At 52.2% G+C, this 51,157-nt stretch carries 64 protein-coding genes and 2 other annotated features; all 64 genes read right to left on the bottom strand.

The window, feature by feature from the left end:
* Positions 1–123 precede the first annotated feature (123 nt).
* The 64 genes from truA to ctsR all read right to left on the bottom strand — a co-directional run bounded on the left by truA (position 124) and on the right by ctsR (position 50,852).
* The gene (gene truA, locus ETR37_RS04315; RefSeq protein WP_015373731.1) at positions 124–900 is read right to left on the bottom strand and encodes a tRNA pseudouridine(38-40) synthase TruA; all 777 of its coding nucleotides are present in this window, start codon (positions 898–900) and stop codon (positions 124–126) included.
* A gap of 12 nt (positions 901–912) precedes the next feature.
* Positions 913–1,710, bottom strand: coding sequence for an energy-coupling factor transporter transmembrane component T family protein (locus tag ETR37_RS04310; protein WP_060788515.1), 798 nt, complete (start codon positions 1,708–1,710; stop codon positions 913–915).
* Complete coding sequence (locus ETR37_RS04305; RefSeq protein WP_129446926.1) at positions 1,707–2,576, bottom strand: energy-coupling factor ABC transporter ATP-binding protein; 870 nt, start codon at positions 2,574–2,576, stop codon at positions 1,707–1,709. The genes ETR37_RS04310 and ETR37_RS04305 overlap by 4 nt, the downstream gene beginning before the upstream one ends.
* Positions 2,552–3,391 carry an energy-coupling factor ABC transporter ATP-binding protein gene (locus ETR37_RS04300; protein ID WP_011229647.1) on the bottom strand — a complete coding sequence of 280 codons (840 nt, stop codon included), beginning with the start codon at positions 3,389–3,391 and terminating at the stop codon, positions 2,552–2,554. The genes ETR37_RS04305 and ETR37_RS04300 overlap by 25 nt, the downstream gene beginning before the upstream one ends.
* A 117-nt stretch (positions 3,392–3,508) precedes the next feature.
* On the bottom strand, positions 3,509–3,871 hold the full coding sequence (gene rplQ, locus ETR37_RS04295) for a 50S ribosomal protein L17 (protein WP_011229646.1): 363 nt from the start codon (positions 3,869–3,871) through the stop codon (positions 3,509–3,511).
* Positions 3,872–3,971: 100 nt separating this feature from the next.
* Positions 3,972–4,916 carry a DNA-directed RNA polymerase subunit alpha gene (locus ETR37_RS04290; protein WP_011229645.1) on the bottom strand — a complete coding sequence of 315 codons (945 nt, stop codon included), beginning with the start codon at positions 4,914–4,916 and terminating at the stop codon, positions 3,972–3,974.
* A gap of 150 nt (positions 4,917–5,066) precedes the next feature.
* Positions 5,067–5,456 carry a 30S ribosomal protein S11 gene (rpsK, locus tag ETR37_RS04285; RefSeq protein WP_011229644.1) on the bottom strand — a complete coding sequence of 130 codons (390 nt, stop codon included), beginning with the start codon at positions 5,454–5,456 and terminating at the stop codon, positions 5,067–5,069.
* A 25-nt stretch (positions 5,457–5,481) separates the two neighbouring features.
* The gene (rpsM, locus tag ETR37_RS04280) at positions 5,482–5,847 is read right to left on the bottom strand and encodes a 30S ribosomal protein S13 (protein ID WP_015373728.1); all 366 of its coding nucleotides are present in this window, start codon (positions 5,845–5,847) and stop codon (positions 5,482–5,484) included.
* A gap of 20 nt (positions 5,848–5,867) precedes the next feature.
* On the bottom strand, positions 5,868–5,981 hold the full coding sequence (gene rpmJ / locus ETR37_RS04275; RefSeq protein WP_011229643.1) for a 50S ribosomal protein L36: 114 nt from the start codon (positions 5,979–5,981) through the stop codon (positions 5,868–5,870).
* Between the two features lie 36 nt (positions 5,982–6,017).
* Complete coding sequence (gene infA / locus ETR37_RS04270) at positions 6,018–6,236, bottom strand: translation initiation factor IF-1 (protein ID WP_011229642.1); 219 nt, start codon at positions 6,234–6,236, stop codon at positions 6,018–6,020.
* Between the two features lie 95 nt (positions 6,237–6,331).
* Entirely contained in the window at positions 6,332–7,099 is a 768-nt protein-coding gene (gene map / locus ETR37_RS04265; protein WP_129446925.1) for a type I methionyl aminopeptidase, read from the bottom strand.
* On the bottom strand, positions 7,096–7,749 hold the full coding sequence (locus ETR37_RS04260) for an adenylate kinase (RefSeq protein ID WP_033005170.1): 654 nt from the start codon (positions 7,747–7,749) through the stop codon (positions 7,096–7,098). Before ETR37_RS04260 ends, map begins: the two co-directional genes overlap by 4 nt.
* Before the next feature lie 43 nt (positions 7,750–7,792).
* Positions 7,793–9,085 (bottom strand): preprotein translocase subunit SecY, encoded by a 1,293-nt coding sequence (gene secY / locus ETR37_RS04255; protein WP_011229639.1) that lies wholly within the window; start codon positions 9,083–9,085, stop codon positions 7,793–7,795.
* Positions 9,085–9,525, bottom strand: a complete 441-nt coding sequence (rplO, locus tag ETR37_RS04250) for a 50S ribosomal protein L15 (RefSeq protein WP_013143982.1) — start codon at positions 9,523–9,525, stop codon at positions 9,085–9,087. The genes secY and rplO overlap by 1 nt, the downstream gene beginning before the upstream one ends.
* Before the next feature lie 24 nt (positions 9,526–9,549).
* Entirely contained in the window at positions 9,550–9,738 is a 189-nt protein-coding gene (gene rpmD / locus ETR37_RS04245; protein ID WP_011229637.1) for a 50S ribosomal protein L30, read from the bottom strand.
* 13 nt (positions 9,739–9,751) lie between these two features.
* Positions 9,752–10,252 (bottom strand): 30S ribosomal protein S5, encoded by a 501-nt coding sequence (gene rpsE, locus ETR37_RS04240; RefSeq protein WP_011229636.1) that lies wholly within the window; start codon positions 10,250–10,252, stop codon positions 9,752–9,754.
* Positions 10,253–10,271: 19 nt separating this feature from the next.
* Entirely contained in the window at positions 10,272–10,634 is a 363-nt protein-coding gene (gene rplR / locus ETR37_RS04235) for a 50S ribosomal protein L18 (RefSeq protein WP_011229635.1), read from the bottom strand.
* A gap of 33 nt (positions 10,635–10,667) precedes the next feature.
* The gene (gene rplF / locus ETR37_RS04230; protein ID WP_011229634.1) at positions 10,668–11,204 is read right to left on the bottom strand and encodes a 50S ribosomal protein L6; all 537 of its coding nucleotides are present in this window, start codon (positions 11,202–11,204) and stop codon (positions 10,668–10,670) included.
* Positions 11,205–11,236: 32 nt separating this feature from the next.
* Positions 11,237–11,635, bottom strand: a complete 399-nt coding sequence (gene rpsH / locus ETR37_RS04225) for a 30S ribosomal protein S8 (protein ID WP_012820490.1) — start codon at positions 11,633–11,635, stop codon at positions 11,237–11,239.
* 33 nt (positions 11,636–11,668) lie between these two features.
* Positions 11,669–11,854, bottom strand: a complete 186-nt coding sequence (locus tag ETR37_RS04220; RefSeq protein ID WP_003247599.1) for a type Z 30S ribosomal protein S14 — start codon at positions 11,852–11,854, stop codon at positions 11,669–11,671.
* 29 nt (positions 11,855–11,883) lie between these two features.
* Entirely contained in the window at positions 11,884–12,423 is a 540-nt protein-coding gene (gene rplE, locus ETR37_RS04215; RefSeq protein ID WP_012820489.1) for a 50S ribosomal protein L5, read from the bottom strand.
* Between the two features lie 27 nt (positions 12,424–12,450).
* Entirely contained in the window at positions 12,451–12,762 is a 312-nt protein-coding gene (gene rplX / locus ETR37_RS04210) for a 50S ribosomal protein L24 (RefSeq protein WP_020754510.1), read from the bottom strand.
* A 36-nt stretch (positions 12,763–12,798) separates the two neighbouring features.
* Positions 12,799–13,167, bottom strand: a complete 369-nt coding sequence (rplN, locus tag ETR37_RS04205) for a 50S ribosomal protein L14 (RefSeq protein ID WP_011229630.1) — start codon at positions 13,165–13,167, stop codon at positions 12,799–12,801.
* 49 nt (positions 13,168–13,216) lie between these two features.
* On the bottom strand, positions 13,217–13,480 hold the full coding sequence (rpsQ, locus tag ETR37_RS04200; RefSeq protein WP_011229629.1) for a 30S ribosomal protein S17: 264 nt from the start codon (positions 13,478–13,480) through the stop codon (positions 13,217–13,219).
* A 24-nt stretch (positions 13,481–13,504) separates the two neighbouring features.
* Positions 13,505–13,705 carry a 50S ribosomal protein L29 gene (gene rpmC / locus ETR37_RS04195; RefSeq protein WP_011229628.1) on the bottom strand — a complete coding sequence of 67 codons (201 nt, stop codon included), beginning with the start codon at positions 13,703–13,705 and terminating at the stop codon, positions 13,505–13,507.
* Positions 13,705–14,130 (bottom strand): 50S ribosomal protein L16, encoded by a 426-nt coding sequence (gene rplP, locus ETR37_RS04190; protein WP_011229627.1) that lies wholly within the window; start codon positions 14,128–14,130, stop codon positions 13,705–13,707. Before rplP ends, rpmC begins: the two co-directional genes overlap by 1 nt.
* Positions 14,131–14,132: 2 nt before the next feature.
* The gene (gene rpsC, locus ETR37_RS04185) at positions 14,133–14,789 is read right to left on the bottom strand and encodes a 30S ribosomal protein S3 (RefSeq protein WP_011229626.1); all 657 of its coding nucleotides are present in this window, start codon (positions 14,787–14,789) and stop codon (positions 14,133–14,135) included.
* A 3-nt stretch (positions 14,790–14,792) separates the two neighbouring features.
* Positions 14,793–15,134 carry a 50S ribosomal protein L22 gene (rplV, locus tag ETR37_RS04180; protein WP_011229625.1) on the bottom strand — a complete coding sequence of 114 codons (342 nt, stop codon included), beginning with the start codon at positions 15,132–15,134 and terminating at the stop codon, positions 14,793–14,795.
* A gap of 18 nt (positions 15,135–15,152) precedes the next feature.
* Entirely contained in the window at positions 15,153–15,431 is a 279-nt protein-coding gene (rpsS, locus tag ETR37_RS04175) for a 30S ribosomal protein S19 (RefSeq protein WP_011229624.1), read from the bottom strand.
* Positions 15,432–15,464: 33 nt separating this feature from the next.
* Entirely contained in the window at positions 15,465–16,295 is an 831-nt protein-coding gene (gene rplB, locus ETR37_RS04170; protein ID WP_011229623.1) for a 50S ribosomal protein L2, read from the bottom strand.
* Positions 16,296–16,322: 27 nt separating this feature from the next.
* Positions 16,323–16,610, bottom strand: coding sequence for a 50S ribosomal protein L23 (gene rplW, locus ETR37_RS04165; RefSeq protein ID WP_011229622.1), 288 nt, complete (start codon positions 16,608–16,610; stop codon positions 16,323–16,325).
* A complete protein-coding gene (rplD, locus tag ETR37_RS04160) occupies positions 16,610–17,233 on the bottom strand; it encodes a 50S ribosomal protein L4 (protein ID WP_011229621.1) in 624 nt (207 codons plus the stop codon). The genes rplW and rplD overlap by 1 nt, the downstream gene beginning before the upstream one ends.
* A 29-nt stretch (positions 17,234–17,262) precedes the next feature.
* Positions 17,263–17,904 carry a 50S ribosomal protein L3 gene (rplC, locus tag ETR37_RS04155; RefSeq protein ID WP_011229620.1) on the bottom strand — a complete coding sequence of 214 codons (642 nt, stop codon included), beginning with the start codon at positions 17,902–17,904 and terminating at the stop codon, positions 17,263–17,265.
* 20 nt (positions 17,905–17,924) lie between these two features.
* A complete protein-coding gene (gene rpsJ / locus ETR37_RS04150; protein ID WP_008881945.1) occupies positions 17,925–18,233 on the bottom strand; it encodes a 30S ribosomal protein S10 in 309 nt (102 codons plus the stop codon).
* Positions 18,234–18,529: 296 nt separating this feature from the next.
* A complete protein-coding gene (gene tuf, locus ETR37_RS04140; RefSeq protein WP_011229619.1) occupies positions 18,530–19,717 on the bottom strand; it encodes an elongation factor Tu in 1,188 nt (395 codons plus the stop codon).
* A gap of 128 nt (positions 19,718–19,845) precedes the next feature.
* Entirely contained in the window at positions 19,846–21,924 is a 2,079-nt protein-coding gene (gene fusA, locus ETR37_RS04135; RefSeq protein ID WP_060788513.1) for an elongation factor G, read from the bottom strand.
* A 180-nt stretch (positions 21,925–22,104) separates the two neighbouring features.
* Positions 22,105–22,575 (bottom strand): 30S ribosomal protein S7, encoded by a 471-nt coding sequence (gene rpsG, locus ETR37_RS04130; RefSeq protein WP_011229617.1) that lies wholly within the window; start codon positions 22,573–22,575, stop codon positions 22,105–22,107.
* 39 nt (positions 22,576–22,614) lie between these two features.
* A complete protein-coding gene (rpsL, locus tag ETR37_RS04125) occupies positions 22,615–23,037 on the bottom strand; it encodes a 30S ribosomal protein S12 (protein WP_011229616.1) in 423 nt (140 codons plus the stop codon).
* A 96-nt stretch (positions 23,038–23,133) separates the two neighbouring features.
* Positions 23,134–23,382 carry a 50S ribosomal protein L7ae-like protein gene (locus tag ETR37_RS04120; RefSeq protein WP_011229615.1) on the bottom strand — a complete coding sequence of 83 codons (249 nt, stop codon included), beginning with the start codon at positions 23,380–23,382 and terminating at the stop codon, positions 23,134–23,136.
* A 134-nt stretch (positions 23,383–23,516) separates the two neighbouring features.
* A complete protein-coding gene (gene rpoC / locus ETR37_RS04115) occupies positions 23,517–27,116 on the bottom strand; it encodes a DNA-directed RNA polymerase subunit beta' (protein ID WP_025950559.1) in 3,600 nt (1,199 codons plus the stop codon).
* A gap of 92 nt (positions 27,117–27,208) precedes the next feature.
* Positions 27,209–30,781, bottom strand: coding sequence for a DNA-directed RNA polymerase subunit beta (gene rpoB / locus ETR37_RS04110; protein WP_129446924.1), 3,573 nt, complete (start codon positions 30,779–30,781; stop codon positions 27,209–27,211).
* 413 nt (positions 30,782–31,194) lie between these two features.
* Positions 31,195–31,797, bottom strand: coding sequence for a class I SAM-dependent methyltransferase (locus tag ETR37_RS04105; RefSeq protein WP_013143980.1), 603 nt, complete (start codon positions 31,795–31,797; stop codon positions 31,195–31,197).
* Between the two features lie 111 nt (positions 31,798–31,908).
* A complete protein-coding gene (gene rplL / locus ETR37_RS04100) occupies positions 31,909–32,277 on the bottom strand; it encodes a 50S ribosomal protein L7/L12 (RefSeq protein WP_012820484.1) in 369 nt (122 codons plus the stop codon).
* Between the two features lie 54 nt (positions 32,278–32,331).
* Positions 32,332–32,832: a 50S ribosomal protein L10 gene (gene rplJ, locus ETR37_RS04095; protein WP_011229610.1), complete on the bottom strand. Its 501-nt coding sequence runs from the start codon at positions 32,830–32,832 to the stop codon at positions 32,332–32,334.
* A gap of 47 nt (positions 32,833–32,879) precedes the next feature.
* Positions 32,880–33,043, bottom strand: a sequence feature (ribosomal protein L10 leader region).
* Positions 33,044–33,090: 47 nt separating this feature from the next.
* Positions 33,091–33,792, bottom strand: a complete 702-nt coding sequence (gene rplA / locus ETR37_RS04090) for a 50S ribosomal protein L1 (RefSeq protein WP_012820483.1) — start codon at positions 33,790–33,792, stop codon at positions 33,091–33,093.
* A gap of 181 nt (positions 33,793–33,973) precedes the next feature.
* Positions 33,974–34,399: a 50S ribosomal protein L11 gene (gene rplK, locus ETR37_RS04085; protein ID WP_011229608.1), complete on the bottom strand. Its 426-nt coding sequence runs from the start codon at positions 34,397–34,399 to the stop codon at positions 33,974–33,976.
* Positions 34,400–34,633: 234 nt separating this feature from the next.
* Positions 34,634–35,167 carry a transcription termination/antitermination protein NusG gene (nusG, locus tag ETR37_RS04080; RefSeq protein WP_012820482.1) on the bottom strand — a complete coding sequence of 178 codons (534 nt, stop codon included), beginning with the start codon at positions 35,165–35,167 and terminating at the stop codon, positions 34,634–34,636.
* Positions 35,168–35,279: 112 nt separating this feature from the next.
* Complete coding sequence (gene secE / locus ETR37_RS04075; RefSeq protein WP_012820481.1) at positions 35,280–35,462, bottom strand: preprotein translocase subunit SecE; 183 nt, start codon at positions 35,460–35,462, stop codon at positions 35,280–35,282.
* A gap of 40 nt (positions 35,463–35,502) precedes the next feature.
* Positions 35,503–35,652: a 50S ribosomal protein L33 gene (rpmG, locus tag ETR37_RS04070; protein ID WP_012820480.1), complete on the bottom strand. Its 150-nt coding sequence runs from the start codon at positions 35,650–35,652 to the stop codon at positions 35,503–35,505.
* A 93-nt stretch (positions 35,653–35,745) separates the two neighbouring features.
* Complete coding sequence (gene sigH / locus ETR37_RS04065; RefSeq protein WP_013143979.1) at positions 35,746–36,429, bottom strand: RNA polymerase sporulation sigma factor SigH; 684 nt, start codon at positions 36,427–36,429, stop codon at positions 35,746–35,748.
* Positions 36,430–36,465: 36 nt separating this feature from the next.
* Positions 36,466–36,978, bottom strand: coding sequence for an NYN domain-containing protein (locus tag ETR37_RS04060; RefSeq protein ID WP_012820478.1), 513 nt, complete (start codon positions 36,976–36,978; stop codon positions 36,466–36,468).
* Between the two features lie 3 nt (positions 36,979–36,981).
* Positions 36,982–37,719, bottom strand: a complete 738-nt coding sequence (gene rlmB, locus ETR37_RS04055; protein ID WP_011229602.1) for a 23S rRNA (guanosine(2251)-2'-O)-methyltransferase RlmB — start codon at positions 37,717–37,719, stop codon at positions 36,982–36,984.
* Positions 37,719–38,144 (bottom strand): Mini-ribonuclease 3, encoded by a 426-nt coding sequence (locus tag ETR37_RS04050; protein ID WP_060788770.1) that lies wholly within the window; start codon positions 38,142–38,144, stop codon positions 37,719–37,721. The genes rlmB and ETR37_RS04050 overlap by 1 nt, the downstream gene beginning before the upstream one ends.
* Before the next feature lie 6 nt (positions 38,145–38,150).
* Positions 38,151–39,551, bottom strand: coding sequence for a cysteine--tRNA ligase (gene cysS / locus ETR37_RS04045; RefSeq protein ID WP_014194590.1), 1,401 nt, complete (start codon positions 39,549–39,551; stop codon positions 38,151–38,153).
* Entirely contained in the window at positions 39,529–40,266 is a 738-nt protein-coding gene (gene cysE / locus ETR37_RS04040) for a serine O-acetyltransferase (RefSeq protein WP_020754402.1), read from the bottom strand. The genes cysS and cysE overlap by 23 nt, the downstream gene beginning before the upstream one ends.
* Positions 40,264–40,499, bottom strand: a binding site (T-box leader). (Overlaps the previous gene by 3 nt.)
* Before the next feature lie 72 nt (positions 40,500–40,571).
* A complete protein-coding gene (gene gltX, locus ETR37_RS04035) occupies positions 40,572–42,044 on the bottom strand; it encodes a glutamate--tRNA ligase (protein ID WP_033005073.1) in 1,473 nt (490 codons plus the stop codon).
* 203 nt (positions 42,045–42,247) lie between these two features.
* Entirely contained in the window at positions 42,248–42,724 is a 477-nt protein-coding gene (gene ispF, locus ETR37_RS04030; RefSeq protein WP_013143976.1) for a 2-C-methyl-D-erythritol 2,4-cyclodiphosphate synthase, read from the bottom strand.
* 14 nt (positions 42,725–42,738) lie between these two features.
* Positions 42,739–43,425, bottom strand: coding sequence for a 2-C-methyl-D-erythritol 4-phosphate cytidylyltransferase (gene ispD, locus ETR37_RS04025; protein WP_015373720.1), 687 nt, complete (start codon positions 43,423–43,425; stop codon positions 42,739–42,741).
* Positions 43,426–43,446: 21 nt separating this feature from the next.
* Positions 43,447–44,541, bottom strand: a complete 1,095-nt coding sequence (locus tag ETR37_RS04020; protein ID WP_012820471.1) for a PIN/TRAM domain-containing protein — start codon at positions 44,539–44,541, stop codon at positions 43,447–43,449.
* A 308-nt stretch (positions 44,542–44,849) separates the two neighbouring features.
* Positions 44,850–46,223 (bottom strand): DNA repair protein RadA, encoded by a 1,374-nt coding sequence (gene radA / locus ETR37_RS04015; protein WP_015373719.1) that lies wholly within the window; start codon positions 46,221–46,223, stop codon positions 44,850–44,852.
* Positions 46,224–46,300: 77 nt separating this feature from the next.
* On the bottom strand, positions 46,301–48,733 hold the full coding sequence (gene clpC / locus ETR37_RS04010; protein ID WP_011229593.1) for an ATP-dependent protease ATP-binding subunit ClpC: 2,433 nt from the start codon (positions 48,731–48,733) through the stop codon (positions 46,301–46,303).
* Positions 48,730–49,821, bottom strand: coding sequence for a protein-arginine kinase McsB (mcsB, locus tag ETR37_RS04005; RefSeq protein ID WP_011229592.1), 1,092 nt, complete (start codon positions 49,819–49,821; stop codon positions 48,730–48,732). The genes clpC and mcsB overlap by 4 nt, the downstream gene beginning before the upstream one ends.
* Positions 49,822–49,826: 5 nt before the next feature.
* The gene (gene mcsA / locus ETR37_RS04000) at positions 49,827–50,375 is read right to left on the bottom strand and encodes a protein-arginine kinase activator protein McsA (protein WP_011229591.1); all 549 of its coding nucleotides are present in this window, start codon (positions 50,373–50,375) and stop codon (positions 49,827–49,829) included.
* A 15-nt stretch (positions 50,376–50,390) separates the two neighbouring features.
* Positions 50,391–50,852 carry a transcriptional regulator CtsR gene (gene ctsR / locus ETR37_RS03995; RefSeq protein ID WP_011229590.1) on the bottom strand — a complete coding sequence of 154 codons (462 nt, stop codon included), beginning with the start codon at positions 50,850–50,852 and terminating at the stop codon, positions 50,391–50,393.
* Positions 50,853–51,157 lie beyond the last annotated feature (305 nt).

Genomic DNA, 51,157 nt, shown 5'->3' with positions numbered 1-51,157 from the left:
TCATAACACACAAAAAAAGAGACAACTTTAGGCTATACCTAACCGAAATTCATCTCCCACTTTCACTTCGTTTCGAAGTGGGAGACTTCTTTCGGAAAGATGTTAAAAAGCCGGGGAAAACCATCAGCCATCCGCCAATGAGTGGTCCAAACATTCATCCTCATAGTATACGCGCCATAAATACAGCCCTTCGGCCGGCGCGGTTGGACCCGCGAGGCGCCGATCTTTCGCCGCAAGCAACATCGAAATGTCGGCGGGAGAACGCTTCCCTTGACCGATCTCCAACACCGTGCCAACGATAATGCGCACCATGTTGTATAAAAAGCCGCTGCCGACAAACCGAAACTCGAGCATCGGGCCGTCGGCCTTCACTTCAGCCCGATACATGGTGCGCACCCGGTCTTCGATCGACGTTTTGGCGGAACAAAAGCTTGTAAAATCGTGCGTTCCATGAAGCAAACCAAGCGCCTCGTTCATCGCGCTGATATGAAGCGAATATGGATGCCATGCGCAATAATGGCGGCGAAACACGTCGCGCTCGGCAGCCGTCCATACTTTATAGCGGTATTCTTTCGCTTTCGCCGAAAAACGGGCGTGGAAGTCTGCATCGGCCTCCTGTACAAAGCGAACGACGATATCATCCGGCAGCTGGGCGTTCAACGCCTTTTTCCACTGCTCCGAGGAAAGGGAAAGCGACGTATCAAAGTGGATCACTTGGCCATAGGCATGAACGCCGGCATCCGTCCTTCCCGAAGCCGCCACACGCACTTTTGTCCCTTTATGCATCCGCCGAAGCACTTCCTCAAACTCGCCTTGCACCGTCCGCTTTCCCGGCTGGATTTGGTAGCCGGAAAAGTGGGTGCCATCATAGGCAATGATGCATTTGATCCGTGTTGTCATGGCCTTCCTCCGCTATGATCGTAATAGACAAAGCAATGCAAAAAGCAGCGCCACGGCCGCTAAAAACACGGTGTCCACCGGCTTCCAAGCGAGCTGGCGGAATTTCGTCCGCCCTTCCCCGCCGCGGTAGCCGCGCGCCTCCATGGCTGTCGCCAGCTCATCGGCTCGTTTGAACGAGCTGATAAACAGAGGCACAAGCAGTGAGACAATGGCTTTCATCCGTTCGGAAAAACGGCCGCCAGAAAAATCAACGCCGCGGGCCGCCTGTGCTTTCATAATTTTTTCCGTCTCTTCCATCAACGTTGGAATGAATCGAAGCGAAATGGCCATCATCAAGGCGAGCTCATGGACAGGAACGCGCATCTTTTTGAGCGGCCCAAGCAAGCTTTCGACGCCATCGGTCACTTCAATCGGCGTCGTCGTCAACGTCAACATCGTCGTCATCAATACAAGGAGCAAAAACCTTAGGGAAATAAAGACCCCTTGCTTGATGCCGCCTTCATATACAGAGAGCGCACCGATTTGGTAGATGACGTCTCCTTCTTTCGTCATGAATAGATGCAACAGCAATGTAAACAAAACGACCCATAAAATCGGTTTCAAGCCGCGGGCAATGAACGAAAACGGGATGCGAGACAGCGCTGCAAAGGCAAACGCAAACAGCGACAGCAGTGCATACGTCGCCGCATTGTTCGCCAAAAAGACGATCAGGACGTAAGCAAACACGATCAATAGTTTGGCGCGCGGGTCTAAGCGATGAATGACGGAATGACCAGGCACATATTGGCCGATAATCAAATGATTCGTCATGGACGCTCACCTTTGGCGAACAATTGCTGGATGGCTTCCGCTGTCTGTTCCAACGTCAAGCATGGCGACGGAATGACAACGCCGAACCGCTTTTCGAGCTGCTGTTTCAATTTGACCGTTTCCGGCACACTCAAACCGATGGCAGCCAGTTTGTCAGCGTCTCGAAAGATCTCTTCCGGCGTTCCGTGGCCCCATACCGTTCCTTCATGCATGACGATGATTTCATCGGCGTACCGGGCGGCGTCCTCCATGCTGTGGGTGACGAGGACCGTCGTCAACTGCTTTTCCCGATGGAGGCGATAAAACATCTCCATCATCTCTTTGCGCCCGCGCGGATCAAGGCCTGCGGTCGGTTCATCGAGCACGAGCACTTCCGGCTCGAGCGCGAGCACGCCGGCGATGGCGACGCGCCGCATTTGCCCTCCGCTCAAATCAAACGGCGATCTCACCAATACGTCTTCACTCAATCCGACGAGCTTAATGAGCTCCCGCGCCTTCCGCTTCGCCTCGTCTTCCGGCACGCCAAAATTGAGCGGGCCAAAACAAATATCTTTCTCCACCGTTTCTTCAAACAACTGGTGCTCCGGGAACTGGAAGACGACCCCGACCTTTTTGCGCAGCGGTTTCAGCTGGTTTGGCCGCTTATGGCTCGTGATCGTCTCTTCGCCGATCTTCACCGCTCCGCTTGTCGGCTGCAGCAACCCGTTTAAATGCTGAAGGAGGGTCGATTTTCCTGAGCCCGTATGCCCAACCACGGCGACGTACGCCCCGCTTCGGATTGCGACATTGACATCATAGAGCGCCCGACGGGCAAGCGGTGAACGGGCGTTGTACACATGCTCTACTTTTTCGAATACAATGTCCATAGCTCCTCGACCAACTCCTCTGTCGTGAAATATCCAGCCCGAAGCGGAATGCCTTGTTCCCGCAAGCGACTGCCCATTTTCACGGCAAACGGCAAATCAAGACCGATGCGCTCGAGCTTGCTTCCGAGCCGAAAGATTTGCTCCGGCGTCCCTTCTGCCATCACTTCGCCTTTGTTCATCACAATGAGGCGGTCCGCCTTCGCCGCCTCTTCCAAATCATGGGTAATTGACAAGACGGTAATGCGCTGCTGGCGGTTCAGGCGGCGCACCGTCTCAAGCACTTCTTCCCTTCCACGCGGGTCAAGCATCGATGTCGCTTCATCCAAAATGATCATATCGGGGCGGAGCGCCAAAATGCCAGCGATGGCGACGCGCTGTTTTTGCCCCCCAGACAACCGGTGCGGCTCATAATGGAGAAACGGCTCCATATGGACTTGGCGAATGGCTTCGCGAATGCGCTCGACCATTTCCAAGCGCGGAATGCCGTTGTTTTCAAGGGCAAAAGCGATGTCGTCTTCCACGGTCGCACCGACAAACTGGTTGTCCGGGTTCTGGAACACAAGGCCGACGCGGCGGCGCACCTCCCAAACGGTTGCGTCGTTCAAAAGGCGTCCAAACAAGCGAATGGCGCCCCGCTCCGGCCGAAGCAAGCCGATCAGCATCCGAGCGATGGTCGATTTGCCGGATCCGTTATGGCCGACGATCGCTAACCACTCCCCGCGCTCGGCCGTGAAGCTGACGTTTTGCACCGCATAGTCGGATTGATTTGGATAGCGAAAGGACACTCCCTCGATCGACAAGATTGGTTCGGCCATGATCGTTTCCCCTTGCTTCGCCGCGTTGCAAACGCAGCCTGCTAAATGATGGTAAACAAAAAAAGGGCATAGATCCAGTTCAAACGAAACTGTCTCGCCCTTGTTGAAATGAAACCGTTACACGAGTTCAATAATGACCATCGGCGCCCCGTCACCGCGGCGAGGACCAAGTTTCATAATGCGCGTATAGCCGCCTTGGCGATCTTGGTAGCGCGGCGCAATGTCGCTGAACAGCTTTTGCAACGCATCCTGGCCGGTTTCGCTGTTGGCGACCTCCTTGCGGATGAATGCCGCTGCTTGGCGGCGGGCATGCAAATCGCCGCGTTTGCCGAGCGTAATCATTTTTTCCATGACCGAGCGCAGTTCTTTCGCCCGCGCTTCCGTCGTTTCAATGCGTTCGTTGATGATTAAGTCTGTTGCCAAGTCGCGAAGCAGTGCTTTTCGTTGCGAAGTCGTGCGTCCTAATTTTCTGTACGACATCAAATGTCCCTCCCTTTTAAAGTGATGTGTTCCTCATGGTGGTCATCATCAAAGCGATATGGTGAAAGTGTGTTTCCGGCTTGCCGGCGGAGGCCGGCACTTAGTCGTCTTTGCGCAGGCTGAGGCCAAGCTCAGCCAGTTTCGCTTTCACTTCCTCAAGCGACTTGCGGCCGAGGTTGCGCACTTTCATCATATCTTCTTCCGTTTTTTGCGTCAGTTCTTGAACAGTGTTGATGCCGGCTCGCTTCAAGCAATTGTAGGAACGAACCGAAAGATCGAGTTCCTCGATCGTCATTTCGAGCACTTTTTCTTTTTGATCATCCTCTTTCTCCACCATGATCTCCGCATTTTGCGCCTCATCCGTCAAGCCGACAAAAATGTTCAGGTGCTCCGTTAAAATTTTCGCTCCAAGGGAAATGGCCTCTTTCGGCCCGATGCTTCCATCCGTCCACACATCAATGGTCAGCTTGTCATAGTCCGTCACTTGGCCGACCCTTGTATTCTCGACTTGATAGGAAACTCGGGAGACCGGCGTATAAATGGAATCGATCGGAATGACGCCGATGGGCTGGTCTTCGCGCTTATTCGCCTCAGCAGGAACATATCCGCGCCCCCGCTTGGCGGTCATGCGCATGCGCAGGCGGCCGCCTTCCGCCAGCGTCGCGATATGAAGGTCCGGGTTTAAAATTTCTACATCGCTGTCGTGAGTGATATCGGCAGCCGTGACAACTCCTTCACCCTGCACATCAATCTCCAACGTTTTCTCTTCGTCTGAATAAATTTTCAACGCTAGTTTTTTGATATTCAAAATGATAGCTGTCACATCTTCAACGACGCCGTCAATCGTTGAAAACTCATGCAAGACGCCGTCGATTTGCACCGATGTTACAGCTGCACCAGGGAGTGAAGACAATAGGATACGACGCAAGGAGTTCCCTAAGGTTGTACCATATCCACGCTCAAGCGGTTCGACGACGAATTTGCCATATTTGGCATCTTCGCTCAGTTCGACCGTTTCAATTTTCGGCTTTTCAATTTCAATCATCGATTATTATACCCTCCTTCAAAACGTCGAGACCCCGATCAAACGGTACACGCCTAACAACATTCCCCCATGAATCTCTCTTTACGCTTGCCTGCCATGGTCTTTATCATATCCCATTATTGACAATGGTGCAAATTCTATACAGGGGCGTTACACGCGGCGACGTTTTGGCGGACGGCATCCATTGTGCGGGATTGGAGTGACGTCTTTGATCGCCGTAATTTCCAACCCGGCTGCTTGCAATGCACGGATCGCTGCCTCGCGGCCAGCCCCCGGACCTTTGACGTTCACTTCGACCGTTTTCATGCCATGCTCCATCGACGCTTTCGCTGCTGCTTCAGCCGCCATTTGCGCCGCAAACGGCGTTGATTTGCGCGAACCTTTGAACCCCAGCGAACCAGCGCTCGCCCAAGCAATGGCGTTGCCATGAACATCCGTAATCGTCACGATCGTGTTGTTGAACGTTGAACGGATATGGGCGATGCCTGTATCAATATTTTTTCTTACCCGGCGTTTACGAGTGTTTGTTCTGCGTGCCATTCGTCAAATGACCTCCTTTGCGTAATTATTTTTTCTTGTTCGCTACCGTGCGGCGCGGACCTTTGCGCGTGCGGGCATTGTTTTTCGTGTTTTGGCCGCGAACCGGCAATCCGCGGCGATGGCGAAGACCACGATAGCAGCCGATCTCCATCAAGCGTTTAATATTCAGCGATACTTCACGGCGCAAATCGCCTTCTACTTTTAAGCGGCCGACGATCTCACGAATGCGGCTAAGCTCTTCTTCCGTTAAGTCGCGGACGCGCGTGTCTTCCGATACGCCAGCTTCTTTTAAGATTTTTTGTGCTGTCGGTTTGCCGATCCCATAAATGTATGTTAACGAAATGACGACCCGTTTATCACGCGGAATATCGACACCTGCAATGCGTGCCATATGATACACCTCCTTAGAAATTACCCTTGGCGTTGTTTATGTTTCGGATTTTCGCAAATGATCATGACTTTGCCCCGTCTGCGAATAACTTTGCATTTTTCGCAAATCGGTTTGACAGATGGTCTTACTTTCATGTTGTTTACCTCCCTATTGAACGGAGTGCATTCCTTTTATTTATATCGATACGTGATCCGTCCACGCGTCAAATCATACGGCGACAGCTCCACCGTCACCCGGTCGCCAGGCAAAATGCGAATGAAATGCATGCGGATCTTGCCGGATACATGAGCCAACACCGTGTGCCCATTTTCTAATTCTACACGAAACATCGCATTTGGCAATGTTTCGATGACGGTGCCTTCCACTTCAATTACATCATCTTTCGCCATCGAGCGGCTCTCCCTCCTTCGAATGAGTAACATTGTGTTGCGCAAAACCGAACGTGATATCCATGATGATCGAGAAGACGTTTACCCCTTCCCACTTATGAAGTGGGAGACTCATTTCCACAATGTGTTAAAATTTCGCAGCCATCTTCTGTAATGACAATCGTATGTTCGAAATGGGCGCACCGTTTTCCATCGGCCGTGACGACGGTCCAATCGTCGGCCAACGTTTTCACGTAACGGCTGCCGGCATTGACCATCGGTTCGATGCACAGCGCCATCCCTGGCCGCAAAATCGGGCCTTTGTTCGGTGGCCCATAATGTGGGATTTGTGGGTCTTCATGTAAGTGTTGACCAATTCCATGCCCGACATACTCGCGAACAACGGAAAAGTGATGCGCTTCGACATACGTTTGAATCGCATGGGAGATGTTCGTTAAACGAGCGCCCGGTTTTGCCTCGGCGAGCCCGACGTACAGCGATTGCTCTGTCACGTCAAGCAACCGTTTCGTCTCGGCGTCGATCTCCCCAACCGGATACGTCCAAGCGGAGTCGGCGTGATAGCCTTCATACTGCGCGCCGACATCGATCGTAATAATATCGCCTTCCCGCAATGCGCGGCCGCTGGGAATCCCGTGCACAAGCTCTTCATTCACCGAGGCGCAAATGCTCCCTGGAAACCCTTGATACCCTTTAAACGACGGAATGGCGCCATGGGAACGAATCACTTCCTCCGCGATGGCGTCCAGTTCCTTTGTTGTAATCCCGGGACGAATGTGCTTTTGCAATTCTTTCAATGTAAGGGAAACGATTTTTCCCGCCTCGCGCATCAAAGCAATTTCCTGCGCGGTTTTGCAACGAATCATCGAGCAAGTCCCCCGAGCACTTCACAAATATCAGCAAACACCTTTTCCATTTCCTGTTCGCCGTTAATGTGGCGCAAATAGCCTTTTTGCTCGTAAAAGTCGAGGAGCGGCTTCATTTGCTTCCTATTCACCTCAAGCCGATTGGCCACCGTTGCTTCATTATCATCGGGGCGCTGGTACAGATCGCCACCACATTTATCGCATACGCCCGGTTTCGCCGGCGGATGAAAAACGAGATGGTACGTTGCTCCGCAGTTGCGGCAAATACGTCTGCCGGTCAGGCGCTCCATTAAGACCTCTTGGCGAACGTCGATATGGATGACATAGTCAAGCTTGCGCCCGATTTCCGAAAGCAACCTCTCAAGCGCTTCTGCTTGGGCGACCGTGCGCGGGAATCCATCGAGCAAAAAACCATGTTGGCAATCCTCTTTGCTCAGCCGTTCGCGGACGATGCCGATCGTCACCTCATCCGGCACAAGGTCGCCGCGGTCCATATACTGCTTTGCCTGCAACCCTAACGGCGTCCCTTCTTTGATCGCCGCTCGAAACATATCTCCCGTTGAAATATGCGGAATTCCGTAAGCCGCTACGATTTTCTCGGCCTGCGTGCCTTTGCCGGCACCCGGCAGCCCCATCAGCACTAAATTCATCCTAACTCCCCCTATCGGCAAGGGACGTCCGTTCTTGCCTTCTTTATTTGATGAATCCACGGTAATGGCGTTTCACCAGCTGGCTCTCAAGCTGTTTCATCGTCTCAAGCGCCACGCCGACGACAATAAGCAAGCTCGTACCGCCGATTCGTGCGGAAGACGGCAAGTTGGCAAAGTTCACAAAGAACACCGGCAGCACAGCGACAACCGCCAAAAAGATTGATCCGACCAGCGTCAGCCGGTATAAAATTCTCGTCACGTACTCTTGTGTGTTTTTCCCAGGGCGAATACCTGGGATGTAGCCGCCTTGTTTTTTCAAGTTGTCCGCCATCTGCTCCGGATTGACTTGAACAAACGCATAAAAGTACGTAAACGCGATGATGAGCACGACGTAAATGATCATCCCAACCGGGTGCGTATAATCAAACGTTCGGCGAATCCACAATGTTACATCATTCGTGCCAAAAAACGATGCAATGGTCGGTGGTGCAATCAAAAACGATACAGCGAAAATGACCGGAATGACTCCCGCTGGGTTCACTTTGAGCGGCAAATGAGTCGAGTGGCCGCCCACCGGGCTTCGGCCCTCAAGCCGCTTTGCGTATTGAATCGGAATTTTCCGGAACGCCTGCTGGATGTAAATGACACCAACGATGACGGCAACGACCGCCAACGCCACAAGCAGGAGCCGGACGATGCGCAAAAACACATCTTCCCCGACATTTTCAAACTGTTGGGCGTAAATTTGGTTCAAGACCGTCGGAATGCCTGAGACAATCCCGGCGAAAATAATGATCGAAATGCCATTGCCCACGCCTTTCGCGGTGATCTGTTCGCCGAGCCACATTAAAAATGCGGTGCCGGCGGTCAAGACAACCGCGATCAGCAAATACGTGCCGATGCCCGGATTTCGAATGAGCATCCCGCCAGCCAAGTTGTTAAAGCCGTACGACATGCCGATGGCTTGGATAAACCCGAGCACGACCGTGAAATAGCGGGTAAACTGAGCTAATTTACGCCGGCCTACCTCGCCTTGCTTCGACCACTCCGTAAATTTGGGAACAACGTCCATTTGCAGCAGCTGGACGATAATCGATGCCGTAATATAGGGCATAACCCCCATGGCAAAAATCGAAAAGTTTTGCAGCGCCCCGCCGCCGAAAATGTTCAGGACGCCGAATGCATTCAATTCATCTTGCAGTTTTAACACATCCGCGTTCACGCCCGGAACAGGGATGAACGTTCCAATGCGGAACACGATCAACATAAGAAGAGTGAAAATAATTTTGTTTCGAATATCACTGACGCGCATAAAGTTGGAGATTGTCCGAAACATTAAATCACCTCAGTTTTACCGCCAGCCGCCTCAATGGCCTCTTTCGCCGATGCCGAGAACTTATGCGCTTTGACCGTCAGCTTTTTCTCGATTTGGCCTTTGCCCAAAATTTTCACACCCGATTTCAACTTGCTGATGACGCCCGTCTCAAGAAGCAATTCCGGCGTTACTTCCGTTCCGTCTTCAAAACGATTCAGTTTTTCCAGATTCACAACCGCATACTCTTTCCGATTGATGTTCGTAAATCCTCGTTTCGGCAAACGGCGGAACAGCGGAGTTTGACCGCCTTCAAACCCAAGACGAACTCCTCCACCTGAGCGGGCATTTTGACCTTTTTGACCGCGGCCGGACGTTTTGCCGTTGCCCGAACCGATCCCGCGGCCGACGCGCACAGCTTTCTTTCGGGATCCCGGCGCTGGTTTTAGTTCATGAAGTTTCATGGCAAAGCACCTCCTTATGATTCATTATTCTTCAATTTCTTTGACTTTGACAAGGTGGGCCACTTTGTTGATCATCCCGCGGATCGCAGGATTGTCATTGTGGATGACCGTTTGATGCATTTTTCGCAGACCGAGCGTTCTGACGGTAACGCGTTGGTCTTCCGGACGGCCAATCACGCTGCGCGTGAGGGTAATCGCCAGTTTTTTTGCCATGATCGTTCCCTCCTTATCCTAACAGTTCCTCGACTGTTTTGCCGCGCAATCTCGCTACGTCTTCGGCGCGTTTTAATTGTTTCAGCCCATCAAACGTTGCGCGCACCATGTTGATTGGCGTGTTGGAACCGATCGATTTCGACAAGATGTCGCTGATGCCCGCCAGCTCTAATACAGCACGCGCCGGACCCCCAGCGATGACCCCGGTACCTTCGGAAGCGGGTTTCAAAATGATTTCCCCGGCACCGAAATGGCCGATGACTTCATGCGGAATCGTTGTGCCGACGATCGGCACTTCAATTAAGTTTTTCTTCGCATCTTCAATCGCTTTGCGGATCGCTTCTGGAACCTCTTGTGCTTTTCCGGTGCCAAATCCGACATGGCCGTTTTTATCGCCGACGACGACGAGAGCTGAAAAGCGCAGGCGACGTCCGCCTTTCACGACTTTTGCTACACGGTTGACCGCGACTACACGTTCTTCCAATTCAAGTTTGTTTGGATCGATACGACGCATCGTTGTCCCTCCTTTGTAATTAGAATTCCAAGCCGGCTTCGCGGGCGGCGTCTGCCAATGCTTTTACCCGTCCGTGATATAAATATCCGCCACGGTCGAACACGACTTTTTTAATGCCTTTTTCCAACGCACGTTTGGCGACAAGTTCGCCGACTTTTTTCGCTGCCTCAATGTTGTTCGTCGAATCTAAGCCAAACTCTTTATCCAACGTCGAGGCGCTGACGATCGTTGACGATTTTGTATCATCGATAATTTGCGCGTAAATATGTTTATTGGAACGGAACACGCTCAACCGCGGACGTTCAGCCGTGCCGAAGATTTTTTTGCGGATGCGCGCGTGTCTTTTCTTCCGAACCGCGTTTCGGTCCACTTTCGTGATCATCGAATGTCACTCCTTTCGCTTCGCTATGCCGCGTTATTTACCAGTTTTGCCTTCTTTCAGGCGCACAAGTTCACCTTCGTAGCGGATGCCTTTGCCTTTATACGGCTCTGGCGGACGAACCGCGCGAATGTTGGCGGCCAGTTCGCCGACGCGCTGTTTGTCTGCCCCTTTGACGATGATTTTCGTTTGGGATGGCACTTCAATTTCAAGGCCTTCTTCCGGCTCAATTTCTACCGGATGAGAATAACCGACGCTCAATACAAGCTTTTTCCCTTGTTTCGACGCCCGGTACCCGACACCAACGAGTTCGAGCGCTTTTTCATAACCTTTCGAAACGCCTTCGACCATGTTGGCGAGCAAGCTGCGCGTCGTGCCATGGAGCGCGCGATGATGTTTTTCATCGCTTGGACGCGTAACCGTGATGACATTGCCCTCAACCGTGATCGTCATATCTGGATGGAACGTGCGGGTCAGCTCCCCTTTCGGCCCTTTGACCGTAACCGTGTTGCCGTTGACCGTAACGGTGACACCGGCAGGAATTTCAATTGGTTTTTTGCCGACACGTGACATGTCAAAAACACCTCCATTCTTGAGCAGATAGATTACCAAACGTAGGCGATTACTTCGCCGCCCGTGCCTTTTTGCCGTGCTTCTTTGTCTGTTAAGATGCCCTGCGATGTCGAAAGAATCGCGATCCCTAAGCCGTTTAAGACGCGCGGCACTTCATGGGCTTTGACGTAAACGCGCAAGCCGGGTTTGCTGATGCGTTTCAGCCCGGTAATGACACGTTCGTTGTTCGGACCGTATTTCAAGAAGATGCGGAGAATGCCTTGTTTGTTGTCTTCGATATATTCATAATCACGAATAAACCCTTCGCGCTTTAAAATTTCCGCGATTTCCCGCTTGATTTTCGAAGCCGGGACTTCGAGCTTTTCGTGACGCACCATATTCGCATTGCGGATGCGAGTCAGCATATCAGCAATTGGATCTGTCATCACCATTATGTTTTACCTCCTTCCCAATCAATGGGTTGATTACCAGCTGGCTTTTTTGATGCCTGGAAGTTGACCTTTGTATGCGAGCTCACGGAAACAAATACGGCACAATTTGAATTTGCGATAGACCGAGTGCGGGCGGCCGCAGCGCTCGCAACGGGTGTACGCTCTCACTTTAAACTTCGGCGTCCGTTTTTGTTTCGCGATCATCGATTTTTTAGCCACGATTTCGCCTCCCTTGCGTTATGGGATCATTATTTTTGGAATGGCATGCCGAGCAACGCCAGCAGTTCACGAGCTTCTTCATCCGTGTTGGCCGTTGTGACGATCACGATGTCCATGCCGCGCACTTTGTTCACTTTATCGTAGTCAATCTCAGGGAAAATGAGCTGTTCTTTAATGCCGAGCGTATAGTTGCCGCGGCCGTCAAACGACTTTTTCGATACGCCGCGGAAGTCGCGCACGCGCGGAAGCGAGACCGAAATCAACTTATCGAGAAACTCATACATCCGTTCGCCGCGCAGCGTCACTTTCGCACCGATTGGCATCCCTTGACGAAGACGGAAGCCGGCGATCGATTTTTTCGCACGCGTTACCACCGGACGCTGACCGGCGATCAGCGTCAGCTCTTCAACGGCGCTGTCTAATGCTTTCGGGTTTTGCACCGCATCGCCGACACCCATGTTGATGACGATTTTTTCGATTTTTGGCACTTGCATGATCGATTTATAGTTGAACTTGCTCATGAGAGCAGGTACGACTTCGTTTACATACTTCTCTTTCAGGCGGTTCATAAAAGTACCTCCCTTCCTGCGTCACGGTTATTTATCCAAAATCTCGCCGGATTTTTTCGCATAGCGCACTTTTTTGCCATCGACCATTTTGTAGCCGATGCGCGTCGGTTCACCCGTTTTCGGGTCGAGCGGCATGACTTTCGAAACATGGATCGGCGCTTCCTTCTCAATGATGCCGCCTTGCGGGTTCGCTTGCGACGGTTTCGCATGCTTTTTCACAATATTGACGCCCTCGACGATGACGCGGTTTTTCTTCGGAAACGCCGCCAGAATGACGCCTTGCTTGCCTTTGTCTTTGCCGGAGATTACTTGCACTTTATCGCCTTTTTTTACATGCATCGCATTCGCACCTCCTTGAAACGCTGTTCCGTTCCATTAAATAACTTCCGGAGCTAAAGAAATGATTTTCATGAAGTCTTTATCGCGCAATTCACGGGCAACCGGTCCGAAAATCCGCGTGCCGCGCGGGCTTTTGTCATCGCGGATGATGACGCAGGCGTTTTCGTCAAAGCGGATGTACGAACCGTCCGGACGGCGCACCCCGCGTTTCGTACGAACAACAACTGCTTTCACGACTTGACCTTTTTTAACAACGCCACCTGGTGTCGCATCTTTGACCGTCGCCACAACGACGTCGCCGATGTTCGCATAGCGGCGACCCGAGCCTCCGAGCACTTTAATGACAAGCACTTCGCGTGCACCAGAGTTATCAGCTACTTTCAAGCGAGATTCTTGTTGAATCATCGACGAAACCTCCTTTCGGAATTATCTCTCCGAACTAAGTGAAGAACGATTACAGAACAACCGCTTTTTCGATGACTTCCACTAAGCGGAAGCGTTTTGTGGCCGACAGCGGGCGAGTTTCCATAATTTTCACGATATCGCCGACTTTCGCGATGTTATGTTCATCATGCGCCTTATATTTTTTCGAATATTTCACGCGTTTGCCGTACAGCGGATGTTTTTTGTACGTTTCGACCAACACGGTGATCGTTTTGTCCATTTTGTCCGATACAACCCGCCCGACGTACACTTTGCGTTGATTGCGTTGGCTCATTCCACAAACCTCCTCTCAAACACATTATTTATTGGCAGCGAGCTCGCGTTCGCGAATAATCGTTTTCATGCGGGCGATGTCTTTGCGCACTTGGCGGATGCGCGCCGTGTTTTCCAATTGACCTGTGGCCAGTTGGAAGCGAAGGTTGAACAATTCTTCCTTCAACGCTTTAATTTTTTGTTCGATCTCGGCAGTGGTCAACTCACGGATTTCTTTCGCTTTCATTACGCTTCACCACCAGTTTCTTCACGTTTTACAAATTTGCATTTGATCGGAAGTTTGTGAGAAGCGAGACGCAATGCTTCACGTGCCACTTCCTCAGAAACACCGCCCACTTCAAACATCACTTTGCCTGGTTTGACAACGGCGACCCAGCCTTCCGGCGCCCCTTTACCAGAACCCATCCGCACTTCAAGCGGTTTTGCCGTATACGGTTTGGAAGGGAAAATGCGGATCCATACTTTCCCGCCCCGTCTCATGTAACGGGTCATCGCCCGACGGGCTGCTTCGATTTGCCGGTTCGTAATCCAAGCTGATTCTAATGCTTGCAACCCAAATTCACCGAAATGAACTTCCGTGCCGCCTTTCGCCCGGCCTTTCATCCGTCCGCGATGTTCACGGCGATATTTGACGCGTTTTGGCATTAACATGATTATTTTCCTCCTTCCTCAGCTTTTTTCTTGGTCGGAAGGACTTCTCCACGATAAATCCATACTTTCACGCCGATTTTTCCGTACGTCGTATCGGCTTCTGCCGTTCCATAGTCAATGTCAGCGCGCAGCGTATGGAGTGGAACCGTCCCTTCGCTGTAATGCTCCGAACGAGCGATGTCAGCCCCGCCCAAACGGCCGGATACCATCGTTTTGATCCCTTTCGCCCCAGCGCGCATCGCACGTTGGATCGCTTGTTTTTGCGCCCGGCGGAACGATACGCGGTTTTCAAGCTGACGAGCGATATTTTCAGCAACAAGACGTGCATCCAAGTCTGGTTTTTTGATTTCTACAATGTTGATATGGACGCGTTTACCGGTCAATTGCGCGAGCGCTTTACGGAGCGCTTCCACTTCCGAACCGCCTTTCCCGATGACCATGCCCGGTTTGGCGGTATGGATCGTTACGTTGACCCGGTTGGCTGCCCGTTCAATCTCCACGCGGGAGACGGCCGCGTCTTGCAGGCGTTTGCTAATGTATTCACGGATTTTCAAGTCTTCGTGCAACAGATCTGCATAGTCTTTTTCCGCATACCATCTCGATTCCCAGTCACGAATGATGCCGATGCGCAGACCGATCGGGTTGACCTTTTGACCCACGGATTATCCCTCCTTCTTTTCTGAAACGACGATCGTAATATGGCTTGTGCGTTTGTTAATGGCGCTTGCCCGTCCCATGGCGCGCGGACGGAACCGTTTCAGCGTCGGGCCTTCGTCGACATACGCTTGAGTAATGACCAAGTTGTTGACGTCCATGTCATAGTTGTGTTCAGCGTTGGCAACTGCTGATTTCAACACTTTCTCAATGATCGGGGAAGCTGCTTTTGGTGTATGGCGCAAAATAGCGAACGCTTCGCCCACTTCTTTCCCGCGAATCAAGTCAATGACTAAGCGCGCTTTACGAGGAGCGATGCGAACGGTTCTTGCAACAGCTTTAGCTTGCATATCTAGAACCTCCTCTCATTACCGTTTCGTTTTCTTGTCATCGCCAGCATGGCCGCGGAACGTGCGCGTCGGCGCAAATTCGCCGAGTTTGTGCCCGACCATGTCTTCCGTGATGTAGACCGGAACATGTTTGCGGCCATCGTACACCGCGATCGTATGCCCGACAAACTGCGGGAAGATCGTCGAACGGCGAGACCACGTTTTGATCACTTGTTTTTGCCCTGTTGCATTCAGTTTTTCGATTTTTTTCATCAAATGCTCATCGCAAAACGGACCTTTTTTCAAGCTGCGACCCATAAGTGAACCTCCCTTCTGAATTGCGCTCGTTCATTATTTCTTGCGGCGACGGATGATGAATTTATCCGATTTGTTTTTCTTTTTGCGTGTTTTGTATCCAAGCGTCGGTTTGCCCCATGGTGTCATCGGCGATTTGCGTCCGATTGGCGCTTTCCCTTCACCACCGCCGTGCGGATGGTCAACCGGGTTCATAACCGAACCGCGAACTGTCGGGCGAATTCCCAACCAGCGGGCGCGTCCTGCTTTCCCGATGTTGACAAGTTCGTGTTGCTCGTTGCCGACTTCACCAACCGTTGCACGGCATTTGCCTAAAATCATGCGCACTTCGCCGGAAGCCAAACGAACGATGACGTATTTTCCTTCTTTCCCGAGCACTTGCGCCGACGTACCAGCTGCACGCACCAATTGCCCGCCGCGGCCCGGTTTCAGCTCAATGTTGTGGACGAGCGTACCGACTGGGATGTTCTCAAGCGGAAGCGCATTGCCGATTTTAATGTCCGCATCCGGACCGGACATGATTTCCATGCCGACTTTCAAGTTTTTCGGCGCGATAATGTAGCGTTTTTCACCGTCTGCATAGTTGATGAGCGCGATATTGGCAGAACGGTTCGGATCGTATTCAATCGTAGCAACGCGTCCTGGAATTCCGTCTTTGTCGCGTTTAAAGTCGATAATCCGATATTGGCGTTTATGGCCGCCGCCTTGATGGCGCACCGTAATTTTCCCTTGATTGTTGCGGCCCGCCTTTTTCTTTAACGGAGCAAGCAGCGATTTTTCCGGCTGATCCGTCGTAATTTCCGAGAAATCAAGCACCGTCATGCCGCGACGGCCGTTCGATGTCGGTTTGTACTTTTTGATCGCCATCGGAATGTCCCTCCTTCATCGTTTATGTTACACTTCAAACAGTTCGATCTCTTTGCTGTCCGGCGTCAGCGTGACGATCGCTTTGCGGCGGCGGTTCGTATAGCCGCTGTAGCGGCCGACGCGTTTAAATTTCCCTTTATAGTTCATGATGTTCACTTTGGCTACTTTAACGCCAAAAATTTTCTCGACGGCGTCTTTCACTTCCGTCTTGTTCGCTTTGACGTCGACCTCAAACGTATATTTTTTTTGCCCGATCAAATTCATTGTATTTTCCGTGATGATGGGGCGCTTAATAATGTCGCGAGGGTCTTTCATTATGCAAGCACCTCCTCTACTTTCTCCACGGCCGCCTTCGTAATGACGAGTTTGTCATGGTTGAGCACATCGAGCACATTGATGCCGTTGGCTGCCACCACTTTGACGCCAGGAATGTTGCGCGCCGACAGATATACATTCTCATTCAGCTCGTCGGTCACAATGAGTGCTTTCCGATCCACTGAGAGATTGTTTAAAATTTTGACCATTTCCTTCGTCTTCGGTGCTTCAAGCGACAATTGATCCAATACAACGATGTCGTTTTCGAGCACTTTCGAAGACAATGCCGATTTGATCGCTAAACGGCGAACTTTTTTCGGAAGTTTGTAGCTGTAGCTGCGCGGAACTGGACCAAAGACCGTACCGCCGCCGCGCCATTGCGGAGCGCGAATCGAACCTTGACGGGCGCGTCCTGTCCCTTTTTGGCGCCATGGCTTGCGGCCGCCGCCGCTCACTTCAGCGCGGTTTTTCGTTTTATGCGTTCCTTGACGCATCGAGGCGCGTTGCATAATCACTGCTTCGAACAACACATGCTTATTCGGTTCAATCCCAAAAACGGCGTCGTTCAACTCGATTTCGCCGACCGTCTGACCGTTTTGGTTGTATAATGCTACTTTTGGCATTACGTAGTTCCTCCTTTCTTGGCCGGATGTTATTTCGCCTTCTTCGCCGCTTTCACGGCGCTTTTGACGATGACTAAGCCTTTTCTCGGACCCGGCACATTGCCTTTAATGAGCAGCAAGTTGCGCTCCGGATCCACTTTCACGATTTTCAAGTTTTGGATCGTCACGCGCTCACCGCCCATGCGGCCCGGCAAGTTTTTCGTTTTGAAAACGCGGTTTGGCGCGATGGACCCCATCGAACCCGGACGGCGATGATAACGGGAACCGTGAGCCATTGGTCCGCGTGATTGACCGTGGCGTTTGATCGCCCCTTGGAAACCTTTCCCTTTCGAAATGCCCGTGACATCGACAATTTCGCCTTCGCTGAAAATGTCAACTTTCACTTCTTGGCCAACTTCATATTCATCGATGTTGGCGCCGCGGATTTCACGAATGAAGCGCTTAGGTGCCGTGTTCGCTTTGGCAGCATGGCCAATTTGCGGTTTATTGGCGCGTTTTTCGCTAATATCTTCAAAACCTAATTGGATCGCTTCGTAACCGTCGTTTTCGATCGTTTTCTTTTGCAGGACGACGTTCGGCGTCGCATGGATGACGGTTACCGGAATCAAATCGCCATTTTCCGCAAATATTTGCGTCATACCGATCTTTCTTCCTAAGATTCCTTTCGTCATGTGTCACACCTCCCAGTCGATCAAAGTTTAATTTCAATATCAACGCCCGACGGCAAATCGAGACGCATTAACGAATCAACCGTTTGCGGAGTCGGGTTGATGATGTCGATCAAACGTTTATGCGTCCGCATTTCGAATTGTTCACGGGAGTCTTTGTACTTATGAACGGCACGCAAGATCGTATACACCGTTCTTTCCGTCGGCAACGGGATCGGCCCCGACACTTTTGCCCCGGAACGTTTTGCGGTTTCCACAATTTTCTCCGCCGATTGGTCTAAAATTCGATGATCGTAAGCTTTTAAACGAATGCGAATTTTTTCTTTTGCCATTTGGTTTCCCTCCTTCTTCGCCTATTTTGAAAATAGACTTCTCCACGGAAATTTCCTGCACACCGCCGTGGCAAAGCGGCCGGGTGTGTCAGCAACCTTCCGCTTCATCGCAGTCAAAGACCAACATTTGATATTATACTGGTATGTAAGCAAGATTGCAAGTGATTTCTTTGCTTTTCCCACACTTCTTCTATTATACATAGCCGCCATCCCGTTTTCAACACAGCCGCCAATCTGACGGTCAAGATGGCATCAAAAAAAGGATGTCCATTGCTGGACACCCTTTTTTGCCGTGATTACTCGATGATTTCCGATACAGAGCCAGCGCCGACCGTACGGCCGCCTTCGCGGATCGAGAATTTCGTACCTTCTTCGATCGCGATCGGGGCGATCAGTTCCACCGTCATTTCAACGTTGTCGCCAGGCATAACCATTTCGACGCCTTCCGGAAGCGTGATAATGCCCGTTACGTCCGTCGTACGGAAGTAGAATTGCGGACGGTAGTTCGAGAAGAACGGAGTATGGCGTCCGCCTTCTTCTTTCGTCAGGACGTATACTTGCGCTTTGAATTTCGTGTGCGGCGTGATCGAACCAGGTTTCGCCAATACTTGGCCGCGCTCGACTTCATCACGAGATACGCCGCGGAGAAGCGCACCGATGTTGTCGCCGGCTTCCGCTTGATCGAGAAGTTTGCGGAACATTTCTACACCCGTAACGGTCGTCGTTTTCGGCTCATCCGACAAACCGATGATTTCAACCGGGTCGCCAACTTTCAACGTACCGCGTTCAACACGGCCTGTTGCAACCGTACCGCGGCCCGTGATCGAGAAGACGTCCTCGATTGGCATCATGAACGGTTTGTCCACTTCACGTTGCGGCGTCGGGATGTATTCGTCAACCGCATTCATCAGTTCAATGATTTTTTCTTCCCATTGCGGGTCGCCTTCAAGCGCTTTTAATGCCGAACCTTTGATGACCGGCACTTCATCGCCTGGGAAGTCGTATTCAGAGAGAAGATCGCGAACTTCCATTTCAACAAGTTCAAGCAATTCTTCGTCGTCCACCATGTCGCATTTGTTCAAGAATACAACGATGTACGGAACACCGACTTGGCGGGAGAGAAGAATGTGTTCGCGCGTTTGCGGCATCGGACCGTCAGCCGCCGATACAACAAGGATCGCGCCGTCCATTTGCGCCGCGCCCGTGATCATGTTTTTAACGTAGTCAGCGTGGCCTGGGCAGTCAACGTGCGCATAGTGGCGAGCATCTGTTTCATACTCGACGTGCGCCGTCGAAATCGTAATCCCGCGTTCACGCTCTTCCGGAGCAGCGTCGATTTGGTCGTACGCTTTTGCTTCGGCTTTGCCTTGTTTCGCCAAAACCGTCGTGATCGCAGCTGTCAACGTCGTTTTCCCGTGGTCAACGTGGCCGATCGTGCCAATGTTGACGTGCGGTTTCGTGCGCTCAAATTTCGCTTTAGCCATGAGAGATATCCTCCTTAAAAGTAAGATATGAATTTATATGGTTGGGTAAGTATAGGATGCTTGGGAACAAAATGTTCCCAAGTCTTACTTACATAAGTATTTATAGCGAAACTAGCAAGAGAAATCAATTATTCGCCTTTATTTTTTTTGATAATTTCATCGGCGATGTTTTTCGGAACTTCTTCATAGTGGTCAAACACCATCGAGAACGTTCCGCGTCCTTGCGTGTTCGAACGGAGCGATGTCGCATAACCAAACATTTCAGCCATCGGCACCATCGCCCGGACGACTTGGGCGTTGCCGCGCGCTTCCATCCCCTCGATGCGGCCGCGACGGGACGTGATGTCGCCCATGATGTCACCGAGGTACTCTTCAGGGATGACGACTTCGACTTTCATGATCGGTTCCAAAAGAACCGGATCGCACTTCGTCGCGGCGTTTTTCAATGCCAAGGAAGCAGCGATTTTGAATGCCATTTCGCTCGAGTCGACATCGTGGTACGATCCGTCGAACAGCTTCGCTTTAATGTCGACAACCGGATAGCCGGCTAAGACGCCGTTTTGCATCGCTTCTTCCAATCCAGCTTGGACGGCCGGCACATACTCTTTCGGAACAACCCCACCGACGATGGCGTTCTCGAATTCGAAGCCTTTGCCGCGCTCGTTCGGCGAGAATTCGATCCAAACGTGGCCGTATTGACCGCGGCCGCCGGATTGACGGATGAATTTGCCTTCGACTTGCGCCGATTTGCGGAACGTTTCGCGGTAGGCAACTTGCGGCGCCCCGACGTTCGCTTCGACTTTGAACTCGCGGCGCATCCGGTCGACGATGATGTCAAGATGCAACTCGCCCATTCCGGAGATGATCGTTTGGCCCGTTTCCGGGTCGGTGTGAGCGCGGAAAGTCGGGTCTTCTTCTTGCAATTTTTGCAGCGCTTGGCTCATTTTGTCTTGATCGGCTTTCGACTTCGGCTCGATTGCCACCGAAATGACCGGTTCTGGGAATTGCATCGACTCTAAAATGACAGGATGCTTGTCATCACATAGAGTATCACCGGTCGCCGTATCTTTTAAACCTACCGCTGCGGCAATATCACCGGCATAGACTTTCGAAATTTCTTGACGGTGGTTCGCGTGCATTTGCAGCAAGCGGCCGATCCGTTCGCGCTTCCCTTTCGTCGTGTTCATCACATATGAACCGGAATCAAGCGTTCCAGAGTAGACGCGAATAAACGTCAATTTCCCGACATACGGGTCAGTCATGATTTTAAATGCCAAAGCGGCAAACGGAGCGTCATCGCTTGCTTCACGTGTCACTTCTTCTTCGGTATCCGGAACGACGCCGCGAATCGCCGGGATGTCAACCGGAGACGGCAAGTAGTCGACAACGCCGTCAAGAAGCAGCTGAACACCTTTGTTTTTGAATGCCGAGCCGCAGAAGACCGGGAAGAATTCAACGCTGATCGTCGCTTTGCGGATCGCGGCCTTCAGCTCTTCCGCCGTGATTTCTTCTCCTTCCAAATATTTCATCATTAATTCTTCGTCCAGCTCAGCGACCGCCTCAATCAGCTTGTTATGGTACTCTTCTGCCATATCGCGGTATTCTTCCGGAATGTCAATGCGCTCAATGTTTTTGCCAAGCTCATCATGGTAATGGTACGCGCACATTTCAACCAAGTCGATAATGCCGGAGAATTGATCTTCAGCACCGATCGGCAGTTGCACCGGATGGGCGTTCGCTTGCAGGCGGTCATGGAGCGTTTTCACCGAATACAAGAAATCGGCGCCGATTTTATCCATTTTGTTGACGAACACGATCCGTGGGACGCCATATGTCGTCGCTTGGCGCCAAACGGTTTCCGTTTGCGGTTCAACACCCGATTGCGCGTCTAAGACCGTGATGGCCCCGTCCAATACGCGCAACGAACGCTCAACCTCGACCGTAAAGTCGACGTGCCCCGGCGTGTCGATGATATTGATGCGATGGCCTTTCCATTGCGCCGTTGTCGCCGCCGACGTGATCGTAATTCCGCGCTCTTGTTCTTGTTCCATCCAGTCCATCGTGGCCGCACCTTCATGCACTTCCCCGATTTTATGAACGCGGCCGGTATAGAACAAGATCCGTTCCGTCGTCGTCGTTTTCCCGGCGTCAATGTGCGCCATAATCCCTATGTTGCGAGTCTTTTCCAAGGAGAACTCTCTTGCCATAGTGGTTATTTTCTCCTTCCTTCAAATATGAAATATAAGTAGATGGCGCCGCCATCGATGGCGCAATCCCCTTGTCTTTGAAGTTGTCCCACGCGCGACCGGAAAGGCCGCAATATATAGGAAGATAGGTGAATAGGCAACCGCAGTGCCTCCTCACCTATTTCCTTTAGGCGGCGCTCCTTACCAGCGGTAATGGGCAAATGCGCGGTTCGCTTCAGCCATTTTATGTGTATCTTCGCGTTTTTTCACCGCTGCACCCGTGTTGTTGGCAGCGTCCATAATTTCATTTGCCAAGCGCTCTTCCATCGTTTTTTCGTTGCGAAGACGTGCATATTGCACGAGCCAGCGCAAACCGAGAGAAACGCGGCGGTCCGGACGAACCTCGACCGGAACTTGGTAGTTCGCCCCACCAACGCGGCGAGCGCGCACTTCCAACACCGGCATCACGTTTTTCAACGCTTGCTCAAACACTTCCATTGGATCTTTACCCGTGCGCTCACGGATAATATCAAACGCGGTGTAAAGAATTTTTTGCGCTTTTGATTTTTTGCCGTCGATCATAATTTTATTGATCAAACGGGTAACAAGCTTCGAATTGTAAATTGGATCCGGCAGTACGTCACGTTTAGCAACAGGGCCTCTACGTGGCATAGTGTTTCCTCCCTTCAGGAAAACATTCTCTTCATTTCATTATTTTTTCGCTGCTTTTGGTTTTTTCGCGCCGTATTTCGAACGACCTTGCATCCGGTTCGCTACGCCTGCAGCATCCAGCGCCCCACGGATAATATGGTAGCGTACCCCCGGCAAGTCTTTGACACGTCCGCCGCGGATGAGCACAACGCTGTGTTCTTGCAAGTTATGGCCGATCCCCGGAATGTACGCCGTAACTTCAATCCCATTTGTCAAGCGGACACGGGCGTATTTCCGCAACGCCGAGTTCGGTTTTTTCGGCGTCATCGTGCCGACACGCGTGCAAACGCCGCGTTTTTGCGGAGACGACACATTCGTTTGCTCTTTTTTGAAGCTGTTATACCCTTTGTTCAACGCAGGGGATTTCGATTTCACGACTTTTTTCTCGCGTCCTTTGCGGACCAATTGGTTGATTGTAGGCATGAAAAGATCCTCCTTTCGCATGTATCGTTTAAGCCCACATATCCAGGTGGTTCATCGTTTATGCAAATAAAGGTTTTAGGGGAGAAAGGCAAAACGTTACCGAAGGATCGCCACTGCAGCCGCACCGACTTGGATTTTGCACGCCTTGCCAAGCTTTTTCATCGAATCGACTTTTGTGACCGGCACGTTTGCCTCATTGGCGGCGGCGGTCACTTTTTCGATGATCGGCAAGTCGGCATCCTCCGCCACGATCACTTCCGCTGCTTTCCCTTCCTTTAAAGCCCTTATCGTTTGTTTGGTTCCAATGACAATTTTTCCAGCCTGTAATACTTTTTCATAAGACATGTAACATATCCTCCAAAGTACCAGGTTGTTGGAACACCTTTATTAGACTACCATTTTCTTTGTCGATTGTCAACTGGATTTTTCATTAGATGATGGCCGGCCAAGGAGCGCCTTAGCCGGCCGCTTGGCTCGCGTTATTTGGACGACACCGTGTCGCCAGCCGTTTCCTTTTTGACGGCCGGCTTCACTTTCCGGTAGCGGGCCATACCGGTTCCAGCCGGGACGAGTTTGCCGATAATGACGTTTTCTTTTAAGCCAAGCAGTTCATCACGTTTTCCTTTGATCGCTGCATCGGTCAAGACGCGCGTCGTTTCTTGGAACGAAGCAGCAGACAAGAATGAATCCGTCTCAAGCGACGCTTTCGTGATGCCAAGCAACACCTGGCGGGCCGTCGCCGGCCGTTTCCCTTCGCGAAGAGCTTTGGCGTTGACATCGGTAAACTGGTGAACATCCAAAAGCGTACCCGGCAGCACATCGGTGTCGCCGGCATCGATGACGCGCACTTTGCGCAACATTTGCCGCACCATGACCTCGATATGCTTGTCGCTGATTTCTACCCCTTGCATCCGGTACACTTTTTGCACTTCGCGGAGCAAGTACTCTTGCACGGATGTAATATCGCGCACGCGCAACAACTGTTTCGGGTCGACCGAGCCTTCTGTCAGCTCTTGGCCGCGTTCGACGCGCTGACCTTCTTCGACTTTCAGCCGCGCATTGTACGGCGCTACATATGTCCGCGTTTCAACCTCACCTTGCACGACAACTTCATATTGGTTGTCACGCGTTTTGTTAATCGAGATGACCGTGCCGTCAATTTCCGAAATGACCGCTTGCCCTTTCGGGTTGCGCGCTTCAAACAGCTCTTGCACCCGTGGCAAACCTTGAGTGATATCGTCGCCGGCGACGCCGCCTGTATGGAACGTCCGCATTGTCAGCTGCGTGCCCGGCTCGCCGATCGACTGAGCGGCGATAATGCCGACGGCTTCGCCAACTTCGACGTCCATGCCGGTCGCCATGTTGCGGCCGTAACATTTTTTGCAGACGCCATGGCGCGTGTTGCAGGCGAATACGGAGCGAATCCATACTTCCGTAATGCCGGCTTTCATGATCTCATTGGCGATATCTTCGGTGATCATCTCGTCTTTGCGGACGATCACTTCGCCCGTTTCCGGATGGCGCACCGTTTTGTGCGCATAGCGGCCGACAAGCCGCTCTTCAAGCTTGACGACAACTTCCGTGCCATCCGTCAGCGCCCGCGCCAAAATGCCGCGGTCGGTGCCGCAATCTTCTTCGCGGACGATGACGTCTTGGGCCACGTCGACAAGGCGGCGCGTGAGATAGCCTGAGTCGGCCGTTTTGAGCGCCGTATCCGCCAATCCTTTTCGCGCGCCGTGCGTCGAGATAAAGTATTCCAATACCGTCAAGCCTTCGCGGAACGACGACTTGATCGGCAGCTCAATGATCCGGCCGGCCGGGTTGGCCATCAAACCGCGCATCCCCGCAAGCTGCGTAAAGTTCGACGCGTTCCCGCGCGCTCCGGAATCGCTCATCATAAAGATCGGGTTGCGTTTATCAAGCGACTTCATCAACCGGTCTTGAATTTTGTCTTTCGCCGCGCTCCAGATGGAGATGACGCGCTCGTACCGCTCTTCGTCCGTAATTAAGCCGCGGCGGAACTGCTTCAAAACCGTATCGACTTTCGCTTGCGCTTCATCCAAAATTTCTTGTTTTTCCGGCAGGACGACGATATCGGCCACGCCGATCGTGATGCCGGCCTTCGTCGAATATTGGAAGCCAAGGTCTTTCATGCGGTCGAGCATCTTCGATGTTTCGGTGATTTTGAACCGTTTGAACACTTCAGCGATAATTTGCCCGAGCACTTTTTTCTTAAACGGCGGCACGAGTTCGCGCTTGCGAATTTCTTCGCGCACGTTGACCCCTTTGTCAAGGAAGTACTTGTCCGGCGTCCGCCCTTCAATGTTTTCCGTCGTCGGCTCGTTGATGTACGGGAACGAATTCGGCAAAATTTCGTTGAAAATGAGCTTTCCGACGGTCGTTAAGAGCAGCTTGTTGTTTTGCTCTTCGGTAAACGTTTCGTTTTTCAGCGAACCGGCATGAATGGCGATGCGCGAATGGAGATGGACGTAGCCGTTATGGTAAGCAAGCAGCGCCTCGTCCGTGTCTTTGAACACCATGCCTTCGCCGATGGCTCCCTCGCGCTCCATCGTCAAGTAGTAGTTGCCCAACACCATGTCTTGTGATGGTGTCACGACCGGCTTCCCGTCTTTCGGGTTCAAAATGTTTTGCGCCGCCAACATCAACAAGCGCGCTTCGGCTTGCGCCTCAGCCGACAGCGGCACGTGCACCGCCATTTGGTCGCCGTCAAAGTCAGCGTTGTACGCCGTGCAAACAAGCGGATGAAGACGGATCGCCCGCCCTTCCACAAGCGTTGGTTCAAACGCCTGAATGCCGAGACGGTGCAGCGTCGGAGCGCGGTTTAACAGCACCGGATGTTCTTTGATGACATCTTCAAGCACATCCCACACTTCCGGATGGACGCGCTCGATTTTCCGTTTCGCGCTTTTAATGTTATGCGCCAACCCCCGCTCCACAAGCTCCTTCATGACGAACGGCTTGAACAACTCTAGCGCCATTTCTTTCGGCAGCCCGCATTGATACATTTTTAAGTTTGGGCCGACGACGATGACGGAGCGGCCGGAATAATCAACGCGTTTGCCGAGCAAGTTTTGCCGGAAGCGCCCTTGCTTCCCTTTCAGCATGTGGGAAAGCGATTTTAACGGACGGTTCCCCGGACCGGTCACCGGACGGCCGCGGCGGCCGTTATCGATCAAAGCATCAACCGCCTCTTGCAGCATCCGCTTCTCATTTTGGACGATAATGTTCGGCGCACCGAGATCAAGCAGCCGTTTCAGCCGGTTGTTACGGTTGATGACGCGGCGGTACAAATCGTTCAAATCCGATGTTGCAAACCGCCCGCCGTCAAGCTGAACCATCGGGCGCAACTCCGGCGGAATGACCGGCAGTACATCAAGCACCATCCATGCCGGGTCGTTCCCTGAACTGCGGAACGCTTCAAGCACTTCAAGCCGCTTAATGATGCGGGCGCGCCGTTGCCCTTGCGCCGTTTTCAGCTCTTCTTTCAGCGCGGCTACCTCTTTATCCAAATCAATGTCTTGGAGCAGCTTTTTGATCGCCTCCGCCCCCATCGACGCTTGGAACGATTGACCGTACTTCTCGCGATAGGCGCGGTATTCCTTTTCCGACAACAGCTGCTTTTTCTCAAGCGGCGTATCACCCGGGTCGGTGACGACATAGGATGCAAAATAAATGACCTCTTCGAGCGCCCGCGGCGACATGTCAAGAACCAACCCCATCCGGCTCGGGATGCCTTTGAAATACCAGATATGCGAAACCGGGGCAGCCAGCTCGATATGGCCCATCCGTTCGCGGCGGACTTTCGAGCGCGTCACTTCGACGCCGCAACGGTCGCAGACGACGCCTTTGTAGCGAACGCGTTTATATTTGCCGCAATGGCATTCCCAGTCTTTCGTCGGACCGAAAATGCGCTCGCAAAACAAGCCGTCTTTTTCCGGCTTTAACGTCCGATAGTTGATTGTCTCTGGCTTTTTGACTTCGCCATACGACCAAGAACGAATTTTCTCCGGGGAAGCGAGCCCAATTTTCATGTACTCAAATTTATTGACATCCAGCAAGGGGTATACCTCCCTTTTTGATCCGTCGGTTTTCCGTTCCCTCAAGCGGCCAATGGCGGGGAACAGCTCCCCGCCTGGCCGTTATGGCCGGTTTATTCTTTCGTCACCGCATCTTTCTCTTCGCCGGCTTCTTCCCGTTCGGCCGGTTTGACGTCCACCATGATGGCATCCGGTGCATGGTCATCATCATCATCAAAGTTTTCCATGTTGATTTCTTGTTCATCGCTCGTCAAAATCGTGACGTCCATGCCCAAGCTTTGCAGCTCTTTGATCAACACTTTAAACGACTCCGGCACACCCGGCTCCGGAATGTTTTCCCCTTTGACGATCGCCTCGTACGTTTTGACACGGCCGACGACATCGTCGGACTTGACGGTCAAAATTTCTTGCAGCGTGTATGCCGCCCCATACGCCTCAAGCGCCCATACTTCCATCTCACCAAAGCGCTGGCCGCCGAACTGCGCCTTGCCGCCAAGCGGCTGTTGAGTGACAAGCGAGTACGGGCCGGTCGAGCGAGCGTGGAGTTTGTCGTCGACCATGTGGGCAAGCTTGATCATGTACATGATCCCGACCGACACGCGGTTGTCAAACGGTTCGCCCGTCCGCCCGTCATACAGCACCGTTTTGGCATCGCGCGCCATGCCGGCTTCTTCGAGGATGTTCCAAACGTCTTCCTCCGTCGCCCCGTCAAAGACCGGGGAGGCGATGTGCAGGCCGAGTTTTTTCGCCGCCATGCCAAGGTGCAGCTCAAATACTTGCCCGATGTTCATCCGCGACGGAACGCCGAGTGGGTTTAACATGATGTCAATCGGCGTGCCATCCGGCAAGAAGGGCATATCTTCCTCCGGCAAAATGCGGGAAATAACCCCTTTGTTTCCGTGGCGACCTGCCATTTTGTCGCCCTCGGAAATTTTCCGCTTTTGCACAATATAGACGCGCACCAGTTGATTGACACCCGGCGGAAGCTCGTCGCCGTCTTCGCGGTTGAACACTTTCACGTCAAGGACGATGCCGCCGCCGCCGTGCGGGACGCGCAACGACGTATCACGCACCTCGCGCGCTTTTTCGCCGAAGATCGCGTGCAAAAGCCGCTCTTCCGCCGTCAGCTCGGTCATTCCTTTTGGCGTCACTTTGCCGACGAGCAAGTCGCCGTCTTTCACTTCTGCGCCGATGCGGACGATGCCGCGTTCATCCAAGTTTTTCAGCGCATCCTCGCCGACGTTTGGAATGTCGCGCGTAATTTCTTCAGGACCGAGTTTCGTATCGCGCGATTCGGCTTCATACTCTTCAATATGAATGGATGTATACACGTCTTCTTTGACGAGCCGTTCGCTCATGATGATCGCGTCTTCGTAGTTGTAACCGTCCCATGTCATAAAGGCGACAAGCACATTGCGGCCAAGCGCCAATTCGCCCTTATCCATCGACGGGCCATCGGCCAAAATTTCGCCCTTCTCAACGATATCGCCTTTTTTCACGATCGGCCGCTGGTTGTAGCACGTGCCTTGGTTCGAACGAACGAATTTCAGCAACCGATATTTATCTAGATCACCCTTGACTTCTTTGCCGTCCACTTCAATCAGCCGACGCACCCAAATTTCCTTTGCTTCGACGCGCTCGACGATGCCGCGGTGCTTGCAAATGACCGCTGCGCCCGAGTCTTTCGCCGAAACATACTCCATCCCCGTGCCAACGATCGGCGCTTCCGGTTCCAACAGCGGCACGGCTTGCCGCTGCATGTTCGCTCCCATCAGCGCGCGGTTCGAGTCGTCGTTTTCCAAAAATGGGATGCACGCTGTCGCTGCCGAGACGACTTGCTTCGGCGAAACGTCCATGTAGTCGACGCGATCGCGCTTGACGACGATGTTCTCGCCGCGGAAACGGGCGACAACGTTTTCTTCAAGGAACGTGCCGTCCTCCGCAAGCGGTACGTTCGCCTGTGCTACAACGTAATTGTCCTCTTCATCGGCTGTCAAATAATCGATTTGGTCCGTCACCCGCCCTGTTTCCGGATCGACGCGCCGGTATGGCGTTTCAATAAAGCCGAACTTGTTCACTTTCGCGTAAGTGGACAGCGAGTTGATGAGTCCGATGTTCGGACCTTCCGGCGTTTCAATCGGACACATCCGCCCGTAGTGCGAATAGTGAACGTCGCGCACCTCAAACCCAGCGCGCTCACGTGTCAATCCGCCAGGGCCAAGCGCGGACAGACGCCGCTTGTGCGTCAGTTCGGCCAATGGGTTCGTTTGATCCATGAACTGTGACAGCTGCGAGCTGCCGAAAAACTCTTTGATCGCCGCGATCACTGGGCGGATGTTGATCAGCTGCTGCGGCGTAATCGTGTTCGTATCTTGGATCGACATGCGCTCGCGCACGACGCGCTCCATGCGCGACAGGCCGATGCGGAATTGGTTTTGCAATAGTTCGCCGACCGAACGGAGGCGGCGGTTGCCTAAATGGTCGATGTCATCCGTATCGCCGACGCCGTGGAGCAAGTTGAAGAAATAGCTGATCGACGCAATGATGTCAGCCGGTGTAATATGTTTGACATCCTCGGCGATGAAGCCGTTGCCGATGACGTTGATCACTTTTTCGCCATCCGGGTCATTCGGGGCATAAATTTTGATCGTTTGCACCGAAATGTCCCCGTCCACCACCCCTTCGGCCGGGCGGTATGTCTGTAAGCCGACCCCTTTTTCCAAATACGGGAGCAGGCGATTCAGCGTTCGGCGGTCGATCATCGCTCCAGCTTCGGCGATGACTTCCTTGGTTTCGGGATCAATGATCGTTTCCGCGAGCCGCTGATTGAACAGGCGGTTTTTAATATGAAGTTTTTTATTGATTTTATAACGGCCTACGCTCGCCAAGTCATAGCGCTTCGGATCAAAAAAGCGCGACGCCAGCAAATTTTTCGCATTCTCAAGCGTCGGCGGCTCTCCCGGACGAAGACGCTCGTAAATTTCAATCAACGCTTTTTCCGTGCTGTCGGTATTATCTTTTTCAAGCGTATTGCGCAAGTATTCGTTGTCACCGAGCAGATCGATGATTTCTTGGTCGGAGCTGAACCCAAGCGCACGGAGAAGCACCGTAACCGGCAGTTTACGGGTGCGGTCGATGCGAACGTAAACGACGTCTTTCGCATCGGTTTCATATTCAAGCCATGCGCCGCGGTTCGGAATCACTGTCGCCGAGTAGCCGCGTTTGCCGTTTTTATCAACTTTGTCGCTGTAATAGACGCTTGGCGAGCGGACGAGCTGGGAAACGATGACGCGTTCCGCCCCATTGATAATAAACGTTCCGGTTTCCGTCATGAGCGGAAAATCGCCCATAAACACGTCTTGTTCCTTCACTTCGCCCGTTTCTTTATTGATCAGGCGAACTTTGACGCGAAGCGGCGCCGCATATGTAACGTCGCGTTCTTTCGCCTCTTCGACCGTATATTTCGGTTCTCCTAAACTATAGTCGATAAATTCAAGCGAGAGATTGCCGGAAAAGTCTTCAATCGGGGAAATTTCCCTAAACATTTCCCGCAACCCTTCATCGAGAAACCATTGGTAGGAGGACGTTTGAATTTCGATCAAGTTCGGCAATTCCAGCACTTCGCTGATGCGTGCATAGCTTCTGCGTTGGCGGTGTCGCCCGTATTGAACTAGTCGGCCTGTCAAGAGTGATTCACCCCTCAAATGTAGACATTAGTGAAAACCGGAACCGGAACAGCTCCATCATCCGCTCTGCTCAGCAATCAATGCCTTCAAGGCGGACTGGCCGCTCCGTCATTCCGGGGCAAAGCACTAGGCATGCATGCAGCCGGCCCCCGCCATCCGGGCGGAAACGGCTTCGTTGCGTGCACCGCCGTTTCATTTAGGGGATTTAACACGCTCCCGGCGCGAGGAAACCAGGCGTTGAGTTGAATGGAGAAAAAAAGAAAATGGTTTCTATTCCAATAGAAAACCATATGGTTCGTTGTTTATTGATTTTATCATTGTTTCCATTGCGTCCAAAATTATACGTCATCCCCTCTGCACGGGAAATGTGCATATTTAGCATTTTATAATGCTACCACAATAAAAAAACGGTGTCAACATTTTTTCGCCTTTATGATATAATATCCTTTTTTCTTCGCGACGACTTCTACAGCGGGAAAGCATTCGTTCAGCTTTTGCAAGGCCGATGGGGCGCCTTGCTTTTTTTGAATGACGACCCATAGCTCGCCATGATCAAGCAGATGATCGCGGCTTTGTTCAAAAATCGCGTAAACGACCCGTTTGCCAGCCCGGATCGGCGGATTGGTGACGACCGCTGCAAATCGCTGTTCTCCGACTTCCGAAAAAAGATCGCTTTTGTAAATCACCGCATTGTCAATCCCGTTTGCCTGCTTGTTTTCCTGCGCCAGTTCGAGCGCCCGCTCGTTGACATCAATCATGTGAACGCGCCGGTTTGGAAACGATTTGGCCAAGGCAAGCCCGATCGGCCCATATCCGCAGCCGACATCCAACAAATCCCCAGCCACTCCCGGCTCCTCGAACGTTTCAATTAACAGGCGTGTGCCAAAGTCGACTTCGCGCTTTGAAAACACTCCGCTGTCGGTCGTAAAGCGGAATTCATGCCCCCGCAACACGTACGTCCACGTTTGCGGGTTTCGCTCCGACTTCGGATTGACTGAGTAATAATGCTCGCTCATCATCATCCCCTCCTCCTTGTCGACAGGCTGCACTGCCTTCCGTTATATAGTGTAACAAAAAAGAGGCCGTCCCTTGCTTCGGGCAAGCCTCTTTTTTCAATGGCGCAGCCATTACTTGATTTCGACTTTCGCGCCAGCTTCTTCGAGTTTTGCTTTGATTTCTTCTGCTTCTTCTTTCGCAATGCCTTCTTTGATCGGCTTCGGGGTGTTGTCGACCAAGTCTTTCGCTTCTTTCAGGCCGAGGCCAGTGATTTCGCGAACGACTTTGATGACTTTGATTTTTTGCGCGCCGGCGTCGGCAAGAATGACGTCGAATTCCGTTTTTTCTGCCGCTGCTTCAGCGCCAGCTGCTGCGCCGCCCGCGACAACAACCGGAGCCGCAGCTGTTACGCCGAATTCCTCTTCAATTGCTTTGACTAATTCATTTAATTCCAATACCGTCATGTTTTTCACAGCTTCGATGATTTGTTCTTTCGTCATCACAACTTCCTCCTTTGTTTTCTGAATGATTGTTAAGCACATATCGATGCGCCATTACGCGCCTTGTTCCTCTTGCTTGTCAGCCACCGCTTTAATCGCAAGCGCAAAGTTGCGGATCGGGGCTTGAAGAACGCTAAGCAACATCGAAAGCAACCCTTCGCGGGACGGGAGTTTCGCCAACGCATCGATTTCTTCTTTGCTGGCGATGTTCCCTTCGATGACGCCGCCTTTGATTTCCAATGCTTCATGCGTTTTCGCAAACTCGCTTAAAATTTTTGCCGGCGCCACGACATCTTCATTGCTGAAGGCGATGGCATTTGGACCGGTGAACACTTCATCCAGTCCTTCCAAGCCGACTTCCGCGAGCGCCCGGCGGGTCAAGGTGTTTTTGTACACTTTAAACTCGACGCCTGCCTCGCGCAGCTGTTTGCGCAACTCGGTCATTTCCGCCACGTTCAAGCCGCGGTAATCAACGATGACGGTTGCCTTGCTGGCCCGGAATTTGTCTGCGATTTCCGCGACCACTTGTTTTTTCAGTTCAATCGCGCTCGACACGTCCTGCACCTCCTGTAAGGAAAATGAGAGAATACCACTTATACCGTCTGCTCAATAAAAAACCTCCATGCCGCGTAGACATGGAGGTGTCGTTCAACGCACCGCCGCTCGTCCCCGACGCAGGGCGCGCTGTTCTATCGTCCACATACCTCGGTAGGAAATTAAGCCTCAAACAGGCACCTACTGTCTACGGTACAAATGATATTCATTTGTTCAGCCAAATGGCATTTTAACAGACGGACAAACAAAAGTCAACGGTTATTGTGCAACAGCAACCGTGGACGGGTCAACCTTGATGCCAGGGCCCATTGTGGATGTAATCGTGACGTTTTTCACGTACGTCCCTTTTGCCGCCGCCGGTTTGGCTTTCAAAATTGCTTCATAGACGGCTGCGAAGTTTTCAGCCAATTTCTCGTTGTCAAACGACACTTTGCCGATCGGAACGTGGATGTTGCCCGCTTTGTCGACGCGGTATTCCACTTTACCAGCCTTGATTTCTTGCACCGCTTTTGCTACGTCAAACGTGACTGTTCCGGTTTTCGGGTTTGGCATCAACCCTTTCGGCCCTAAAATGCGGCCGAGTTTCCCGACTTCACCCATCATGTCCGGCGTAGCAACAACGACATCAAAGTCAAACCAACCTTGCTGGATTTTGTTGATATATTCTGTATCGCCGACATAGTCAGCGCCAGCCGCTTCTGCTTCTTTCGCTTTTTCCCCTTTCGCGAACACCAACACGCGCGCCACTTTCCCTGTGCCGTGCGGCAGGACGACGGCGCCGCGAATTTGTTGGTCCGCTTTTTTCGGGTCGACGCCCAAACGGAACGCCACTTCCACCGTGGCATCGAATTTCGCGATGTTCGTTTTTTTCACGAGCTCGATTGCTTCAGCAATCGGGTATGCTTTGGAGCGGTCGACGAGTTTCAATGCTTCTAAGTATTTCTTTCCTCTTTTCGGCATGTGAAAAATCCTCCTCGGTTGTGGTTTTAGCGGAAAAACCTCCCACATTGAACGTTCTTCGCTTCTTTCGAAAACGAAGAAGCGGACGGATGCCCATTCATCAGGCCCGTCTTGCTGTTTTTGTTCATGGAGAGAGAGGTTGCCCAATGACGCAACCTCCCCTACAAACGACGCACCGGCTTTAGTCTTCAATCACAATGCCCATGCTGCGGGCCGTGCCTTCGATCATGCGCATGGCCGCCTCAATGCTCGCCGCATTCAAATCCGGCATTTTCAGCTCAGCGATCTCACGCACTTTGTCGCGTTTAATTGTCGCCACTTTGTTGCGGTTCGGTTCGCCGGAGCCCGATTCAATGCCCGCCGCTTTTTTCAGCAATACAGCGGCTGGCGGCGTTTTCGTGATGAATGTAAATGAACGGTCTTCAAAAACCGTAATTTCAACCGGAATGATCAACCCTGCTTGGTCCGCCGTGCGGGCATTAAACTCTTTGCAAAACGCCATAATATTGACACCGGCTTGACCCAACGCAGGACCTACTGGCGGCGCCGGATTCGCTTTCCCTGCAGGAATTTGCAGTTTGACGACCTTGATTACTTTTTTCGCCACGAGACACACCTCCTTAAGTCCGTGATGTGGTATTAGGGATTGCCCCTCCCACTCATCCGGCTCCGGTCTACTGAGCCGTTTTCCTATCTCCCGTTCAGTTGAGAGGATCAGCGTAAAAACAAAACGGCTCCCTTATACAAGTGTATAAGTTCACCGCCATATGTCTCCGTTTAAGAGACATACTGACTTTAAAATAGTATCACTTTTCCCTATCAATTGCAAGTTCTTTATCCATTAGATTTTTTCTATTTGCGAAAACTCAAGCTCCACCCGTGTTTCACGCCCAAACATATCGACAAGCAGCTTCACTTTATGTTTATCCGGGTCAATCGCTTCAATTTTCCCTGTAAAGTTCGCAAACGGACCTTCTTTGATCCGCACCGTTTCATTTACCTCATAGTCTACGTCAACCTCGGCAAGCGGCATGCCCATCCGCTTCAAGATCATTTTTACTTCTTCCTCCATAAGCGGCGTCGGTTTCGAACCAGCTCCGCTTGAGCCGACAAATCCAGTGACGCCCGGCGTGTTGCGCACGACATACCATGAGTCATCCGTCATGACCATCTCAACGAGCACATAGCCAGGGAACACTTTCTTTTTCGTCGTTTTCCGTTTTCCGTTTTTGACGTCCGTCTCCGTCTCTTCCGGAACGACGACGCGAAAAATTTTATCTTGCATTCCCATCGATTCGACGCGTTTTTCCAAATTGGCTTTCACTTTGTTTTCATATCCCGAATATGTATGGACAACATACCAGTTTTTCTCCATCAACAAGCCTCCCCAAGGCGGTTTTCGTTTTATTTTTTGCGCAAAACAAAAACCCGTTGCCGGGTTCCATACGCGCACGATTATCTTTCATTATAACATATCCTTCGTCCGCTTATTCAAACACGAGGCGAATCAACTCAGAAATGCCGAGGTCCACAACGGCAAAAAAGACGGTGAAAAACGCCACCGTGGCCAACACGACCGCCGTGTAGTTCACTAACTCCTTCCGGTTTGGCCAACTCACTTTTTTCAGCTCGCGTACGACTTCTTTTAAAAAGTTGATTACTCGCTGCATCACTCGTACCTCCATCATCGTTCAAAACTATCTCCACCGTCTATTTCGTTTCACGATGGATTGTATGCTTGTTGCATGTTGAGCAAAACTTGTTGGCCATAAGGCGCTCACCAAGGCGACGTATTTGTTTTGCTGCCGTATAGTTTCGGCTTCCGCACTGCGCGCAAGCCAGCGTCACTTTTTGGCGCATCAGCATTCCACCGTTCCTTCGAGATGTCCATAAAAATTTATCATATTGGCTGTTTCGCTGTCAATGACATCTTTTGATGCGGCGGCACGATGCCTACAAACTGATCTCGCGGTATTCCAAATATTTCTCGAGCTTCCGCTTGACGCGTTGCAACGCGTTGTCGATCGACTTGACATGGCGGTTCAGCTCTTCGGAAATTTCCTGGTATGAGCGTCCATCCAAATACAAAGCGAGCACTTTCCGCTCGAGGTCGCTGAGCAGTTCCGCCATCTTTAGTTCAATATCATCGACTTCCTCGCGGTTGACAATCAATTGTTCCGGGTCCGTCACCTGCGTGCCGGACAACACATCCATCAGCGTCCGGTCAGATTCATCGTCATAAATCGGCTTATCCAAGGAAACGTAAGAGTTGAGCGGAATATGCTTTTGGCGGGTCGCCGTTTTAATCGCGGTAATCATTTGCCTTGTGATGCAAAGTTCTGCAAACGCTTTAAATGAGGAAAGCTTGTCCCCCTTAAAATCACGGACGGCCTTATACAGACCGATCATTCCTTCCTGCACGATATCTTCCCGATCAGCTCCGACTAAAAAATAGGAGCGAGCTTTGGCGCGCACAAAGTTTTGATATTTATGGATTAAAAAATCAAGTGCTTCCCCATCCCCTTCGTGAACGAGCGCAACAAGCTGCTCATCGTCCAGCTGATGATAATCTTTCCCTTTCATTGCTTTCAAGCATTCCCCCACGCTGATCCCCCCGACCGCATCAATCGCTAACATGTATTATACAGGACAAATTTTTACAGCGTCAACCGCTCATTTTTCTCCTCTTCGCCATTTTTCAAAAATTTCAGCAATTCTATCATTTAGCGGAACTTTGGAGATCGGAGTGCGCTGCCGCATCGCTTTTACTTTTTGGGAAATGTCCCGCTCAACCGTCTCGACTTCATCCAATAGCTCGCGCGCCGACTTGCGCAGGGCGCCTTGGCCGAACACCGTCCATTGTTCGGTGTAGTCGGAGGTAGCGACATACACTTTTGTGCGCGCATTCATCAATGTTTTCGCCAACCGTTCAATTCGCTCATCGGCCGTCTCATGTTCCTTTGTAAAAATGACATCGACGTCGTAATGTTTATACTTTTTCTCGTTTCCTTGCACGAGGTGGGCATCGAATACGATCACGACATGGTCCCCGGTGAATCCTTTGTAGTCAGCCATTTTTTCAATCAATAAATCCCTTGCCGCTGCCAGATCGCCCTCTTCTTTCAGCCGGCGCAGCTCCGGCCACGCTCCGATGATGTTATAGCCGTCGACAATCAAAATGTTCATTCGCTATTCTCCCAACGGATACCGCTTCCGGTACACCTCGTACATGAGCAGGCTGGCGGCGACAGAGGCATTGAGTGAGGTGACATGGCCGCGCATCGGCAACCGGAACAAGAAATCGCACTTTTCAAGCACTAGGCGGCTGATCCCTTTTCCTTCGCTCCCGATGACGAGCGCCAACGGCATCGTGCCATCGAGCGAGCGGTAGTCGTCTTGAGCCGATGCATCCGTTCCGGCTACCCACACTCCGCGCTCTTTCAGCTCGTCAATCGTCCGCGCCAAGTTTGTCACACGCGCGACCGGAACGTGCTCAATCGCCCCGGTCGACGCCTTCGCCACCGTTTGGGTCAGCCCGACCGAACGCCGCTTCGGGATAATGAGGCCGTGCGCCCCGACCGCATCAGCGGTGCGCATGATGGCCCCTAAATTATGCGGATCCTCAAGCTCGTCCAAGATGAGAAAAAACGGCGCCTCGCCCCGCTCGGCGGCGCGAGCGAACAAGTCATCGATTTCATAGTAGCGGTAAGCCGCCGCCTGAGCGATCACCCCTTGATGAGCTCCTTCAGCCATCTGATCAAGCTTGCGCTTCGGGACATATTGGACGAGCACGCCCCGCCGCTTTGCCCATTCAAGCACAGGTTCGACGGTATGGCGCTGCGCCCCTTCCGCGATCCAAATTTTATTGATGTCGCGCCCGGCTTTGAGCGCTTCAATGACCGGATTTTTGCCGATAATGTAGTCCATCATTCCAACGCCCTTTCTTCCCTTTCAATAATGGCAAACGAACGGCCGATCAGCTCATCAACCCGCTTTTCATTATTAACCAAAAAATGATAACCGATGAGCGCCTCAAAGGCCGTGCTATGCCGGTATGTTTGTACATCCGTATTTTTCGGGATTGTGCCTGATTTGGCATTGCGGCCGCGGCGGACGATGTCCTTTTCCTCCTCGGTCAGGACGCCCTCGTCAAGCAACGCCAAAATCACTTGCGCTTGCGCCCGCGCCGACACATAGCGGACCGCCCGCCGATGCAGCTCATGCGGCCGCACGCTGCCGCCAGCAAGCAAATGGCGTCGCACATACACCTCGTACACGGCGTCGCCAATATAGGCAAGCGCCAGTCCATTTAACTGCTTCACATCGTTGACCATTTCAAACTCCGCCATCATCGCGTGCTATCCCCGTTTCCATCTCGTTCCTTGCGGCGTGTCTTCCAAAATAATGTTTTTCGCTCTCAACTCGTCGCGAATGCGGTCGGCCAGCGCAAAATCGCGGTTTTTCCGCGCTTCATTGCGCTTTTGGATCAACGCCTCGATTTCCTCATCAAGCAGCTCATCCTGCTTCAAGGTGAGTCCAAGTACGTCCGCCAGCTGTTCGAACTCGCGCAAAAACGCGTGAATGACCTTCTCGGATGTCGTTTTTTCCTGCAAGTACAAGTTAGCCTGCTTCGCCAGTTCAAACAATACGGCAATGCCGTTCGCCGTGTTGAAATCGTCGTCCATTTCACGGATGAACGAGGCGCGGATGTCGGCAATGCGCGAAACCCATTCCTCGTCATTGTCCGTTAAGTTCGTGCTTGCCTGCAGGCGATGCTGCAAATTGCCATACGCCGTCTTCAGGCGCTCGAGTCCGCGCCGCGCACTCTCAAGCAGTTCCTCGCTGTAGTTGATCGGATGGCGGTAATGCACCGACAGCATGAAAAAACGCAGCACTTGCGGGTCGATCTCCCGGATGATATCGTGAACGAGCACGAAATTGCCAAGCGACTTCGACATTTTTTCGTTGTTAATATTTAAATACCCATTGTGCAACCAATATTTCGCAAACGGTTTGCCGGTCAGCGCCTCTGACTGGGCGATTTCGTTTTCATGGTGCGGGAATGTCAAGTCCTGGCCGCCGGCGTGGATATCGATCGTATCGCCCAAATATTTGCGCGCCATCGCCGAGCATTCGATATGCCAACCAGGCCGCCCTTTCCCCCATGGACTGTCCCAACAAATTTCTCCTTCCTTCGCTGCTTTCCAAAGGGCGAAATCAAGTGGATCGTCTTTTTTCTCTCCAATTTCGATGCGCGCCCCAGCTTGCAGCTCATCGATCGATTGATGAGACAGCTTGCCGTATTCGCGGAACTTGCGCGTCCGGTAATACACGTCGCCGTCGACTTCGTAGGCATATCCTTTGTCAATGAGCGCCTGAATGAATTCGATAATCGTATCAATGTTTTCGGTCACCCGCGGATGGATGTCCGCTTTTTTGCAGCCAAGCGCCTGAATGTCTTCAAAATACGCCTCAATAAACCGCTCAGCGATCGCCGGCACGCTCTCGCCGAGCTCGCGGGCCGCTTTGATCAACTTGTCATCAACATCGGTAAAGTTCGATACATACGTCACATCATAGCCGCGGAACTCCAAATAGCGGCGGATCGTGTCAAAAACGATGGCGGCCCGAGCATTGCCGATGTGAATATAATTATAGACGGTCGGGCCGCACACATACATTTTCACTTTATTCGGTTCCAGCGGCTCAAACGGTTCTTTTTTTCGCGTCAGCGTATTATAAAGCCGGATGCTGCTCATACTCGTTCTTCCTTTCTTGTTGTTTCAATGCCTCAAGCTCGCTTTTCAGCCGGGCGATTTCCTCTTCAAGCTCCCGAAACCGGTCGGCGATCGGGTCAGGAAGGTCGGTATGGTTTAAATCTTTCTTCACTTTCACCCCGTCGCGCACAACGACGCGGCCCGGAATGCCAACGACGGTCGAATTGGGCGGTACGTCTTTTAACACGACCGACCCAGCGCCGATTTTCGAGTTTTCCCCGATCGTAATCGAACCGAGCACTTTTGCGCCGGCAGCGATCAAACAGTTGTCTTTGATCGTCGGGTGCCGCTTCCCTTTTTCTTTCCCTGTCCCGCCTAATGTGACCCCTTGATAGACGGTGACATTGTCGCCGATTTCGCACGTTTCGCCGATCACCACGCCCATGCCGTGGTCGATGAAAAAGCGGCGGCCGATTTTCGCGCCCGGATGGATTTCAATGCCAGTGAAAAAGCGGCTGATTTGCGAAATCAAGCGGGCAAGAAAGTAAAATTTCCGCTTGTAAAGCGCATGGGCGATCCGATGCGCCCAGATGGCATGCAGGCCGGAATATGTTAAAATGACTTCCAAATAGCTTCTCGCCGCCGGGTCTTGCTCAAAAATGACCTCAATATCCTCTTTTAACGTTTTAAACATCATGTCCTCCCTCCATCCCTCTAAGTTGTCTTGAATAAAAAAGCGTCCCTGTGCCGAAGACACAGAGACGCTTTTGGCGCGGTTCCACTCTGTTTAGCGAAACGGGGCGCCGTTTCGCTCACTCGATTCCGATAACGGAGATGCTCCGCTCCCCTCTACTGCAGAACGTCTCTGTTCCGGTTCGAAAGGAGACTCCGAGGCGCACTTCAGACAGCACCGAACATAAGCCGCTTCCAGCCAAGGCGGCTCTCTCTGGGATGCCGATGCTTCCTACTTCTCCTCGTCAACGCTTTTTCTTTATGCACTTGTTCCATCGAAATTTTATATTATTATACCACATCCATCATGCAAACGTGCATAGAGGCCGATTAAAATTTTTCTTGCAACGCCCGCTCCAGCCGCTCGATCACTTTTTCTTTGCCGAGCAACTGAATGGCAAACGGCAGCTCCGGTCCGTGCGTTTGTCCCGTCACCGCCGCGCGGATCGGCATAAACAACTTTTTCCCTTTTTGCCCGGTCGCCTTTTGCACCGCTTTAATGGCCGCTTTAATCTCGTCTGCCGTAAACGGCTCAAGCTCACGCACGCTCTCAAGGAAGGTGGAAAGCACAGCCGGCACTTGCTCTTCAGCAAGCACTTGACGCGCCTCGTCCTCGTAGTCGATTTCTTCTTTAAAGAACAGCTCAGACAGCGGGACGATCTCCGCCCCGTAGCTCATTTGCTCTTGATACAAAGCAATTAAATCGCGCGCCCATTGCCGCTGTTCGTCCGTCATATCCGCCGGCAGGCGCCCGGCTTTCACTAAATGCGGCAAGGCCAGCTCGACAAGCCGGTCAAGATCAAGCTTTTTGATATATTGGTTGTTCATCCATGTCAGCTTTTTCGTATCAAACATGGACGGCGATTTTGACAGCCGGGAGACATCGAACATGCGGATCAGTTCGTCTTTCGTAAAAATTTCTTCCTCTCCTTCCGGCGACCAGCCAAGCAAAGCGAAAAAGTTGAACATCGCTTCCGGCAAATAGCCAAGTTCTTTGTATTGCGAGACGAACTGAATGATGGATTCATCGCGCTTAGACAGCTTTTTCCGCTGCTCGTTGACGATCAACGTCAAGTGCGCGAACTGCGGCGGCTCCCAGCCGAAGTACTCGTATACCATGAGCTGCTTCGGCGTATTGGACAAATGTTCCTCACCGCGAAACACATGGCTGATTTCCATTAAATGGTCGTCGATGACAACAGCGAAATTGTATGTCGGAATGCCATTCGCCTTGACAATCACCCAATCGCCGCCGACATCTTTCGATTCAAACACCACTTTGCCGCGCACTAAATCGTAAAATTCGTACTTTTTCCCTTCCGGCACCTTCAGGCGGATCGTATACGGCTTCCCTTGCGCCTCGAGCTCCGCGACCTGCTCCGGCGTCAAATGGCGGCATTTGCCGCTGTACTGCGGAGCGGCGATGCCGGCCGCCCGCTGCGCCTCCCGCTCGCGCTCGAGCTCTTCCGGCGTGCAAAAACATTTGTACGCATGCCCTTGCTCAAGCAATTCATTCACATATTTTCGGTAAATATCGAGCCGCTCCGTTTGCCGGTACGGCCCGTAGCCGCCATCTTGATCAATCGATTCATCATAATCAATGCCGAGCCATTTTAAGTTTTCGAGCTGCGACTTTTCGCCGCCTTCGACGTTCCGTTCAATATCTGTATCCTCGATGCGGACGATCATTTTTCCACCGTGATGGCGGGCAAACAAATAGTTAAACAGCGCTGTCCGCGCCCCGCCGATATGCAAATGGCCGGTTGGGCTCGGCGCATAGCGCACGCGCACCTCTTTTGCCATCATCCAAACCCTCCACTTCCATCAAAGCTTGTGCTATTATTGTACCGTTTATCGCGGCAAAGTTCAAAACAGACAGCTCTCGCCTAAGCCGCACCACGCCGCCGACGCCCCCCCTTTACACCTCCTAGCCAGGACGGCGAACAAAGCGCTTATGTATTAAGGGAACGAGGCCTTCCCAAATGATGTTGCCAAAGGCCGCTCCATTAGCTTTTTTGCAGCAAGACGACCGCCTGGGCGGCAATGCCTTCCTCCCGCCCAGTGAATCCAAGCTTCTCCGTCGTCGTTGCCTTCACATTGACTTGCGAGCGCTCGGCTTCCAGCAACCGAGCGATCACCGCCCTCATTTCTTCAATATACGGCGCCATCTTCGGCTTTTGTGCGATGATCGTGCAGTCGGCGTTCACGAGCCTATACCCTTCCTGCCGAGCGAGCGCCCATACGTGCGCCAACAGCTCAGCCGAGTCGGCATCTTTAAAGCGCGGATCTGTGTCCGGAAAATGCCGGCCGATATCGCCGGCGCCGATCGCCCCAAGGCATGCGTCCGCCACCGCATGAAGCAGCACGTCGGCATCTGAGTGGCCGAGCAGCCCCTTTTCATACGGAATGGTGACGCCGCCAATGATCAGCGGACGCCCTTCAACAAGCTGATGGACGTCAAACCCTTGTCCAATGCGAAACATCTCTCCACCCCCATCTATTCGGCCATCCGGCTTGCCAAAATCGCCTCAGCAAACAAAAGGTCCTCCGGCGTCGTCAGCTTAATATTGCGATAATCCCCTTCAATGATCTTCACCGGCTTGCCGATTCGCTCCACAAGGCTGGCGTCATCCGTGCCGAGATAGCCAGCCTGTTTCGCCGCTTCGTGCGCTTCCATGATCAAAGACAGACGAAAAGCTTGTGGCGTCTGCACCGCCCACAAGCTGGAACGATCAATCGTCTGTTCGACAAACAAACCGTTCGCTTTTTTGATCGTATCTTTCACCCGCACTGCCGGGATCGCCGCCCCGTACTGAACAGCGGCGTTCACGAGCTCGTGCAAATGATGGACGCGGACAAATGGGCGGGCGCCGTCATGGATGAGAACAATCTCCTCCCCCGCGAGCGCCTGCAATCCGTTGTAGACGCTATGCTGCCGCTCCTCGCCGCCGTCGGTAAGCGCGGCGACTTTTCGAATGCGAAAGCGGGCGAGCAGCTGCTCAAATCGGCTTCGCTCGGCTGGGTTGACGACGAGCACGATGCGGGTGCACCGCTCATCGCGCTCAAACACGTTCAGCGTCCGAACGATGAGCGGCTCACCGCCAAGCTCAAGGAATTGCTTGTTCATGCCGGCGTTCATCCGCTTTCCCCGCCCGGCCGCCAAGACAATCGCTTCGTAATTCATTGGCCGTTTCCCCTATTCGTTTTACAACGCTTTTTGCAGCAGTTTCAATTTGGCAAAAATCATTCTCCCCGCAGATGTTTGTAACACGCTGGTGACTAAAACGTCAACCCGTTTGCCGATATATTCTTTGCCATCTTCGACGACGATCATCGTCCCGTCGTCCAAATAGGCCACGCCTTGGTTATGCTCCTTCCCATCTTTAATGACGTGTACGTTCAGCTCCTCGCCTGGCAGCACGACCGGTTTGACGGCATTCGCTAAATCGTTGATATTCAAAACACGCACGTTTTGCAGCTCACATACTTTGTTTAAATTGAAATCGTTCGTCACGACAACGCCTTGAAGTTGCTTCGCCAGCTTGACGAGTTTGCTGTCGACTTCCTGGACGTCGCTGAAATCCGCTTCATGGATTTCCACTTTCATCGCCATTTCTTTTTGGATGCGGTTCAAAATATCCAAGCCGCGGCGGCCGCGGTTCCGCTTCAGCACATCGGACGAATCGGCGATATGCTGCAATTCTTCGAGCACAAACCGCGGAATGACAAGCGGCCCTTCCAAAAACCCGGTTTGGCAAATGTCTGCGATCCGCCCGTCGATGATGACGCTCGTATCCAAAATTTTCACAGCACCGCCCTTTGACGGTTCGTTTTCCGCTTCTCCACCTTTTTTCTTCGCCATGCGGTTGGACAAGGAAAATAAGTTCATCAACTCATTCCGTTTCTTTAAACCGACGCGAAACCCTAAGTAGCCAAGCAACACCGTCAAAAAAATCGGCAACACCGTATTCAACACTTGAATGTGAAACGACTGCAACGGCATGACAACGAAAAACGCGATAATAAGACCGAAAATCAGCCCGAGACTGCCAAACAGCACGTCGGCGGCCGGCGCCTTCACGAGCGTTTCCTCCACCCAGCGAATCATGTCGACCACATAATCGACAAGCCAAAACGTCAACAAAAAGAAAACGACTGCCCCCAGCACCGCAAGCGTATAAGAATTATTGAGAAGCGGCATGCCGCTCACATTCATCAGCTTAAGCAAGTCAGGAAAAAACATGGCGCCTAACGTTCCGCCCACGGCGAGGAAAAATAATTGCACAATGCGTTTGACCATCAGCCCATCTTCACCTCCCTATTTAACATTATAAACAGTTTCCAATGTTTGAAACCAATTGGAAGACAATTTTTAATCGTTTTTGAACATTCGACATCTGCTTGTAACAATAGCGAAAAACGCCGGCCAAACGCCATAGTTGTTTCGGATCACCCTACTATTTTTTACGTACATCAGAGCGAAAAGGTTCAATCCTTTTAGGCTGTTTATGCCTCTGCTTAAACACTTAAGAATGAAGAGGCGATGAATTTTTGATCGCTCATATCCCCTTGGGCGCGAAGAACCGGGTTGCGCAGGTGAAAGAGCGATTAACACATTGTATGCTCAAGCGCCTCGGCCACATGCGAAACACCGATCACTTGCACACCTTTTGGCGGCTGCCAGCCAGCTAAATTGTTTTTTGGCACAATGATGCGGGAAAAGCCTAATTTTACCGCCTCCTGCACGCGCTGTTCGATGCGCGAGACGCGGCGCACCTCTCCAGTTAAGCCGACTTCGCCGATAATGACATCCGCCGGATTCGTCGGCCGATCGCGAAAGCTCGAGGCGATGCTGACAGCGACCGCCAAGTCAATTGCCGGCTCATCAAGCTTCACGCCGCCCGCCACTTTCAAATAAGCATCTTGGTTTTGCAACAGCAGCCCAACCCGCTTTTCGAGCACGGCCATCAAAAGCGACACACGGTTATGGTCAAGGCCGGTTGCCATCCGTCTCGGGTTGCCGAAGCTCGTCGGCGAGACGAGCGCCTGGATTTCCACGAGCACCGGCCGCGTCCCTTCCATCGCCGCCACGACCGTCGAGCCAGCCGCTCCGCGCGACCGTTCTTCTAAAAACACTTCTGATGGGTTTTCCACTTCCTTCAGCCCAATGTCGCGCATCTCAAAAATGCCGATTTCGTTCGTTGAGCCAAAACGGTTTTTCACCGCTCGCAAAATGCGATACGTATGGTGTCGCTCCCCTTCAAAATAGAGAACGGTGTCCACCATATGTTCGAGCAGGCGCGGCCCGGCGATCGCCCCTTCCTTCGTCACATGACCGACGATAAAAATGGCAATGCCTTTTGTTTTCGCCAGCTTCATCAGCTCGGCCGTGCATTCGCGCACTTGGGCGACGCTGCCCGGTGCAGAGGAAATATCGGTGCGATACACCGTCTGAATCGAATCAATGATGACACAAGCAGGTTGAACCGTTTCAACCGCTGCCACAATGTATTCCAAATCTGCTTCCGCCAACACGTACAGCCGATCGCACTCCGCACGAAGGCGTCCAGCGCGCAGCTTTACTTGTTTGACCGATTCCTCACCGGAGACATACAGCACTTGATGCCCAGCGGCGGCCAGCTGCGCCGATGTTTGCAAAAGCAACGTTGATTTGCCAATGCCAGGGTCGCCGCCGATCAAAACGAGCGAACCTTTGACGATTCCACCGCCCAACACGCGATCGAGCTCCGCGCTGTTCGTTTTCATGCGCGGCTCTTGCACCGCCTCCACGGCTGTAATCGGGACCGGTTTGGCCGAACCCGCCCGCTCCGAATGAAGAAATGCGCCGCGCACAGTCGGTTTCTCCTGCTCCATTTCCTCAACAAACGAATTCCATGTTTGGCATCCCGGACAGCGTCCAAGCCATTTGGCCGACTCATATCCACACTCTTGGCAAACGAACTTCGTTTTCTTCTTCGCCATCGATCTTAACCCTTTCTGTAACGTTTTCCAACGAAAAAAAGGCATGGGCAGGAAGCTGCCGCATGCCTTTTCTTCCCTCACACGACCGCCTGTTTCGACAATACGACAAACTCCCCGTCTTTGACATCCACGACGACTTTTTGCCCTTTGGCGATCGTGCCTTTTAACAATTCTTCGGACAAACGGTCTTCAACATGCTTTTGCAAGGCGCGGCGCAGCGGACGGGCACCGTATTCTGGATCGAACCCTTCGGCGGCGATTTTCTCAATGGCGGCCTCCGTCAGCTCAAGATCAATGTCTTGCTCTTTCAGCCGCTTCACGAGCGTATCGGCCATCAATCGGACGATTTGTTTCAGATGGTCTTTTTCGAGCGAATGGAAGACGATGATTTCGTCGATCCGGTTTAAAAACTCTGGACGGAATGCTTTTTTCAGCTCATCCATCACTTTGCTTTTCATATCTTTGTATTGCTGGTTCCCGTCTTGAATGTTGAAGCCAACGTACTTATTCCGTTTCAGCGCATCGGCGCCGACGTTGGACGTCATGATGATGATCGTGTTGCGGAAGTCGACCGTCCGCCCTTTCGAGTCAGTCAGCCGCCCATCTTCCAACACTTGCAGCAAAATATTGAACACGTCCGGATGCGCTTTTTCCATCTCATCTAACAGGACAACCGAATACGGCTTGCGGCGCACTTTTTCCGTCAGCTGGCCGCCTTCTTCATAACCGACATACCCCGGCGGCGACCCGATGAGCCGCGATGTCGAGTGTTTTTCCATATACTCGGACATATCGATGCGAATGAGGGCGTCTTCATCGCCAAACATCGCTTCTGCCAAGGCTCGGGCCAACTCCGTTTTCCCAACGCCGGTCGGACCAAGGAAAATGAACGAACCGATCGGGCGTTTCGGGTCTTTCAGGCCAGCACGGGCGCGGCGCACCGCTTTGGCGACCGCTTTGACCGCCTCGTCTTGGCCGACGACACGCGAATGCAAAATTTCTTCCAGCTTGAGCAGCCGCTCCGTTTCCGTCTCAGCGAGCTTCGATACTGGAATGCCGGTCCAACTCGAGACGACCGCGGCGATGTCTTCGACCGTCACTTCCAAATTTTCTTGGCCTTGTTTTTCTTTCCACGCACGTTTCGTTTCCTCCAGTTCTTCGCGCAGCCGCTGTTCCATATCGCGCAGCGATGCTGCTTTTTCAAATTCTTGGCTTTGCACGGCCGCGTCTTTTTCTTTCCGCACTTCCTCGAGCTTTTGTTCAAGTTCTTTCAATTTCGGCGGTGCGGTGAACGAACGAAGGCGCACTTTCGAGCAAGCCTCGTCGATCAAATCGATCGCCTTATCCGGCAAGAAACGGTCGGTAATGTAGCGGTCGGACAATTTGACGGCTTGCACGATCGCCTCGTCGGAAATCGAAACGCGGTGGTGCGCTTCATACCGATCGCGCAACCCTTTTAAAATTTGGATCGATTCTTCCACTGTCGGTTCATCAACGTAAATCGGCTGAAAGCGGCGTTCAAGCGCGGCGTCTTTTTCAATATATTTCCGGTATTCATCGAGCGTTGTCGCGCCGATGCATTGAAGCTCCCCGCGCGCCAACGCCGGTTTCAAGATGTTCGACGCGTCGATCGCTCCTTCTGCCCCACCGGCGCCAATTAATGTATGCAACTCATCGATGAACAAGATGATGTTGCCCGCTTGACGAATTTCATCCATCACTTTTTTCAGCCGGTCTTCAAATTCCCCCCGGTATTTCGTTCCGGCGACGACCGTCCCCATATCGAGCGTCATGACCCGCTTGTCGCGCAGCGTTTCCGGCACTTCGTTATTGACGATTTGTTGGGCTAACCCTTCAGCAATGGCCGTTTTCCCAACGCCCGGCTCGCCGATCAACACCGGATTATTTTTCGTCCGCCGGCTTAATACTTCAATGACGCGCTGAATTTCTTTACTGCGGCCGATGACCGGGTCCAGCCGTCCTTCGCGGGCAATCGCTGTCAAATCACGGGCGAGGCTGTCAAGCGTCGGAGTGCTCACATGCGACGCGCCGCCGCCATGGCCTGACATCGACTCATTGCTGCCGAGCAGCTGCAACACTTGCTGGCGCGCTTTGTTCAAGCTTACTCCCAAGTTGTTCAGCACGCGGGCGGCCACCCCTTCGCCTTCGCGGATCAACCCAAGCAAAATATGTTCTGTGCCGACGTATGAATGGCCGAGCTTCCGCGCTTCATCCATCGACAGCTCAATGACTTTTTTCGCCCGCGGTGTATAGTGGATCGTATGCGACACTTCACTGCCACGGCCGATGAGCGATTCGACTTCTTTTTGAATTTTATCTGGGCCGAGCCCAAGCGCCATGAGCGCCTTAGCCGCGATCCCCTCGCCCTCGCGGATGAGGCCGAGCAAAATATGTTCTGTGCCGATATTGTTATGGCCGAGGCGAATGGCTTCTTCCTGCGCCAGCGCCAGCACTTTTTGCGCCCGTTCCGTAAATCTGCCAAACATCATCGTTCATCACCCTCCATCTTTCTTCGTTCCTCCATCTTTAAACGCTCCCGGATCAGCGCCGCGCGGCGGACGTCCCGTTCTTCAGGGCGAAGCGCCCCGCCGGCATATTGCTGCAAAAATCCCGGCTGCGTCAAAATCATCAGCTCATTTAAAATGTTGCGCGAGATGTTCTTGATATATCCTAGATCAATCCCTAAGCGAACATCGGACAGACATTGCGCCGCTTCTTTCGATTCGATGACGCGGCAGTTGGCCAGTATGCCGTATGAACGGAACACCTTGTCTTCTAATTGTATGCCCAAAGTTTTCACTAATGCCTGACGAGCCGCTCTTTCTTGGGCGATCAGCTGCTGAACGATCGTATGCAAATCAGCAACAATGTCTTCCTCCGATTTCCCAAGCGTGATCTGGTTGGAAATTTGGAATATATTTCCCAACGCTTCACTCCCTTCACCGTATGTTCCACGGACAACAAGCCCAAGCTGGTTGATGGCAGGAATAATACGGTTAATTTGTTGCGTCAGCACAAGCGCCGGAAGATGCATCATCACCGAAGCCCGCAATCCCGTCCCGACATTGGTCGGGCAGCTCGTTAAATAACCAAGCCGCTCGTCAAAGGCATAGTTGACATACCCTTCAATCCAATCGTCCAATTCGCTCGCCGCCTCGAGAGCCTCAGCAAGCTGCAACCCCGGGAATAGGCATTGGATGCGGATATGATCCTCCTCGTTGATCATGATGCTGATTTCTTCATTTTCCGAAAGCAGACAAGCGCCAAACGGCGAATCCTCAGCCAGATGCGGACTAATTAAGTGTTTTTCTACCAATACCCGTTTTTCAATCGGCTGAAGCTCCGACATTTTCAACAACTCGAAGCGGCCTGCCCCTCCGTAAGAACGATGGGCGAACGTCCGTTCAAACAACGCGACGATTTGCATCGCTTCTTCACTGCTAAACAGCGTTGGAAAACGAAAGTCAACGATGTTGCGCGCCAGTCGGATGCGACTGCTTAAGACGATGTCCGAATCCGGCCCCTCTTGGCTCATCCACGCGCTGACCGCCGTATTGAAAAACTTCTCGAACGACATACCGCTTACATATCCCCCTCTCCGCGTCGACGCAGTTCATCCTCCAACGAGCGGATTTGGTCGCGCACCTCGGCCGCCCGCTCGAATTCCTCACGAGCGACGAGCTCCTGAAGCTTTTGTTTCAACATAGCAAGTTGCTTGCGCAAATGGAGAACGCCGCCTTTTCGCTTCGGAATTTTTCCTGAATGAGCGGTATTGCCGCTATGGAGCCGTTTCAAAATCGGCGGCAAGTAGCGTGCAAACGTCCGGTAGCAGTTAGCGCAGCCGAACCGCCCGATTTGTGTGAATTGATGGTATGTCATTTGGCACGTCTCACATTGAAGTACATCCGGGTTCGGAAACGCGTTCGCCGTCATCTCTTTCATCGGCGCTTGAAAGTTAAGAAGCCCCGCCAACAAGTTGTTGAGTGAAAAATCATCATTGCCGTAGAACGTAAACATATGGCCATGCTCTCTGGCGCATTGCTCGCAAAGATGGAACTCCGTTTTCTCTCCGTTTACAATTTTTGTAAAGTGCATCGTGGCCGGCCGCTGCTTGCATTCTTGGCAAATCAATGCCTCCCCCTCCCCCTATTTGTATTTCAGCGACGTCAGCATCGCTTTTAACATGCGGGCCCGCAGTTCGTCCCGCTCGGGCAAATCGATATATAAAACAGAACGATCCATAGCGCTTAACATAATTTTCGCTTCCCGCTCCGAAATTACCTTTTCTTCAACGAGACGTTTTACCACATCTTCAGCATTCGATTGGCTGATGCGGTGGCCGACAAGCTCGAGCAGCTGGTCAATAAGCTGTGCTTCACTCTTTGTCTTCACTTTCATAATGCGGATATACCCACCGCCACCGCGCTTGCTTTCGACGATGTACCCTCTTTCAAGGGTAAACCTCGTATTGATGACATAGTTGATCTGCGACGGAACACATTGGAATTTATTAGCGATTTCGCTTCGTTTAATTTCAACGATATCTTGGTCGCTCATATTGAGCACTTGCTTTAAATATTGCTCAATGATGTCGGAAATGTTCGGCACTCTACCTACCACCTTCCTTACAACCAAGCTGCCTGGCGATGGGCCGTCCGCTGACAAGGACACCCCACTGCCTATTCGTTGACTTTGACTATATTTGACCTTACTCTTACTATACAATGTATTACGGAAAATTTCAAGAGTGACCAAAGAAGGAAAACTAACTATAGAATATCCGTTTTTCTGGACAATAAAACGTCAAGCAGCCGAATAAATGAAAAAGCACGCCTTTTCTTCCAAGGAAAGAAAAGACGTGCTTTCCATTTTGCCTAGCAGCGACCTACTCTTGCAGGGGCGCTGGCCCCAAC

This window comes from Geobacillus sp. PK12, assembly GCF_004123125.1.
Classification (GTDB): domain Bacteria; phylum Bacillota; class Bacilli; order Bacillales; family Anoxybacillaceae; genus Geobacillus; species Geobacillus zalihae.
This window is presented reverse-complemented; position numbering and strand designations above follow the sequence as displayed.

Coding starts and splice junctions, on each gene's coding strand:
- truA (WP_015373731.1), bottom strand. CDS start 900: ATGACAACACGGATCAAATGCATCATTGCCTATGATGGCACCCACTTT.
- ETR37_RS04310 (WP_060788515.1), bottom strand. CDS start 1,710: ATGACGAATCATTTGATTATCGGCCAATATGTGCCTGGTCATTCCGTC.
- ETR37_RS04305 (WP_129446926.1), bottom strand. CDS start 2,576: ATGGACATTGTATTCGAAAAAGTAGAGCATGTGTACAACGCCCGTTCA.
- ETR37_RS04300 (WP_011229647.1), bottom strand. CDS start 3,391: ATGGCCGAACCAATCTTGTCGATCGAGGGAGTGTCCTTTCGCTATCCA.
- rplQ (WP_011229646.1), bottom strand. CDS start 3,871: ATGTCGTACAGAAAATTAGGACGCACGACTTCGCAACGAAAAGCACTG.
- ETR37_RS04290 (WP_011229645.1), bottom strand. CDS start 4,916: ATGATTGAAATTGAAAAGCCGAAAATTGAAACGGTCGAACTGAGCGAA.
- rpsK (WP_011229644.1), bottom strand. CDS start 5,456: ATGGCACGCAGAACAAACACTCGTAAACGCCGGGTAAGAAAAAATATT.
- rpsM (WP_015373728.1), bottom strand. CDS start 5,847: ATGGCACGCATTGCAGGTGTCGATATTCCGCGTGATAAACGGGTCGTC.
- rpmJ (WP_011229643.1), bottom strand. CDS start 5,981: ATGAAAGTAAGACCATCTGTCAAACCGATTTGCGAAAAATGCAAAGTT.
- infA (WP_011229642.1), bottom strand. CDS start 6,236: ATGGCGAAAGATGATGTAATTGAAGTGGAAGGCACCGTCATCGAAACA.
- map (WP_129446925.1), bottom strand. CDS start 7,099: ATGATTCGTTGCAAAACCGCGCAGGAAATTGCTTTGATGCGCGAGGCG.
- ETR37_RS04260 (WP_033005170.1), bottom strand. CDS start 7,749: ATGAATTTAGTGCTGATGGGGCTGCCGGGTGCCGGCAAAGGCACGCAG.
- secY (WP_011229639.1), bottom strand. CDS start 9,085: ATGTTTCGGACAATCTCCAACTTTATGCGCGTCAGTGATATTCGAAAC.
- rplO (WP_013143982.1), bottom strand. CDS start 9,525: ATGAAACTTCATGAACTAAAACCAGCGCCGGGATCCCGAAAGAAAGCT.
- rpmD (WP_011229637.1), bottom strand. CDS start 9,738: ATGGCAAAAAAACTGGCGATTACCCTCACGCGCAGCGTGATTGGCCGT.
- rpsE (WP_011229636.1), bottom strand. CDS start 10,252: ATGCGTCGTATCGATCCAAACAAACTTGAATTGGAAGAACGTGTAGTC.
- rplR (WP_011229635.1), bottom strand. CDS start 10,634: ATGATCACGAAAGTGGACCGAAACGCGGTTCGGAAGAAAAGACACGCG.
- rplF (WP_011229634.1), bottom strand. CDS start 11,204: ATGTCACGTGTCGGCAAAAAACCAATTGAAATTCCTGCCGGTGTCACC.
- rpsH (WP_012820490.1), bottom strand. CDS start 11,635: ATGGTGATGACAGATCCAATTGCTGATATGCTGACTCGCATCCGCAAT.
- rplE (WP_012820489.1), bottom strand. CDS start 12,423: ATGAACCGCCTGAAAGAGAAGTATGTAAACGAAGTCGTACCTGCTCTC.
- rplX (WP_020754510.1), bottom strand. CDS start 12,762: ATGCATGTAAAAAAAGGCGATAAAGTGCAAGTAATCTCCGGCAAAGAC.
- rplN (WP_011229630.1), bottom strand. CDS start 13,167: ATGATTCAACAAGAATCTCGCTTGAAAGTAGCTGATAACTCTGGTGCA.
- rpsQ (WP_011229629.1), bottom strand. CDS start 13,480: ATGAGCCAACGCAATCAACGCAAAGTGTACGTCGGGCGGGTTGTATCG.
- rpmC (WP_011229628.1), bottom strand. CDS start 13,705: ATGAAAGCGAAAGAAATCCGTGAGTTGACCACTGCCGAGATCGAACAA.
- rplP (WP_011229627.1), bottom strand. CDS start 14,130: ATGTTAATGCCAAAACGCGTCAAATATCGCCGTGAACATCGCGGACGG.
- rplV (WP_011229625.1), bottom strand. CDS start 15,134: ATGCAAGCTAAAGCTGTTGCAAGAACCGTTCGCATCGCTCCTCGTAAA.
- rpsS (WP_011229624.1), bottom strand. CDS start 15,431: ATGGGTCGCAGCTTGAAAAAAGGTCCGTTTTGCGATGAGCATTTGATG.
- rplB (WP_011229623.1), bottom strand. CDS start 16,295: ATGGCGATCAAAAAGTACAAACCGACATCGAACGGCCGTCGCGGCATG.
- rplW (WP_011229622.1), bottom strand. CDS start 16,610: ATGAAAGACCCTCGCGACATTATTAAGCGCCCCATCATCACGGAAAAT.
- rplD (WP_011229621.1), bottom strand. CDS start 17,233: ATGCCAAAAGTAGCATTATACAACCAAAACGGTCAGACGGTCGGCGAA.
- rplC (WP_011229620.1), bottom strand. CDS start 17,904: ATGACGAAAGGAATCTTAGGAAGAAAGATCGGTATGACGCAAATATTT.
- rpsJ (WP_008881945.1), bottom strand. CDS start 18,233: ATGGCAAAAGAAAAAATTCGCATTCGTTTAAAAGCTTACGATCATCGA.
- tuf (WP_011229619.1), bottom strand. CDS start 19,717: ATGGCTAAAGCGAAATTTGAGCGCACGAAACCGCACGTCAACATTGGC.
- fusA (WP_060788513.1), bottom strand. CDS start 21,924: ATGGCAAGAGAGTTCTCCTTGGAAAAGACTCGCAACATAGGGATTATG.
- rpsG (WP_011229617.1), bottom strand. CDS start 22,575: ATGCCACGTAGAGGCCCTGTTGCTAAACGTGACGTACTGCCGGATCCA.
- rpsL (WP_011229616.1), bottom strand. CDS start 23,037: ATGCCTACAATCAACCAATTGGTCCGCAAAGGACGCGAGAAAAAAGTC.
- ETR37_RS04120 (WP_011229615.1), bottom strand. CDS start 23,382: ATGTCTTATGAAAAAGTATTACAGGCTGGAAAAATTGTCATTGGAACC.
- ETR37_RS04105 (WP_013143980.1), bottom strand. CDS start 31,797: ATGAGCGAGCATTATTACTCAGTCAATCCGAAGTCGGAGCGAAACCCG.
- rplL (WP_012820484.1), bottom strand. CDS start 32,277: ATGACGAAAGAACAAATCATCGAAGCTGTGAAAAACATGACGGTATTG.
- rplA (WP_012820483.1), bottom strand. CDS start 33,792: ATGCCGAAAAGAGGAAAGAAATACTTAGAAGCATTGAAACTCGTCGAC.
- nusG (WP_012820482.1), bottom strand. CDS start 35,167: ATGGAGAAAAACTGGTATGTTGTCCATACATATTCGGGATATGAAAAC.
- secE (WP_012820481.1), bottom strand. CDS start 35,462: ATGCAGCGAGTAATCAACTTTTTAAAAGAAGTCGTACGCGAGCTGAAA.
- rpmG (WP_012820480.1), bottom strand. CDS start 35,652: ATGCGCCAAAAAGTGACGCTGGCTTGCGCGCAGTGCGGAAGCCGAAAC.
- sigH (WP_013143979.1), bottom strand. CDS start 36,429: ATGTTAGCGATTGATGCGGTCGGGGGGATCAGCGTGGGGGAATGCTTG.
- ETR37_RS04060 (WP_012820478.1), bottom strand. CDS start 36,978: ATGAACATTTTGATTGTCGACGGCTATAACATCATCGGAGCGTGGCCG.
- rlmB (WP_011229602.1), bottom strand. CDS start 37,719: ATGGACTACATTATCGGCAAAAATCCGGTCATTGAAGCGCTCAAAGCC.
- ETR37_RS04050 (WP_060788770.1), bottom strand. CDS start 38,144: ATGATGGCGGAGTTTGAAATGGTCAACGATGTGAAGCAGTTAAATGGA.
- cysS (WP_014194590.1), bottom strand. CDS start 39,551: ATGAGCAGCATCCGGCTTTATAATACGCTGACGCGAAAAAAAGAACCG.
- gltX (WP_033005073.1), bottom strand. CDS start 42,044: ATGGCAAAAGAGGTGCGCGTGCGCTATGCGCCGAGCCCAACCGGCCAT.
- ispF (WP_013143976.1), bottom strand. CDS start 42,724: ATGTTTCGCATTGGACAAGGGTTTGACGTCCATCAGCTTGTTGAAGGG.
- ispD (WP_015373720.1), bottom strand. CDS start 43,425: ATGAATTACGAAGCGATTGTCTTGGCGGCCGGGCGGGGAAAGCGGATG.
- ETR37_RS04020 (WP_012820471.1), bottom strand. CDS start 44,541: ATGGTCAAACGCATTGTGCAATTATTTTTCCTCGCCGTGGGCGGAACG.
- radA (WP_015373719.1), bottom strand. CDS start 46,223: ATGGCGAAGAAGAAAACGAAGTTCGTTTGCCAAGAGTGTGGATATGAG.
- clpC (WP_011229593.1), bottom strand. CDS start 48,733: ATGATGTTTGGCAGATTTACGGAACGGGCGCAAAAAGTGCTGGCGCTG.
- mcsB (WP_011229592.1), bottom strand. CDS start 49,821: ATGTCGTTCGAGAAGTTTTTCAATACGGCGGTCAGCGCGTGGATGAGC.